The following is a 57083-nucleotide window of genomic DNA, read 5'->3' on the forward strand; positions in this document are numbered from 1 at the left end:
CGACCCCGAGAAGGGCCGCCCGCGGAATTCCGCGGGCGGCCCTTCTCGGGGTCGTGCCGGGTCAGGCGACGCCGAGGCGCTGCTTGAGCGCGTCGAACTCGTCCCGAATGGAGGAGGGCAGGTCGTCACCGATGGTGGCGAACCACTCCTCGATCAGCGGGATCTCGGCCTTCCACTCGTCGACGTCCACGTGCAGCGCGATGTCGACATCCTCGCGGGAGGTGTCCAGCCCGGACAGGTCGATCTGGTCGGCGGAGGGAACCCGGCCGATGGGGGTGTCCTCGGCGGCGGCGGTGCCCTCGATGCGCTCGACGACCCACTTGAGCACGCGGGAGTTCTCACCGAAGCCCGGCCACACGATCTTCTTGCCGGACTCGTCGCGGCGGAACCAGTTCACGTAGAAGATCCGGGGCAGCTTCGACGCGTCCGCCGACTTGCCCATGTTCACCCAGTGCTGGAAGTAGTCGCCGACGTTGTAGCCGATGAACGGCAGCATCGCCATCGGGTCGCGGCGCACCACGCCGACCTGGCCGGTGGCGGCGGCGGTGGTCTCCGAGGACATCGTGGTGCCCATGAAGACGCCGTGCTGCCAGTCGAACGACTCGTTCACCAGCGGCACCGTCGTCTTGCGGCGGCCGCCGAACAGGATCGCCGAGATCGGCACGCCCTGCGGGTCGTCCCACTCGTCGGCGAGGATCGGGCACTGCGACATCGGCGTGCAGTAGCGCGAGTTCGGGTGCGCGGCCTTCTCGTCCGAGTCGGGCGTCCAGTCCCGCTGCTTCCAGTCGGTGAGGTGCGCGGGCGCCTCGCCCATGCCCTCCCACCAGATGTCCTTGTCATCGGTGAGGGCCACGTTGGTGAACAGCGTGTTGCCCTGCTCGATGGTGCGCATCGCGTTCGGGTTGGTGTTCTCGTCGGTGCCCGGGGCGACGCCGAAGAAACCGGCCTCCGGGTTCACCGCGTACAGCCTGCCGTCCTCGCCGAAGCGCATCCAGGCGATGTCGTCGCCGAGCGTCTCCGCCTTCCAGCCGGGGATGGTCGGCTGCAGCATCGCCAGGTTCGTCTTGCCGCACGACGACGGGAACGCGGCGGCCACGTAGTGGACCTTGCCCTCCGGCGAGGTGAGCTTGAGGATCAGCATGTGCTCGGCGAGCCAGCCCTCGTCGCGGCCCATCGCGGAGGCGATCCGCAGCGAGTAGCACTTCTTGCCGAGCAGCGCGTTGCCGCCGTAGCCGGAGCCGAAGCTCCAGATCATCCGCTCCTCGGGGAAGTGGGTGATGTACTTCGTGTCGTTGCAGGGCCAGGGCACGTCCTGCTGGCCGGGCTCCAGCGGGGCACCCACCGAGTGCAGCGCGGGTACGAACGCGCCGTCGCTGCCGAGCTTCTCCAGGACCTTGGCGCCCATCCGGGTCATGATGTGCATGGAGGTCACCACGTAGGCGCTGTCGCTGATCTCGACGCCCAGCTTCGGCTCGTCGGCGTCCAGCGGACCCATGCAGAACGGGATGACGTACATCGTGCGACCGCGCATCGAGCCCCGGTAGAGCTCGGTCATGATCGCTTTCATCTCGTCGGGCTGCATCCAGTTGTTGGTGACGCCCGCGTCCTTGCGCTCCCGGGAGCAGATGTAGGTCCGCTCCTCGACGCGCGCCACGTCGGTCGGGTCCGAGGCGGCCCAGAACGAGTTGGGCTTCTTCTCCAGCCGGGTGTAGGTGCCCGCCTCGACCAGCTCGTCGGTCAGCCGCGTCCATTCCTCCTGGGAGCCGTCGCACCACACCACCCGCTCGGGCGTGGTCAGCTCGGCGACCTCGCGCACCCACGACAGCAGGCGTGCGTGATCGGTGGGTGCCTGGTCGAGACCTGGGATGGTCAAGGCGGTCATCGCTTCGTGTCTCCTGACTGGGCGCCACAGCCCGGAATGCTCGTCCGGCGGCGGCGGTGCCACCGGCGTGTTCAGAGAATGCTTCGCCCCACCCGCAGAACGGGAGGAGCTTGGAAAGGGATGCACCGAGGCTAACGGTGCCGGGCGCCCGCAATGGAGATCAGCTGTGTAGGTTCTCTCACAGGAACGATAAGGGGATCGATTCAGAACCCCGGGGACCTAGAGGTCTAGACGAAAATTCGGTCGCCCGCGCGCACGGATGACCAAGGATTTCCGGCGAAGCGGACAGCCCCGCGAACGAGAGGTGACGGCCGGGCGGACATCCCGTGCCGTTCGCACCCCGGACCGGACCGCGAAAAGCGCTCGGATTCCACCGGATAGGAGGAATTCGAGCGCTCGGCGTGGCGGGGGGACTCAGCTCCAGGCGGCGTCCGAATCGGAGCAGGTCGCGGGCCGTTCCTGGGCGACCTGCTGGGCCCGGTCCTGCGGCGGTTCCGGATCGCCGAACGTCCACGTCGCATCGTCGGTCGCGCCCACCGCCGGGTGCGGGGCGGGCACGTACCGGCCCTGCTCGTCGAGGGTGCCCTGCTCGACCACGGTCCACTCCCCTGCGCCGGTGTGGTGGGTGATGGTGACCTCGCCGGAGTCGCCGATCTCCACCAGCTGGTCGGCGGAGCCGTCGCCGTCCACATCGGTGACCAGCATCGTGCCGCGCTCGGTGGTGACCACCGCGGTGTCGGGGCGGCCGTCGTCGTCGGTGTCCTCGGTGGCCGGTCCGACCTGCTGCTCGCCGCCCGGGGCGTCGATGACCAGGGGCGCTCCGGCCGGGTGCCGCGGGTCGGCCGCGCCGGGGTGCTGCTCCGGCTGCTCGGCGACCCAGTCGCCGGTGGTGGCGTCGAAGCGGGCCTGGCCGACGACGGTGCCGTCCGCGTCCACGGTCTGCATCACCTCGGCGGAACCGTCGGCGTCCTCGTCGAGGTAGGCCACGTGGCCGTCCTCGGTCAGGATCGTGACCGCGTCGTCCACGCCGTCGCCGTCGAGGTCGTAGTTCGCCTCGGCGGTGTACTCCACGCCTTCGACGGTGACCTTGATGTCGCCGTCCCCGGCACCTGTCTCCTCGATGTACATCTCGACCCCCACTTCGGCCTCGGCTCACCGCTACGACGCAGCGTAGAGCCGTCCGGTTCCGCCGCGTCAGCCGCTCGACCGGGAATCCGGTGAGCGGGGGCGGTGTTGTGCCGGTCATGGTCGTTCGCATCGTCGCCACCGCGTTCGGTGGCCCGGAAGTCCTGTCCGCCGTCGACGCCGAGGTGGCTCCGCCCGGCCCCGGCCGCGTCGTGGTCGAAGCCCGCGCGATCGGGGTGAACCCGATCGACCACAAGCTCTACAGCGGTGCCTTCGGCTCCGACCCGGCGAAGCTGCCGCTGCCCGTGGGCAACGAGCTCGCCGGCGTGGTCACCGCCGTCGGCGAGGGCGCCACCGGGGCGGCCGGTCCGATCTCCGTCGGGGACGAGGTGGTGGTGCACCCCGCGCCCGGTGCCTACGCGGGCGAGGTGGACGTGCCCGCGAGCGCCGTCGTCCCGAAACCGGCCGGGTTGTCCTGGGAGAGCGCGTCCGGGCTGCTGCTCGCGGGCGGCACCGCGGTGCACCTGCTGTCGCTGCTCGGCGACGTCGAGGACCGGACGGTGCTGGTGCACGGCGCGTCCGGTGCGGTGGGCGTGCTCGCCGCCCAGCTCGCGGTGGCCGCGGGGGCGCGGGTCGTGGGCACGGCGGGCGAATCCCGGCACGAGCGGCTGCGCGGGCTCGGCGTCGTGCCGGTGTCCTACGGGGACGGTCTGCTGGAGCGGGTGCGCGCGGCCGCGCCGGACGGCGTCGCGGGCGCGATCGACACCGTCGGCACCGACGAGGCGATCGACGTCTCGCTGGCGGTCGTGGCCCCGGACCGGATCACCAGCGCCGCCGCGTTCCACCGCGCAGCGGACGGGATCCGGCTCGTCGGCGGTGGTCCCGGCGCCGATCCGGGCACCGAGCTCCGCGCGGCGGCGTGGCAGCGGCTGCTGCCCGCGGCGGCCGCCGGACGGCTGGAGCTGCCGATCGCGCGGACCTTCCCGCTGGCCGAGGCCGCGGCGGCGCACCGGTTCCTCGCCGAAGGGCACCCGGGCGGGAAGCTGGTGCTGCTGCCCTGACCCGGCAACCGGCACCTGCCAGGCGGCACCTGTCAGTCGGCACCTGTCACTCGGCGCGGTCGCGGAGGCCCCGGATCGCGCCGAGCAGGTGCTCCGCGCGGTCCCGGCCGGTGCGGGTCTCGGCGAGGCGCTGCTCGGCGGTGTGCAACCGGCGGCTGCGCTCGGCGGCGTCCATCTTCAGCGCCTTGTCGACCTCCCGCAGCTCCGCCTCGATCGACTCGATGCGCCTGCCCAGCGCGTCGTCCAGCGCCAGCGACAGCTGCTGCTCCGCCTCGATGAGCTGTTCGGACACCAGCTGGTCCAGGGCGGAGCGCGCGTCCGCGATGGCCTCGGTGAGCCACTGCTTGAGGTGCTGCTTGTCCGCCGCGTGCTTGCGGGTGCGGGCCATCCACCAGCCGGCGCCGAGGCCCAGCACGATCGTCACCGGCAGCACCACCGGGTTCAGCACGCCCACGCCGATCCCGGCCAGCGGCATCGCCGCCGCCCGGCCCACCCCGAGGCCGCCGGAGATCCCCATGAACACCAGCAGCTTGTCCTCGGAGGTCGGCGCCCGCTTGTCCGGCGGCCGCAGCGCGATCGGCGACTGGGCGCCGCGGGCGAACTGGGAGCGGATCACGTCCAGCTCCTCCGCGGAGAACAGCTCCGCCAGCGACACCTCGGCGACCTTCGCCAGCCGCGCCGACAGCAGTCCGGACACCCGCGAGGACACCATCTGCAGCGCGGTGTCCACCTGGTGCGGCAGGGCGGCGAGCGCGCCGTGCTCGGCGAGGTCGATGGCGCGGCGGAACCAGCTCTGCACCTCCCGCATCTGCCGGGTCACCTCGTGGCTGACCTCGACCCGGGTGCGCTGGATCTCGCCGCGCAGCTTCAGCTGCCAGCCGCGGGTGGAGGAGCGGCGGGAGGCGGTGAGCTCGTCGCGGCGGGCGCGCAGCGATTCGGCCTCGTCCTCGCCGACGGTCAGCGCGCGCTGCTCGGCGGCCAGCCGCACCGCCAGCTCACCGAGCACGGTGGACAGCGCGCGCATCGTGTTGGCCTCGCCGAGCATCGCCGCCCGGCCGCCGACCAGCTGCTCCAGCGCGGAGCGCAGCTCGGCCACCCCGGACCGCTCCCGCAGCATGGTCGCGGCCTGCTCGTTCGGCGCCTGCGCGGCGAGTTCCCACAGCCGCGCCGACACCGGGTGGATCGGCACGTCGGCGAACCGCGGGGCGTGCTCGGCCAGCAGCGCGCGGTTCTCCTCCAGCACCCGGCGCCAGCCGCGGTGCTGGTCGGTCTTGGCGAGCGCGAACACCACGGTCTCCACCCGGTCGGCCGCGCCGTGCAGGAAGTCCAGCTCGCCGCGGGTGAACGGGGCGGAGGCGTCGGCGACGAACAGCAGCGCGGTCGCCGCGGACGCCGCTTCGGCGGCGAGCTCCCCGTGCACCGAGTCGAGGCCGCCGACCCCCGGGGTGTCCACGACGGTCAGCGCGGCCAGCACGTCCAGCGGGGCCTCGATCCGCAGGTGCCGCGGCGGCAGCTCGCCCGCGGGCGGGGTGGTGCGCGCCGAGGACCACGCGGGCAGTTCGGCCACCGCGAACTCCACCGGCTCCGCGTCGGCCGGGTAGCAGGCGAGGCCGCGCCACTGCTCGCCGTGCCGGAACTCCAGGTACGTCGACGTCGCCACCGAAGCGTCCACAGGGGACAGTCCGGGGGTGTCCACGAGCGCGTTCACCAGGGAGCTCTTGCCGCGGTTCGTCTCCCCGACCACGACGACGCTCGGCACCACCGGCCGGGACCGCCGCACCCGGTCCGCCCAGTCGGCCGCGTCCGGGTCGACCTCCCGCAGCAGCGCGAACAGCCGGTCCCTGGTCTGCTTGACCTGCTGGGGCAAGGTGGCCGCGGCCACGGGCACCCCGGTCGTCGCCGGACCGGCCGAAGTCATGCGCACGCTCCTGTCGCTGCATCGGGCACCGCGCTCGGCGCCGGGCTGGTCCGCCGGACCGGACCGGCCGCGGCGCGGCCGTGAATGTACCGCCCGCGAGGCCGCTCGCGGTCCGCTTCCCGCGCGGTCCACCCGACCCGACGAGCCCGGCATCACCTGACCCGAGGAGCCCGGGTCCACCCGGAGCGACGAGCCCGGGTCCACCCGACCTGCGGCGTCCGGAGCCATCCATCCGAGGAGCCGGGCACCATCTGACCCGAGGAGCCGGGCATCACCCGACCTGCGGCGCCCGGAGCCGCCCATCCGAGGAACCCGGCGCCACCCGACCCGAGGAACCCGGCGCTGTCCCGAGGAGTCCGGCGCTCCGGCCGTCCGGTCGGCGGGGATCACCTGGTCGGACCCGGCCGGGCCGTCCGGCCCGGCGCCGGGCCGCTGCCCTCGACCGATCGGCCGGGTGCGCCGGACGGTCCTTGGCCGGATGTCTTAGCGCGGCCGAGCCGCACGGCCGATCCGCGACAGGGAGGTGACCAGCGATTCTGGTGTCACCTCGGAATGCGGGGCTCGGTCACCGGCTAGGAGGAACGCCATGCTCACCACTCTCACCACCCTCGGCACCGTCGTCGGACTCGTCCTCGCGCTCGCCGTGCTGCTGCTGATGTCGGTGAGCTCGGTGCTGCCCGACCTCGCCGAGCGCGCGCCGGAACGCCGGGCGGCCCGGTCCCGGTCGGCCTCCCGGTCGGCGGGTTTCCGGTTCAGCTCGCCGCTGGTCCCGGGCGCACCTGGTACACGGTGACGACCGGGGCGCGCAGCACCTGATCGCGGTCGGCGAAGCCCGGTACCTCGGTCTCGGCGACGAGCCCGTCCAGCGCCGGATCGTCGGTCGCCACGGTGCCACCGGCCTCGTGCCGCGCCGGGTCGAACGGCAGCCCTTCGGGGCGCAGCCGGGTCACCCCGACGCCGTCGAGGCCTTCGGCGATCCGTTCGGCGACGCCGCTGCTGCGGGCCCGGTCCAGCGCGTACAGGCACAGCCTGATCAGCTCGGTGCGTTCGGACAGCGCCTGGTCGAGCGGGTCGATGCGCACGGCGGTCATGTCAGCCCCCAACTCGGCGTCCGGTTCCGCGGGTTCCTCCGCAGCCGGTTCCGACGCGGCGGCCGCCCGCTCGGTTCCACGATCGAGTGAAGATCGTCGTCGAAGCCAGTCCCGCACCGCCGCGCCCTCCGCTCGCCCGCCGCTCAGCCCGGTGCCCGGACCTGGCCGGGCTGCAGCTGCTGCCAGATCAGGAAGTACGCCCGGTGCACCACGAACGCGACGCGGCTCTGCGCGGGCGTCGCGCCGAACGACGCGAACGACCGCCACCAGCTCGCCCGCTCCAGCGCGTACTCCACGAGCTCCTGCTGCGGCCGGCCCGCCAACCCCAGCTGGGCGCCGGGATCGGCGCTGCCGCCGATCCGCAGCACCTCGGCCGCCAAGTCCTCCGGGAAGCGCACCGCCCCCGAGGTCACCAGCGTCAACGCTTCCAGCACCCGCAGCTGGTGCGCCTCCCGCCTGCTCAGCAGCACCTCGATCGCGTCGTGCACCCGCTGCCGCTCGCCCGCGTCGCCGGACGCCTGCGCCAGCGCCGTCACCGACGCCAGCGCGGCCGCCGCCTTGATCCCGTCGGCGCGCGCCCGGAACACCTCGTCCAACCGGCCCAGCACCCCGGCCAGGCCCGAGCTGTCCAGCAGCGCCCGCCGCAGCGCCCCCGCCGTGATCTCCGGATCGTCCGCGAGCACCGCGAGCGCCCGCCGCACCCCGTACAGGTCCAGCCGCTCCAGCAGCCGCTCGCGGGCCCGCTCCGGGACCGCGCACTCCCAGCCGGTGAACAGGTCCGCCGACATCAGCATCGTCAGCCGGTCCGCCTCGTCCAGCTCCGCCAGCGCGCGCAGCGCCTCCGCGTCCGCCGCGCCGAACCCGCCGGTCTCCGCGGTCTCGGCGAGCAGGCCGATCACCGGCAGCACCTCCGCCACCCGCGGCCCGAGCAGCGCGGCCTGCTCGGCGGCCAGCGACTCCGCCGCCCGCCACACCTCGCCGCCGGAACCGGGCACCGAGTCCGGTTCGACGGTGTCCGCCTTGTTCAGCACCGCGATCGCGTTCGCCGGACCCGCGTCCCGGCTCGCGGTGGCCGCGGTGAACGCGTCCAGCGCCAGCTGGTCGTCGGCGCGCACCGCCTGCGTCACCACGTACAGCACCGCCTCCGCGCCCGCGACGGCGCTGCGCGACACCGGGTCCAGGTCGTCCGGCTCGCGGGCGCCGAGCAACTGCTCGGTCCGCGCCACCGACGCCGCGTCCAGCGAACCCAGGCCCGGGGTGTCGATGACCGTGAGGTCCCGCAGCACCGCGTTCGTCAGGTACGCCTCCAGGTGCGACACCCGCTCCGGCTCCACGCCCAGTTCGGCCGGGATGCCGCCGTCGGTGTCGAACGGCACCGCCTGCTTCGACCCGTCGTGGAACACCACCTCGACCCGGTCCACCGTGCCGTACTGGAAGCGGGTCACCAGCCGGGTGCACTCGCCGACGTCGGTCGGCGCCACCCGCCTGCCGATCATCGCGTTCACCAGGGTCGACTTGCCCGACTTGATCCGGCCTGCCACCGCCACCTGCAGCGGGGCGGACATCCGGTGCAGCACCTCGTCGAACCCGGCGGCGGTGCGCTCGCAGACCTGGCCGCGCAGCCCCGCGCACATCCGCGCGACCGACGCCGACAGCGGACCCGCCCAGCGCTGCTGCTCGACCGGCGAAGTCACCCCTGCCTCCTTGGACGCGGCCCGTGATCGCGGCCATCCTGCCACGAGCCGGGGCCGAGATCGGTTTGCCCGACGATCTACCCGGGAACCCGGCGAGTGCACGGACATGCGCACCACGCACTCGACAGCGGAATTCGGTGATACCCGTGGAAACCGGCTACACCCTCGCATTCCTGGTCATCGGCACCGCGCTGGTCTTCGTCGACGGGTGGCTGCTGCGCCGCAGCGGCACCACCTACCTGGCCGCGGCCTACCCGGACGGCAAGGTCGCCGACTCGGCGAACCAGCTGATCACCGTCCTGTTCCACTTGACGACGCTCGGCGTGCTGGCGCTGCTGTCCACCGTCCGGATGGGCGGCGGCGACCCGTTGCACGCCCTGCTCACCCGGGTCGGCGTGCTGCTGCTGGTGCTCGCGGTCGCGCACGGCATCACGATCTGGCTGCTCGCCCGGCTGCGCACCAAGCAGCGGGAGAAGTCGCTGCAGGAGGAGATCAGCGCCCGCACCAGCGGCCACCTCGACGCGGAACCCCGCACCGGCACCGGCTGATCCGACCGCGGACCCCGCTCCGGGCGGAGGCTCGACTACGACCCCGGTAGGACGGGAACGCGCCGCGAGTATGACGATCCGGCGATGCTCCGCGCCTACGCTGGGCCGATGCGGAACTGGAGCGCGTGGGCGCGGGCGCATCCGACGGCCGTGGACGGGTGGACCGCGGCACTGCTGTTCGTCGCCTTCCTGATCTCCGAACCCGACGCGTACGGCCTGGGGTGGCGCGAACTGCCGCCGTACCTCGAACTGCTCGCCTGCGCGCCGGTCGCGTTGCGCCGCCGCGCCCCGTTGCTCGCCGCGACCGGAGTCCTCGCCGGGGCGGTCGGGACGCACGTGGTCCTGGCGCTGCGGCCGCTGGTCAACCCGGGGCAGGTAGCGGTGTTCCTGGTGCTGTACGGACTGGTCGTGGCCGGGCGTCGGTGGGCCGGGGCCGTGCTGGCCGTGGCGTTCAACCTGGTCGTGCTGACCGGACTGGTGGCCGTCGGCCCGCTCCCGTCCGGGTGGCCGGAGCTCGCGGTGGTCAGCGCGACGCTGTTCCACCTGCTGCTCACCGCATTGCTCTGGGCGCTCGGCGAATTCATCGCCGCCCGGCGCGCGCACCTGCGGGAGGTCGAGGACCGGCTGCGGCGCGCGGAATTCGAGCGGGACCGGCGGGCTCGCCTCGCCGTCGCCGAGGAGCGCAACCGCATCGCCCGCGAGATCCACGACGTGCTCGCGCACTCGCTCAGCGTGATGATCGCGCAGGCCGACGGGGCGAGCTACGCGCTGCGCACCGATCCCGAACTCGCCGAGCGGGCGGCCCGCACGATCGGCGACACGGGCCGGACGGCGCTGGCCGAGCTGCGCGGTCTGCTGGAGGTGCTGCGCGACCCGGCCGAGGGCGGGGCCTGGCCCCCGCCGCCCGGGTCGGTGAGCCTGCGCGAACTGGTCGACCGGGTGCGGCGCCCGGACCTCCCGGTGCGGCTCGAACTCACCGGGGATGTCGATGGCCTGCCGACGGGGCTCGGCCTCGCCGTGTACCGGATCGCGCAGGAGGCGCTGACGAACGTGCTCAAGCACGGCGGCGGAGCGGCGGTCGTGCGGGTGGACAACGACGGCCGCGCCGTCGGGCTGGAGATCAGCGACGACGGGTCGCCGTCGGCCGCCGTGCTCGCCGGAACCGGCTCGGGCGAGGGGAACGGGCTGGCCGGGATGCGCGAGCGGGCCGCGCTGTACGGCGGGGCGCTGATCGCGGGACCCCGGCCGGAGGGCGGCTGGCGGGTGCACGCGGTGCTGCCGCTGGTGAGCTCCGACGCGGCTGCGCCGAACTGATCGGCGGTCCCGGCGCGAACGCCGCGCCCCTGTCCCACCGGGTCGACCGGTCGACATGTCGCCGGGGATTCGGCCACTTGTCGACAAATCCCCAGGTCGCCGGTCGGGTGCCGTGCGTCGCCGGGATGAGCTGACGTCCTACCCCGGTGGGACGTGCGGCGGTGCCGGGTTCAACGCTCAGGCGGACGCGCGCGCAGCGGTCCGCGCCGGAGTCTGGGCCGGTCCTAGCCCCGAACCGGGAAGTGGTCATGCCGCCCGCACTCGATGAGCGTTCCCGCCTCGTTCCACCGCCCGCACCGGGTACCGCCGCCGCACCATCCGCGTTGCCCGCGCTCGCCACCCGGCCGCTGCTGCTGATCGCCGCCGCCGTGATCGGGGTGCTGCTGCTCACCAGCGGCCGTTACGGGATCTACGCCGACGAGCTGTACTTCCTCGCCGCCGGGCACCACCTGGACTGGGGGTATGTCGACCAGCCTCCGCTGGTGCCGCTGATCGCGCTGCTTGCCGACACCGCGTTCCCCGGTTCGCTGCTCGCGCTGCGGCTGCTGCCCGCGCTCGCGGCGGGAACCGGGGTCGTGCTGACGGCCCTGCTCGCGCGGGAGTTCGGCGGTGATCGCCGGGCGCAGCTGCTGGCGGGCGGGGCCTGGGCGGTCGCCGGGCAGACGTCGGCGGGCGGGCACATGCTCGCGACCGTCTCCTTCGACCCGTTGCTGTGGACCGCGGTGCTGTGGCCGCTGGTCCGCTGGGTGCGGCTGCGCGAGCAGGGCGTGCGGCAGGACCGGCTGCTGCTCGCGGCCTGTGCCTGCACGGCCCTGGCGATGCAGGTCAAGCTGCTGATCCCGGTGCTGTGGCTGGTGCTGGGGCTCGTGCTGCTGTGCGCCGGGCCGCGGTCGTTGCTGCGCCGCCCGCTGCTGTGGGCCGGTGCGGCGGGCGCGCTGCTCACCGCGGCGCCGACGCTGTGGTGGCAGGCCACCCACGGCTGGCCGCAGCTGAGCATGGGCGAGGCCGTCGCCGCGGAGAGCTCCTTCGGCGTGCTCCTGCTGCCCGCCGTGGTGCTGTGCGCGGGAATTCCCGGCGGAGTGCTGGTGTGCTTCGGCTGCTGGCGATTGCTGCGCGCGCCGGAGCTGCGGCCGTACCGCTTCCTCGGCTGGACGGTCCTCGGGGTGGCCGTGCTGGTGGCGCTGACGGAATCGCGGCCGTACTACTCGGCCGGCGCGTACGGGCTGCTGTTCGCGGTCGGTGCCGTCCAGCTCCGGGCGCGGTGGTTCTCCGTGCGGCTGTACGCGGTCTCCGCGCTGGTCGCCGCCGTGGCGACGTTGCCGGTGCTGCCGGTCGCGCTGATCCCGCGGTTCGACCTGGTGGGCACCGGCAGCGTGGGCTGGCCGGAGCTCACCGCGATCGTCGAGCGCAACGCCCAGGAACACGCGGCACCGGTGATCGCCGAGGACTACTGGGTGGCGAGCGCGGTGCACCACTACGGCCGGACCGAGGTGTACAGCGCGAGCCGGGGGTACTGGGCGTTCGGCAGGCCCGCCGAGCACGTCCGGAGCGCGATCTATGTGGGCGGGCGGCGGGACTTCCTCCTCCGCCACTTCGGTTCCGTGCGGCGGGCGGACACGGTGCGCACCGGCCTGCCGTCGCTGTACGAGGGCACTCCCGTGTGGGTGGTGGCGGAGCCCCGGCGGCCGTGGGAGCTGCTCTGGCGCGACCTGTGGCACATCGGGCTCCGGCACGACGGGACGCCGTCCGGCGCGCCGCCCGCGGTCACCGCGGGCGGGTAGGGCCGGCGAGGGTTGTCACGGAGATCATCCGGAACCGGCCCCCCGGACCGCCCGGGCGCTTAGGGTCGGTGGCCATGATCCGGGTGCTGCTCGTCGACGACCAGGAACTGATGCGCATGGGGTTCCGCATGGTGCTCGACGCGCACCCGGACATCGAGGTCGTGGGCGATGCCGGCGACGGTGCGGAGGCCGTGCGGCTCGCCCGGCGGCTCGACCCGGACGTGGTGCTGATGGACGTGCGGATGCCGGTGCTGGACGGCATCGAGGCGACCCGGCTGATCACCGCCGACTGCAACGCGAAGGTCCTGGTGCTCACCACGTTCGACCTGGACGAGTACTCCCTGGCCGCCCTCCGCGGTGGAGCGAGCGGATTCCTGCTCAAGGACATCCAGCCGAGCGGCCTGGTAGCGGCGGTGCGGTCCGTCGCGGTCGGCGACGCGGTCGTCGCGCCCAGCGTCACCCGGCGGCTGCTGGAGCGGTTCCTGGACACCTCCACCGCCGGCGTCCGGGACCGCGCCGCGCTCGACGTGCTGACCGAGCGGGAGCGAGAAGTGCTGGCGCTGGTGGGCAAGGGGCTCAACAACCAGGAACTGGCCGCGACCCTGCACGTCTCCGAAGCCACCGTGAAGACCCACGTCGGCCGGGTGCTGGCGAAGCTCGGCGTCCGGGACCGGGTGCAGGCGGTGATCGTCGCCTACGAGACCGGCCTGGTCCGCCTCGGCGAACGCTGAGGCCCCTCCCCGCGCCCCGGGGGAGAACGTCCGCATCGAGGGACGGCACATCCGTCCCGTCCCGGCGCCCCGGGACGACCCGTCCCTCTCCCGACGGAGATCCGGTGGCCCCGCCGCGCGAGATCGAGGTGCGCGGCCGCCCGCCGGGGCGGCACGTTCGCGCTGGTGGCGGCTAGCCTGGTCGGCGTGCCCGATCCCGCATGGAAGCCCAGGCTCGTCGCGCTCGACGTGGACGGAACGCTGCTCGACCCCGACTCGCAGACCATCTCGCCGGCGGTGCGGGACGCGGTCCGCCGCGTCGCGGCCGCCGGCGCGCACGTCGTGATCGCGACCGGGCGCAGCATGCTCGGCACGCTGCCGGTGCTGCGCGAACTCGGCCTCGACAGCGGGGTGGCGCTGTGCTCGAACGGCGCGGTCACCCTCGACGCCGCCACCGGCGACGCGCTGGCCGTGGAGACCTTCGACCCGGCGCCGGTGCACGCGCGCCTCGCCCCGCTGCTGCCCGGCGCCTCCTACGCGGTGGAGCAGGTCGGCACCGGCAGCCTCGTCACCAGCCCGTTCCGCGAGTACCAGCTGCACGGGCCGCAGCGGCTCGCGTCCCTCGACGAACTGGTCTCGGCCCCCGTGCCGCGGCTCATCGCGAACTGGGAGGACCACCCGCCGCAGGAGGTGTTCGACGCGCTCGCCGACACCGAGCTCCCCGGCTGCACCACCACCATCGACCACTACGAACCGTGGGTGACGGTGGTGCCCGCCGGGGTCACCAAGGGCGCCGCGCTGGAGAAGCTGCGCACCGAGCTCGGAGTGTCCGCAGAGGACACCTTCGCGGCCGGGGACGGCACCAACGACGTGCAGATGCTGCGCTGGGCCGCGCACGGCGTCGCCATGGGCCAGGCTCCCGAGCAGGTCCGCGCCGCCGCCACCGAGACCACCGGGCCCGTCACCGAGGACGGCGTGGTCGCCGCTCTCGCCCGCTGGTTCCCCTGATCTCGTCGCCCCGCTCCCGTCGTGGGGCCGTGGCGGAAACCTCGGCGGTGCCCGCGCCGCCGCTTCCTCGGCGCGGCCGCGACGTCCGTCCGCACCCCGGCGACCTCGCCGTCCTCGCGCGGGAACCGCTGCGCATCCGCGGCGGCGCGGTCGGCTGCTCAGCCGCTCCGCCGCCGCTGCGGAACGGACGGGCGCGAGCCGGCCGAACGGTCCGCGGGTAGTACGCAAGAACTACGCGGGGACCCGTCCGAACAGGCCGAACGGCTCACCCGTCGTGGCCGGACGACCGAGGTGCCCGACCCACCGCGCCGGGCAGAGTTCACCTCGGCGCCCGGACCACCGCCGAGGCGCGCCCCGCACTCGGAGGTCACCATGATCGAGGCTGAAGGCCTCACCAAGCGATACGGGTCGAAGGTCGCCGTCAACGACCTGTCGTTCACCGCGAAGCCCGGCACCGTCACCGGATTCCTCGGGCCGAACGGCGCGGGCAAGTCCACCACGATGCGCATGATCCTCGGCCTGGACCGCCCGACCGCGGGCAGCGTGCGGGTCGACGGCAAGCTGTACGGCGAGCTGCGCGAACCGCTGCGCACCGTCGGCGCGCTCATCGACGCCAAGTGGGTGCACCCGAACCGCTCGGCGCACGACCACCTGCGCTGGCTCGCGAAGTCCAACCGCATCCCGGTGTCCCGCGTCGACGAGGTCCTCGACATGGTCGGCCTCGGCGAGGTCGCCGGGAAGCGCGCCGGCGGGTTCTCCCTCGGGATGTCGCAGCGGCTCGGCATCGCCGCCGCCCTGCTCGGCGACCCGAAGATCCTGCTGTTCGACGAACCCGTCAACGGGCTCGACCCCGAAGGCATCCACTGGATCCGCCGCTTCATGCGCAAGCTCGCCGACGAGGGCCGCACGGTGTTCGTCTCCAGCCACCTGCTCACCGAGATGTCGCTGACCGCCGAACAGCTCGTCGTCGTCGGCAAGGGCGAGCTGATCGCCCAGTGCAGCACCGACGAGTTCGTGGCGGGCGCGGGTCTCACCTCGCTGACCGTCCGCTCCCCGCAGGCGGCCCGGCTGCGCGAACTGCTCGCCGCGGCGGGCATCGTCGTCAAGCCCGCCGACCCCACCGCGCCCGACACGATCGTCGTGACCGGCGCCGAGAGCGACCGGATCGGCGAGATCGCCGCCGCGCACGGCGTCGTGCTGCACGAGCTGTCCCCGCAGCGCGGTTCGCTGGAAGAAGCGTTCATGCAGCTCACCGGGGACGCCGTGGAATACCAGACCGATTTCGGCGGCGCGCTCGCCACCGCCGGGAAGGATGTCCGATGACCCTGCTCGCCGTGGAACGCATCAAGCTGTTCTCCACCCGGTCGCCGTGGTGGTGCGCGGCGCTCGCCGTCGGACTGCCCATCTCCTTCGCCGGTGCCATGGCCGCCTCCGCCGACGAGGGCCTCTCCGTCGGCGGGGCCATGTCCGGCCACCAGTTCGGGCTGATGGTCGTGCTCGTGATGGCCGTGCTGGCGATCACCACCGAATACCGCTTCGGCACCATCCGCGCCACGTTCCAGGCCGCGCCCAACCGGGCCTCGGTGCTGCTGTCGAAGGCCGCGGTCGTCGGCATCACCGGGTTCGTGCTGGGCGAGCTGGCCGGCTTCGGTTCCTGGGGGCTCGCCCAACTGCTCGCTCCCGGGCCCGAACTGGCGCTGGACAGCGCCGACCGGATCCGCGAGGTCGCGGGCGCCGGACCGGTGTTCGCCGTGACCGCCGTGCTCGCGCTCGGCATCGGGACGCTGCTGCGGCAGACCGCGGGCGCGGTGACGCTGCTGATCGTGTGGGTGCTGCTCGGGGAGTCGCTCATCGCGCTCGTCCCCAACATCGGCCCCGACCTGGTGCAGTGGATGCCGTTCAACGTCGGCGGCCGCTTCCTGACGACCTACCCGGACCCGAGCGCGGTGCCGCTCGGACCGTGGGCCTCGCTGGCGTACTTCGCGGCGTTCGCGGTCGTCTCGCTCGCTGCGGCGATCGTCGTGACCCGGCGCAGGGACGCCTGAGCGGCCGGTGCGGCCTGCGCCACGGCGTTACCCGGCCCGCCCGAGAGGCTGATCACCCCGGAAGATAAGATCTCGGCAAGATCGAGCCGTGATCGCAGTTCCGATCGGAATCCGCTTCGGCCGCACCATCGGCCGTACGCCGGAACAGCGGAATTCGCACCACGGTGGATCAGGGACCAAGGTGCCGGGCCCGGCTCGACACCTCCGGGGCGGTCGAGCGCTCGCGAGGCGCGAAGACCGTGCGGCACAACAGAATCGACCGACTGCAGCAGCGCTCGGGGGCGCCGGCGGTCGGGACGGGGGAGGGCCCGGGCTGTCATTCGGGGGATGGCCCGGGCCCTGTGCTTTTCCCAGTGGATCTTGGTTCTTCTTCCGGCTCGGCGGATCCGCCTCACACGGCCGGACGCACCACGAGGACCGGGCAGGCCGCGTGGCGGACGCATTGTTCGGCGACCGAGCCCAGCAGCAGGCCCGCGAATCCGCCGCGACCGCGATGGCCCACCACCAGCAGGTCCGCGCCGCGGGACGCCGACAGCAGCGCCTGCGGTGACGGGGAGTGCACGATGTGCCGCTGCACCGGGATCCGGGGCGCCGGACCCAGCCGGTCGCGCACGATCCGCTCCGCCGATTCGTCCACCGACCGCTGGTAGGCGTCCATGCTCGGCACCGCTCCCGGCGGGCAGTCCGCGGGCCGCGGCGCCGTGCGCATGCTCCACGCCCGCACCACGTGCAGCACCCCCGACCGCAGCTCCGCCTCGTGCGCGGCCACGTCCAGCGCGCGCAACGAGGACGGCGACCCGTCGAGCCCGACGGCGACCCCGCCGTCGACCTCCACCCGCTGCACGGTGCGTTCCACGGCTCCACTCCACCGCCTCCCGGCCCCGCTGTCGACTCGACCACTCGAACGAGTCCGATATGCGATGGTTCACAACCGGTGTCGGAAACTTCACATGATCGTCGGCCTGTGGTAATGCATAAGGCAGGACGCGTGCCTCCACATCAACGTCGCTGAGGTGCATGCGCCACGCCGACCGCCACAGCGGTCCAGCGTGCTTCTTCCAACAGCAGATTGGTGGGCATGGTGCATTCGACCGAGTGCTCGCCGGAGCGGCGCGATCCGCCGCGTCCCCGGCGAAACCAGACCGACGTGCTCCTCGAACCGGTTCCCCGGCTGGAGTGGTCACTGGCCACCGAGGCGCACCCCACGGCCGCCGAAGCCGCCGCACCCGCCTCGCTGCGCGGGAGCTGGATCCACACCGCCGCCGAGCAGAAGGTGCTCGACCTCTACCGCAAGCTGCACGGCCCGGTGAGCAGGCTGCCCTCCCCGTGGTGGCTGCGGGCGCTGGACCGCGGCGAGCTGTCCTCGCGGAACGAGGGCTTCGCGTTCGAGGACGACGTGCACCGCCTGCTCGTCAGCCGCGGCGGCTGGGTGTTCGTGCCCTGGGCGGGCAACGGCGAGACCGGGTACTGGGAGTACGCGCCCTCCGAACGCGGCACCAGGCAGGCGCCGACGACCGTCGCGCTCACCGACGACCACCCCGGCTGGGTCCAGGTCGTCGCCGCCTACACCGACGGGCCACCGCCGCCGCTGCCGCTCAGCGGCACCGCCGGGTTGCTCGCCGCGCTGCCGGTCGTCGAATCCTGGTAGCGGCCCTGCCCGGGGGGTTTGCGATACTCACCTCTCGATGAGCACTTCCGACCAGCAGGTCCAGCACCGGCGCACGATCGTCAGCTACGTCCAGCGCGGCGAGCGGATGACCGTCGGCCAGCAGCGCGCGTGGGACCGGCACTGGCCTTCGATGGGCGACTCGGTGGACGCGCTGCCGCCCGGACCGCTGGACGCGGCGGCCTGGTTCGGCCGCGAGGCCCCGCTGGTGCTGGAGATCGGTTCCGGCATGGGCGAGAGCACCGCGCAGCTGGCCGCCGCCGCGCCCGAGGTCGACCACCTCGCGGTGGAGGTCTACAAGCCGGGTCTGGCACAGCTGCTGCTGCGCGCCGAACACCTGGAGCTGTCGAACCTGCGGCTGCTGCGCGGCGACGCGGTGGTGCTGCTGCGCGAGCACGTGCGGCCGGGCTCGCTGGCCGGGGTGCGGATCTTCTTCCCGGACCCGTGGCCGAAGAAGCGGCACCACAAGCGGCGGCTGGTGCAGCCGGAGACGATCGCGCTGATCGCCTCCCGGCTGGCCCCCGGCGGGTACGTGCACCTGGCGACCGACTGGGAGAACTACGCCGAGCAGATGCTCGAGGTGTGCTCGGCGGAACCGGAGCTGCGCAACCGGTGCGCCGACGAGCCCGGCGGGTGGGCGCCGCGGCCCGAGTGGCGGCCGGTCACCAAGTTCGAGAGCCGCGCCCACGACGAGGGCCGCGAGATCCGCGACCTCCTCTTCGACCGGGTCTGACCGGTCGGCGGGGCGGTCGTCAAGCCGGGTCGTTCGCCTTCGGGGTGAGCAGGGCGCGGCCGCGGTGTTCGACGACGTCGGGCAGCAGCGAGCTCACGGCCATCAGCAGCAGCACCGCCCCCGCGGCGATGGTGCCGAGCGCGGTGGCGGTGACGGTCAGCATGGCGGTACCTCCGAGTCGGCGAGTGCCCCCAGCATCACCGCCCGCGGGGAGGGCCGGGATCGGCCGAAGGGTCGGCCCGCCTCCTACTTCCGGTCGGCACGCCGCGCCCGGTCAGGCCGCGACCGCGAGCTCCGGCGTGCGCGCGCCGAGCCGCAGCACCTGCTCGGCCCTGGCGAGCAGCGCGGGCTCCGCGGTCGCCAGCACCACCGCGATGCCGTGCGCGCGGGCCGCATCCAGCAGTTCCGCCGTGGTGGACGCGGTCAGCTCCGGGGAATCCGCGAAGATCACGTTCGGCCGGTGGGCCATCGCCCGCGCCACGGTCAGCCGCTCGATCTGAGCCGCGGAGAGCTGCCCGGGGAAGCGGTCCCGCACCCGCTCCAGGCCGAACTCGCGCAGCACCCCGTCCGCGCGGTGCACCGCGATCTCCCGCTCGGCCCCGGCCAGCATCTGCGGCAGCGCGCAGTTCTCCGCGGTGGTCAGCTCCGGGACCAGCATCCCGTCCGCGAACACGAACCCGAAGCGGCGCTGCCGCACCTCCCGCAGCTCGTGGTCGGCGAGCGCGTCGAGGCGCACCCCGTCGAACAGCACCGTCCCCGAGTCCGGGCGGCGCAATCCCGCGAGCACCTGCAGCAGCCACGTCTTCGGCTCCCGAGAAGGGCCGTCGAGCGCGGCGACCGTGCCGCCCGCCAGTGCGAAGTCCACGCCGAACAGCTGCGGGAACGTGGTCAGGCCCCGCGCCTCCAGCAACGCCGTCGAGGTGTGTTCCGGTGCAGCCGCCACCGCGATCTCCTTCCGCCCGCCGGTGCGCGACCGGCCGCCACTGCGCTTCCGGGGAACACGTTCTCGTGCGGCGGTGGTGCGGCGCGTCGGTCGGCCGGACACCGTTCGATGTCCGATCGGGCGATGTTTCGGACCATTCGGCCGGGCCGTCGCGCGCGGACCGGGGATTAGGGTCGCGTCGTGAGTTCCAGCCCGACGCCCGAGATGTCGGCGCAGCGACTCGGTCGTCTCGTGCGGGCGCCGTGGTTCCTCGCCGCGCTGATGACCTTGCTGTGCTGCGCGGATGTCGTGCTGCTCGTGAAACGCGGGGGGACCGGCCCGGTCGCCGCTCCCGGTGCCGCGCTGCTCGCGCTGCTGGCGGTGCGGGGGCGCCGCCACCCGGTGGTGTGCTCGGCCGCCGCGGCGGCCGTGCTGCTGCTGTCCAGCGCGATGATCCGGATCGCCGGGGCCGAGCCGCACTCGGCGGGGCTGGGCACGATCCTGCCCACCGAGAACGTGGCGGGGATGCTGCTGGTGCTGTTCGCGCACCGGCGGTTGTCACCGTTGAAGGCGTTGCCGGTCACGGCGGGGCTGGTGCTCGCCTGCTTCGGGGCGATGTACCTGCGCGGCGTGCAGGATTCGCCGGGGCAGATCGTCGCGCTCGGGGTGCTCCAGCTGCTGCTGGCGGTGGGCACCGGGACGTACCTGCGCGGCTGGCAGCTCAGCGCCGCCTCGACGCCGCTGCGGGAGCTGTTCCGCCGCCAGTGGCCGATGATCGCCGGGCTGTCGGTGCTGCTGTTCGTGGACGCCGGGTCCACGTTCGACGGGTCGGTGTCGGGCCTGGTGGTGCTGTTGGGCTCGCTGGTGCTCGCCGCGCTCGCGGTGATCGCACCGTTGCGGCCGGTGGAGGTCGCGCTGCTGGCCGCGACCGCGACGCTGTGCGCGGGGGTGGCGGCTCGGCTCATCGGACAGGAGTCGCCGTACAACGGGCTGCTGGAAGTGGTGCCGGTCTCGTCGGTCGCGGCCGGGATGCTGGTGCTGGCCTACCTGGTGCGGTATGCGAGCAGTCGGCGGGCACTGCTCGCCGGTGCGGCGTTGACCGGTGCGGCGCTGGTCGCGGCGATCCTCATCCCCGGTGGCCCGTTCGCCGGCAGCGGGGGCGGGGCGCTGCAGGCGCTGATGCTGGGCGGTCTGCTGCTGGCGCTCGCCGTCGGCTCCGGGCTGTACTTCCGGGCCAGGGACGGGGAGCGGAGCCGCACGGTGAACACCGCGGTGGAGCAGGCGCAGCAGGCCGAACGGCTCGCGCTGGCCCGGGAGCTGCACGACGTCGTCGCCCACCACGTCACCGGCATCGTGGTGCAGGCGCAGGCCGCGCAGCTGGTGGCCGCGCAGAAACCGGAGGCGGCGGTGGAGGCGATGGAGCGCATCGCGGGCAGCGGCACCGAAGCGCTGGTGGCGATGCGCAGGCTGGTGGCGAGCATGCGCGGCGCGGAACCCGCCGGTACCAGCGGCGCCACCGAGCAGGCCACCACCGACCTCGCCGCCGACCTCACCGCGCTCGCCGAGGGCGCGGGCCCGAAGGTGTCGCTGCGGCTCGAACTGGACCGGGAGGTCCCGCAGGAGGTCGCCCGCTCCGCGCTGCGCCTGGTGCAGGAATCGGTGACGAACGCGGGCAAGCACGCGCCGGACGCCACCGCGATCCGCGTGGTGGTGCGCTCCCCGCAGGAGCACCTGCACATCCGCGTCACCGACGACGGTTCCGGCCAGCGCGCCGCACCGGCCGGCGGCTCCGGAGGATACGGTCTCGTCGGCATGCGCGAGCGGATCGAGCTGCTCGGCGGCCGCTTCAGCGCAGGACCGGTGCCGGACGCCGGTTGGCGGGTCGAGGCATGGCTCCCGCTGGCCGAGCGCGAGGCCGGGTGAGCGCGCGGTGCACGACGAGGAGGGGAAACCGATGATCCGGGTGCTGATCGCGGACGACCAGGAGATGGTGCGGGCCGGCTTTCGGATGATCCTGGAGTCGCAGGACGGCATCGAGGTCGTCGCCGACGTCGCCAACGGGCTGGACGCGGTGAACAAGGCCCGGGAGCTGCGGCCGGACGTCTGCCTGATGGACATCCGGATGCCCGGGCTGGACGGCCTGGAGGCCACCAAGCAGCTCGCGGGCCCGGACGTCACCGACCCGATCAAGGTGGTCGTGGTGACCACCTTCGACCTGGACGAGTACGTGGCTTCGGCGCTGGCGAACGGCGCGAGCGGCTTCCTGCTCAAGGACGCGGGCCCGGCGCTGCTGATCGAGGCGATCAACGCCGCCTCGCGCGGGGACGCCCTGGTGTCGCCGCAGATCACGGTGCGGCTGCTGAAGCACTTCGCGAAACCGCCGGAGCGGCCGCGGCGCGGCGTGCAACCGCTGCGCGAGGAGCTGACCGAGCGGGAGCTGGACGTGGTGCGGGCGACCGCGCGCGGCCTGACGAACGTGGAGATCGGCGGCGAGCTGTTCATGTCGCTGTCCACGGTGAAGACGCACCTGGCGGCGGCGCAGACGAAGATCGGCGCCCGGAACCGGGTGGAGACGGCGTCCTGGGCGTGGCGAACCGGCCTGATGGACGACTGACCTCCCACCGCACCGTCCATCCACAGTGGACGGTGCGGTGGGATGCCACCGCCGTTCCGGACGGCGCACCGCTGCGGCAGAATGCGCCCATGCCGACCGCCCTGCGCCTGCACGCCCCGATCGCCGTTCCCTGCGATGCCGACTGCTCGGTGATCCGCGACGCCGTCGTGGACGTCGACGAGCACGGCCGCATCGGCTACTGCGGCCCGCGCGAGGGGGCGCCGCCGCGCGCGCAGGACACCGTGGTGCGCGAGTGCGGCGGAATCCTGCTGCCCGGCCTCATCAACGCGCACGCGCACAGCCCGATGACGTTGCTGCGCGGCATGGGCGGCGACCTGCCGCTGCTGCGCTGGCTGCGCGAGGTGATCTGGCCCGCGGAGGCGCGGCTGCGGCCCGCGGACATCCGCGCGGGCATGGAGCTCGGCTCGGTGGAGATGCTCCGCGCCGGGGTGACCACCAGCGCCGAGATGTACTTCTCCGGTGAAGCCGTGGCCGAGGCGGTGCTGGCCGTCGGTTCCCGGGTGGTGCTCGGCCCGGCCGTGATCTCCGCGCCCGGGCTGGAGGGCATGGGTTCCTGGCGGGGCATGATCGACGACATCGACCGCTGGATCGACGCGGACGGCCTGCGGTTCGGGCCCGCCGACCGGATCGAGCTCGGCTACGGCGCGCACTCCGCCTACACGCTGCCGCCGGAAGCGCTGCGCGCCATCGGTGAATCCGCGCAGCAGCGCGGTGCGCTGGTGCAGACGCACGTCGCCGAAGCCGCTGACGAGGACCGGGAGCAGCGGGAGCGCTACGGCTCGGTGCCCGCGCTGCTGGATTCGCTGGGGGTGCTGGACGGCCGGGTGCTGGCCGCGCACTGCGTGCACCTGTCCGATGCGGACATCAAGCTGTTCGCCGACCGCGGGACCGGCATCGCGCACTGCCCCGGCTCGAACGCGAAGCTCGCCTCCGGCACCGCGCGACTGGTCGACCTGCTCGCCGCGGGCATCCCGGTCGGCCTGGGCACCGACGGCCCGTCCAGCAACGACGACCTGGACCTGTGGCAGGAGGTGCAGCTCTCGGTGATGCTGGCCCGGCTGTCCACGGGGGACGCGATGGCGCTGACCGCACCGGGCGCGCTGCTCGCCGCGACCAGGGGCGGGGCGGCGGCGCTGCACCGCGACGACCTCGGCGCGCTGGAACCGGGGCGCTGGGCGGACGTCGTGCACCTGGACGTGGACGACCCGGCGTTCGCGACCGGCATCGACACCCCCGACGAGCAGCTGCTGTCGAACCTGGTGTGGGCGGCCGGTTCCCGCTGCGTGCGCGACGTCTGGGTGGCGGGCGAAGAGGTGCTGCGCGACCGGGAGCCGACGCGCGTGGACCGGCGGGCCGTGCAGGCCACCGCCCGCACCGCCGCGCAACGCGTGCGCGGCTGAACAGCACCGCGCGCGACGAACAGCACCGCTGTTGCGGCGGGTGCGGGCTGCGAAGGGCCGCCTCGCAGCGCGGCGCCGCTGCACAGCACCCCGCGCGACGGCCGTGCAGCGGATGCCGCTGACGCGCACCGCTGCGCGGCGGGTGCGCCGCTGGAAATCGCACCGCCGTGCGGCGGGTGTCCGGCTGAACAGCACCGTTCGCGGCGGCCGCGCGGCTACCGCACCGTGCGCGTGGCTGAATCGCAACGCCCGCGCGGCGGAGGCACCGCTGGACAGCGCCGAACAGCCCCGCCGTGCGGCCGAACCGCGGTGCGGTGCCGCGTCCGGCGGGTTCCCGGGAACCTTCCGCGCCGCCGGACCGACTCCTCCAACAGCAGTCCCGCGCCGGTGGTCCCGCCGCCGCGCGTCCTGAGCACGAGGTGAGGAGCCCGGCATGACCAAGCACATCGGCATCCTGCTGTTCCCGGACGTGGAAGAGCTCGACGCGCTCGGGCCGTGGGAAGTGCTGTCGTTCTGGACGCGGACGTTCCCCGGGGACGGCTACGCCGTCAGCACGTTCTCCCGCGACGGCGGCGAGATCGCCTGCGCGAAGGGTCTGACCGTCCGATCAGGACACTCGTTCGCGGACGTGCCGGAGCTGGACGTGCTGCTGCACCCCGGCGGCCAGGGCACCCGCCCGATGCTGCGCGACGAGGCGCACCTCGCGTGGGTGCGCGAGCAGCGCGCCGCGGTGCCGCTGCTGACCAGCGTGTGCACCGGTTCGCTGGTGTTCGCCGCGGCGGGCCTGCTGGCGGGGCGCCCGGCGACGACGCACTGGCGCTCGCTGGACCTGCTGGCCGAGCTGGAGCCGACCGCCGAGGTGCGCCCGGACGACCGCTTCGTCGACGACGGCGACCTGATCACCTCGGCGGGGATCTCGGCGGGCATCGACATGGCGCTGCACCTGGTGTCCCGGCTCGCCGGGGTGGAGCGGGCCCGCGAGGTGCGCCGCGGCATCCAGTACGACCCGCAGCCGCCGATCTGATCGGAGCTGCGCGCGGGGCGGCCGGCGTCGGCGATGATGGCGGCATGATCGACACGACGCGCACCTTGGCCCTGATCGGCTCGGCCGCGGGCGGGGTGGAGCACATCCGCGCCGAGCTGGTCGAACCCGCGCTGTCCCGCGGCTGGCGGGTCGCGGTGACGCTCACCCCGACCGCGGGCGCGTGGCTCGCGGCTTCCGGGGAACTGGACCGGATCGCGGAGCTCACCGGCCTGCCGTGCCGGGTGGCGTCCCGGCTGCCGTCCGAACCGAGCCCGCACCCGCCGATCGACTGCTTCCTGGTGTGCCCGGCGACGGCGAACACGGTCAGCAAGCTCGCGCTCGGCCTCGGCGACAGCCAGGCGCTGACCACCGCGGTCGAGGCGGTCGGCGCGGGCACGGCGCCGGTCGTCGTGTTCCCCACGGTGAACGCCGCGCACCACCGCCATCCCGCGTGGAAGTGGCACACCTCGGCGCTGCAGGACGCGGGCGTGCACCTGCTCACCGGCGAGCGGTGGTGGGCGGCGCACGAACCGCGCAGCGGACTCGGGCAGCAGGTCCCGTGGCAGCGCGTCCTCGACGAACTCGACCGCCTCGTCCCGCCCCGGTCCTGACGCGGTGGCGGCCGTTCCCGATCCGCTGATCGGGGGAGCGCGCGACGAAGGCCCAGCTCCGATGTGGACATCGGATGAACCGGGCCTTCGTGGCGGAGATCGGATGCCGGGCATCGAAGCCGCGCAGCCGGGTGCCGAGCAGGGGACCCGGGCACGGCGCGCGCCGCCGCCGTTCGTCCCGCCCGGGGCGCTGCCGGACTAGGTCTGCGCGGGGTCCGGCAGCTCTGCCCAGAACTTCGTCAGAGCCTCGGCGACCGGCGCCGGCGTCTCCTCGGGCCACCAGTGGCCCACGCCCTCTAGGTGCGCCGGCCGCGCACCTGCTCGCTGCGCCGCCCACTCGTGCTGCACCAGCGTTCCGCTGGCCCGCTCGAAGTCGTCGACGGCGAGGAGAGCGAGGCCCGGGCGTGCTGCGGCGCTCGGCAGCAGCCGTCCTGCTTCGGACATCGCGGGCTGTCGTGCCGACCGCAACAGCTTGAGGACGGAGCGGCCCATCTCGGGATCCATGCCCGCCGCGACCCGCTCCGCCATGCGGCCGGTCATGCCGAGGGCCGACGCCACCGCGAGGCGCTGCTCCAGGTCACCTCCCCACAACTCCTGCACCGAGGCCTCCCCCGGCCCCTCCTGCTGCCACACCTGCGCCCGCGGGTGCCAGTCGTAGTCGGGCGCGAACACGCCGAGCGCGTCGGAGGCCCAGCTGCGGATCAGATCCGGACGGCTCATCGCCAGCGCGGCGACGTGGATGCCGCCCCAGTCGTGACCCACCAGGTCGACCGGGGCGCGGAACAGCTCCAGCTGGGACGCCAGCCAGTCCCGGTAGGCCGTCATCGACGAGTCGAAGCCGGGGGGTGCGGGGACGCCGAACCCGGGCGGGGACACGACCACCGCGTCGGGCCGTTCGAGCTCCCCGATGAGCGGTCCCCAGATGGTCGCCGTCTCGGGGTTGCCGTGGACGAGGACGAGTGGTGTGCGCGGCACGAAGCCACCTCTCACATACTTGTTGGTCGACACGGATGAACGTATCACAAGCTTGTTGAGCGACACGCAAGTTCGCACTAGACTCCGAGGTATGGCCACGACCCGCCGCACCCAGCAGGAACGCCGAGACCAGGCCGAGAGCGCACTGCTGACGGCCGCCGCCGAACTGGTCGTCGAGCAGGGAGTTCGTTCACTCACCCTGGCGCGAGTCGGGGAACGCGCCGGCTACAGCCGCGGCATCGTCACCCACCACTTCGGTGGCAAGCAGGCGCTGGTGGAGCGCCTCGCACGGGCCACGCAGGCCGCGTTCGTGTCCGGCCGCGACGACCTGCCGCCCGGACCGGACCGCGTGCTGCGGCTGATCGACGATTACCTCGGTGGACTCGCCCGCCTCGACGTGTCCAACCAGGCCTTCATGCTGCTGTGGGTCGAGGCCGCCACCCAGCCCGACCTGGCCCCGGTCTTCCGCGAGCGCGACGCCGCCTTCCGCGCCGACCTGCGCGACGACATCGAGGCCGGCATCGCGGACGGTGTCGTCGACCCCGGCCTCGAACCCGACGACGTCGCGATCGCCGTCGTCGGCCAGCTGCGCGGGATCGCCCTGCAACTGCTGCTGGACCCGCGCGGTGTCGACGTCGACCGGGTGCGCCGCAGCGTCACCGGTTACTGGCGCCAGGTCCTCGCCGCGAAACCCGCCGACCGCATCGATCAGCGCTGATCAGGAGAGGTGCCGGGCTCCGCCGTGGGCCCGCGGGCGGGGTTGGGTGCTGAGCGCGTGGAGGTCTGCGGCGACATCGCCGGTCCCGTGGACCCGGTCGGCCGCCGGCCGCACGACTCGACGCGCCTCCGCGGGCGTGACCGGTCCGTGTTCGAACCGGCCGGCGCGATGCGGCATCGGCGTGCCGATCGCCGGGAACGCGGTCGCAAGCCCGTAGTGGGGAGCGGCCCGGTCGGCGAGCACCGTCGCGAACCTGCTCGACCGCACGGTCGACGGGCAAGATCCGCCGGTCGCCGGATGAGGCACCCGAACCGCGCGGGGACAGCGCCGAACCCGTCCCCCGGACATGACGAAGGCCCAGGCTCGCGGCGGTGAATCCTGCCGCTGACCTGGGCCTTCGTGTTCTGAGCGGATGACGGGAATCGAACCCGCGTATTCAGCTTGGGAAGCTGATGTTCTACCATTGAACTACATCCGCATCGCCGTTTCCGGCGCGGCCAACTCTAGCACGACGGGCGGCCGAAGATCGCCGGGGGCCCGCCGGATACGCTTTGCCCTGTGCTGCTGAGTGACCGGGACCTGCGTAAAGAGCTGGACGAAGGACGACTCGAACTCGATCCGTTCGACGTCGCCATGATCCAGCCGTCCAGCATCGACGTGCGGTTGGACCGCTTCTTCCGGGTCTTCGACAACTCGAAGTACACCCACATCGATCCCTCGCAGCAGCAGGACGAGCTGACCTCGCCGGTCGAGGTCACCGGCGAAGATCCGTTCGTGCTGCACCCGGGCGAGTTCGTGCTCGGCTCCACCTTCGAAGGGGTGCGGCTGCCGGACGACCTGGCCGGCCGGCTGGAGGGCAAGTCCTCGCTGGGACGGCTCGGGCTGCTCACGCACTCCACCGCCGGGTTCATCGACCCCGGGTTCACCGGGCACATCACCCTCGAGCTGTCGAACGTGGCGAACCTGCCGATCACGCTGTGGCCGGGCATGAAGATCGGGCAGCTGTGCCTGTTCCGGCTCTCCAGTCCCGCCGAGCACCCGTACGGCACGACGCGCGCGGGCTCCCGGTACCAGGGGCAGCGGGGGCCGACGCCATCGCGCGCGCACCTGAACTTCCAGCGGGTCGACACCCGCCGCTGAGCCTCCGGCCGAGCCGCCCGCCCGCCTCGAAAATCCGGGTGGAATGTCCTGTTGTTCCAGGTGGGGGCACCTGTCCGGCAACGTTGCGTGCGCACGTAATTACCACGGGACCGATTCAGTCGCCACGGTGAGCATCCTCACCCTGAATCGAGGAAGAAAAAGGGTGGTTCAGACCCTAAAGTCCCCAGAGCCCGGCGCTCTCCCCAGGTGTGCAGCGAGGCAGACCGGCGAGCGGGCACAGGAGAACTCGATGTCGGTTACGCAGTCGCGCGACCCCGGTGCCTCGACCGGGCACCTGGGGCACGTCGTGATGATCGCGAGCGCGGCGGCGCTCGGCGGATTCCTCTTCGGCTACGACACTTCCGTGATCAACGGTGGGGTCGACGCCATCCAGGGCTACTTCCAGGTCGGTTCCGCGATGACGGGGCTGGTCGTCTCCTCGGCGCTGCTGGGGTCGGCGGTCGGCGCGGGCATCGCCGGTGGGCTGGCCGACCGGATCGGTCGCATCCGGGTCATGCAGATCGCGGCGGTGCTGTTCGTGATCAGCGCGATCGCCTCGGCCGTGCCCTTCGCCATCTGGGACCTGGCGATCTGGCGGATCGTCGGCGGCATCGCCATCGGCATCGCGTCGGTGATCGCGCCCGCCTACATCGCGGAGGTCGCGCCCGCCGCGTACCGCGGGCGGTTGACCTCGTTGCAGCAGTTGGCGATCGTGCTCGGCATCGCGCTGTCCCAGCTGGTCAACTACGGGCTGGCGGAGGCCGCCGGTGGCAGCGCCTCCAACGAGCTGGGGCCGCTGCAGGCCTGGCAGTGGATGCTCGGCGTCGCGGCGGTGCCCGCGCTGGTGTACCTGGTGCTGGCCTCGATGATCCCGGAGTCGCCGCGCTACCTGGTGGCCGAAGGCCGCGACGACAAGGCCCGCGAGGTCCTCGCGAAGATCGAGCCCGGTGACGTGGACGGGAAGATCTCCGAGATCCGCCGGGTGCTCGGCGAGCGCAAGCCGCGGTTCTCGGACCTGCGCGGCGGGTTCGGCGTGCTGCCGATCGTGTGGGTCGGCATGGCGATCGCCGCGCTGCAGCAGTTCGTCGGCATCAACGTGATCTTCTACTACTCCTCGTCGCTGTGGCAGTCCGTCGGCATCGAGGAGAGCAGCTCGCTGCTGCTGAGCCTGTTCACCTCGATCGTCAACATCATCGGCACGTTCATCGCCATCGCGCTGGTCGACAAGATCGGCCGGAAGCCGCTGCTGGTCATCGGTTCCATCGGCATGGCGATCTCGCTGGCGGTCACCGGCTGGGCGTTCAGCTTCGCGCAGGTCGTCGGCGAGGACGCGGTGCTGCCGCCGAGCTGGGGCGTGGTCGCGCTGATCTCGGCGAGCGCGTTCGTGCTGTTCTTCGCCGCCTCGTGGGGCGTGGTGCTGTGGGTGCTGCTCGGCGAGATGTTCCCGCCGCGCATCCGCGCCGCCGCGCTGGCCGTCGGCACCATGGCGAACTGGGTGGCGAACTGGCTGGTCACGGTGAGCTTCCCGAGCCTGCGGGACTGGAACCTGCCCGCGACGTACTTCATGTACGCGGCGTTCGCGCTGATCTCGCTGGTGTTCGTGCTCCGCTACCTCAAGGAGACGAACGGCCGTTCCCTGGAGGAGATGGGCAGCTGACCGCTCCCCTCCACCGTCGAAGGCGCCCCGGGTGTTCCCGGGGCGCCTTTCGCATTCCCATCCCGGGATCTTCACCGGTCTACGCCCGCAGATGTTCGCGTACTGTGTACCGTACAGAATACGCAAATGGGGAGGCGCTGGTGGAGACGTTCCGCATCCAGGTTCCGCAGGAGGAGCTCGACGACCTCGACCGTCGGCTGGCGCACGTCCGCTGGCCGGACGAGGTCGCGGGCACCGGCTGGCGCCACGGGCCGCCCGTCGCCTACCTGCGCGAGCTCGTCGAGCACTGGCGGCACCGCTACGACTGGCGCGCCCAGGAGGCGCTGCTCAACGCGCACCCGCAAGCCACCACCGAGATCGACGGGCAGCGCGTGCACTTCCTGCACGTCCGCTCCCCCGAGCCGGACGCGCTGCCGCTGCTGCTCACGCACGGCTGGCCCAGCTCGATCGCCGAATACCTCGACGTGATCGGTCCGCTGACCGATCCGCGGGCGCACGGCGGCGACCCGGCGCAGGCCTTCCACCTGGTCATCCCATCCCCGCCCGGCTACGGGTTCTCCGGGCCCACCACCGAGTTCGGCTGGGGAGCGGAGCGCATCGCGCGGGCGTGGATCGAGCTGATGCACCGCCTCGGCTACCGGCGCTACGGGGTGCAGGGCGGCGACTGGGGTACCTGGATCTCCCGCGAGGTCGCGCTGCGCGCCCCGGACCGGGTCGTCGGCGTGCACACCAACGGGATGATCACCTTCCCCACCGGCGCGCCCGGTGAGATGGACGAGCTCACGGAGGTGGACCACGCGCGGATGGCGTCGTGGGAGCGCTACATGAACGAGCTCTACGGCTACAAGCTCATCCAGTCCACCAAGCCGCGGTCGCTGGCGTTCTCGCTGGCGGACTCCCCGGTGGGGCAGCTGGCGTGGATCGTCGGAGCCCTGCGGGAATGGACGGATTGCGTCGAGTCCCCGGACGAGGCGCTCGGCGTCGACCGGATCCTGACCACGGTGATGCTGTACTGGCTGACCGGCACGGCGCACTCCTCGGCGCGGTCTTTCGTGGAGACTCCCGACACCGCCGAGCACGCCGAAGCCGAAGGTGCGCTGGCCGGGCTCGAAGTCGGCGAGGTCCCGCACGGCGTAGCGGTGTTCCCGAAGGACGTGCTCGCCCCCGTGCGCCCCTTCGCGGAACGCCTCAACAACATCGTCCGCTGGACCGAGCACGACCGCGGCGGAACCTTCCCCGCCACCGAAGTCCCGGACCTGTTCACGGCCGACGTCCGCGAGTTCTTCACCTCCCTGCCCCGCTGACCGCCCCGCCCGCCCGACACGAGCCTTCGGCCGCCGAGTGAACGGACCGTTCGTCCAGTGGGATTGGGCAAACGGTCCGTTCACTCCAACCGCTCTCGCCGCTCTGAGGGCGAAGCGACGCCGATAAGCGAGTGAACGGACCGTTCGTCCAGTGGGATTGAGCGAACGGTCCGTTCACTCGGGAGCGGTGCGGGTGGGGTGGGTTCAGAGGTAGACGAGGGCGAGGTCGTAGAGCGGGCCGAAGCGTTGGGCGGCGCGGCGCGCCGAGCCGAAGGTGGCGACCCGGCTCTTGCCGCCCGCGCGCAAGTAGAGGACGGCGTGGCCGTCCGGCAGTTCCATGCCCCAGAAGTGGACCTGCTCGGGGTCGGGTTCCTCGGTGTCGGGGTCGATCTCGGCCAGGCCGAACAACTTCGCGCGTGCCATGGGGTGCTCCTCCCGATCAGCGGACAACTCGGGAACCACTGTCCACACGGGACTCGCGTGTCTCCGGTGCGCAGGTGTGGATCACCGGATTCGGGAATCCCGCTGCCGGAATCCCGCTGCGATCATGGTGGCGGCATCGAAGCCCGCCCGGGAGGTCCGGTGGCCCGCACCAGTCCCACGTTCCGCCGGCGACGGCTCGCGCGCACCATCAAGCGGCTGCGCGAGCAGGCCGGGATGACCCAGGACCGGGCCGCGATCGAGCTGGACATGTCCAAGAGCGCGTTGAGCCGCAAGGAGACCGGCGAAACCGCGGCCACCGTGCACGAGGTGCGCTCGATGATGGACCTCTACGACGGCTACGACCCCGATGTCCTCGAACTCGCCCGTGCCGCCAAGCAGAAGGGCTGGTGGCGGGCGTACGGAGTGGAAGATCGTGGCTATGTCGACTTGGAGACCGAGGCGTCGCACGTCCGCGAGCTCTCCCTCATGTACATCCCCGGCCTCCTCCAAACCGAGGACTACATGCGGGCGATCTTCGCCGGCGACCGGCTGAACCGGACTAAGCAGGAACTCGATGACCAAGTAGCGGTCCGGATCATTCGGCAGGAACAGCTCATCGATCCCGAACGTCCCTTGAAGCTGACCGCCGTCGTTGACGAGGCCGCGTTCCGTCGGCCCATGGTCGAGCGGCGGGTCCTGCGGGAGCAGCTGATGTGCGTACTCGAAGCGACGCGCTCAGAAAACATCGATCTGCGCGTGCTCGCCGCATCAGCCGGACCGCATATCGGGCTCGACGGTGCGTTCACCCTGCTGGAGTTCCCGGACCTGGCCGATCGCGACATGTTGTACATCGCGCACCCTGCGGGGTCGATTCATGTTGAGAAGGACGGCGAAGTGCGCCGCGCTAGGCTGGTCTTCGAGCAGCTGTGGGCACATGCGTTGTCGGCTGACGCCACGGTCGATTTGATCGACCGGGTGGTCCGTGAGCTGTGAGTGCTGCGAGCCGAGCGAGGCGCGATGTATTCGGTCGATCTATCGTCCGCGGACTGGAAGAAGACGAGTCGCAGCGGCGGCGGAAACAATGGCAATTGCGTCGAAGTCGCGTCCGCGCTGGCAATATGGCGAAAGAGCAGCCGCTCTGGTGGTGGTACTGGGAACAACTGCGTCGAGGTCGCCTTCGCCGGGCCTGCGGTGGCGGTGCGGGACTCGAAGGAGCCCGCCGGCCCCGCCCTCGCCTTCTCCGCGAAGGCGTGGAGTGCGTTCCTCCGGCGCTTGCCGCACTGAGCCCGCCGCCTCGCGGGATCAGTCCTCCACCAACCAGCCGGGTCGAAGGACAACGGGAACGGGACCTCGGCCTCGAACGGCGGCGCCTTGGCGTGCACCTGGCATCCAGCGTCGCCCGAGCGCGGCGCCACGACCTCGGCTTGAGCCCGCGAGCGTTGTCGAGCCGAGCACTCGAACCTGGGAACGAATGCTGGTCACCGCGCGTGCTCGGCGGTTCGGAAGTATCCCCGTTCTCGCGATTAGGACCACCGGGTCGGGTGGCAGATCGAGGTGGAGCGCGCTGAGTCGACCTTCACCCCGTAGGACTGAAATCGGCGATCGACACAGCTCGGCGCCACACCCACAGGACGACGGAGAGGTAGTCATGCAGCTCTCGAAGTTCGCGAAGACCGCAGCCACCGCCGGAATCATGCTCGGCCTGAGCGCCCTCGCCGCCCCCGCGGCGCTCGCCGACGGGTACGTCACCAACAACCAGGACGGCACCAACGTGGGAGTGCACCACAGCGGGGTGAACGGCAACGGTGCGGGCAATGACAGCAGCAAGGCCGGCTGGCACAAGGGCATGCCGGTGAGCGACTTCGTCGCCGGGAAGATCGCCGGCTGACCTCGCGCACCGCGAGATCCGGTCGCGGACCCCGCCACCTCACCGGGGTCGGACCGAACGGAGAAGGGGCAGGCCTGCGACGGGCCTGCCCCTTCTGCTCGTCCGGGTATTGCGTGTGTTGCGATTGTTTCGGATACTGCGTTTGTTCGGAAGTGTTCGGCTCAGGCCGCAGTGCAGGAGGGATTCGGCATGAACTCGCTCGCGCTCGACCCGATCCAACCGGACGGGGCCGATGCGGCCGTCGCTGACGAAGCGCTGCAACGGATCAAGGGCTACCTCGGCAGGCATCGAGACCAGCGCAGCGTCCCGCTCGTCGTGGAGGACGACGGGTGCGAAACGTTGATCGTCCCCCGTGGCGCTGTCGAACTGCTGGCCCGCGTGCTCGCCCACATGGCGGCGGGTACCGGCGTGTCCGTCGTGCCGTCCCACGCCGAGCTGACCACGCAGCAGGCGGCGGAGATGCTCAACGTCTCGCGTCCGTTCCTGGTCGGGCTGCTGGAAGCCGGGGAGATCGACTACCGGAAGGTCGGCACGCATCGCCGAGTCCGGGCTGAGTCGGTCCTCGCCTACTTGCGCGAGGACGACAAGCGTCGCCGCGAGGCCGCCGACGAGCTGACCCGGCTCACCCAGGAGATGGGACTCGACTGACCGTGGCGTTCACCGTCGTCTACGACGCCAACGTCCTGTACCCGAGCACACTGCGGGACTTGCTGATCAGGCTCGCGCAGGCGGGGCTCGTGCAGGCCGAGTGGACGGATCAGATCCTGGACGAGACGTTCCGGAACCTGCGTCGGAACCGCCCGGACCTCGATCCGCGGAACCTCGATCGCACGCGCGAGCTGATGCTGCGGGCGGTGCGGGACTGCCTGGTCAAGGGCTACGAGCCGCTGATCGACGTGCTCGATCTACCGGATCCGGACGACCGGCACGTGCTCGCGGCGGCGATCAAGGCGCGTGCGCAGTTGATCGTCACGTGGAACCTGAAGGACTTCCCCGCGGAAGCCCTGGTGAGCTGGCAGGTCGAAGCGAAGCATCCGGACGCTTTCGTGCTGGACCAGATCCACTTGGACCACGCGGCGGTGTACGCGGCTCTGCAGCGGATGGCGGACTCGTGCTCCGCTCCGCCCCTGACGGTGGGCGACGTCCTCAGCAGGTTGGGGCGCGACGGGCTGGTGGAATCGACAGCCGCGTTGCAGGCGATGTGAGCTTCGAGCGGTGCTGAAACGAGAAGGGGCAGGCCCGCCACGGGCCTGCCCCTTCTGCTCGGTGCGGGTCAGTTCTCGGACTTGTCCTGGTCCGGGAGGGGGGTGCCGGTCGGTTCGGCGTCGGTGGGGACGTCGGCCTTGCCGTTGGCTTCGGCTTCGCCGCCGGTCTCCGCGGGGTCGTCGGCGACCGGGGCGGAGGCGCCGTCGCCGCCGCGCTTGACCGAGGAGAGCAGCAGCTGCGCGACGTCGATGATCTCGACGCTCTCCGAAGCCGCCCCTTCGTTCTGGCGGGCGGTGAGACCGTCGTTGAGCATCACGCGGCAGAACGGGCAGCCGGTGGCGATCTTCTGGGGCGCGGTGCCCAGCGCCTCGTCGACGCGCTCCACGTTGATGCGCTTGCCGGTCTTCTCCTCCATCCACATGCGGGCGCCGCCCGCGCCGCAGCACATCGAGCGGTCGCCGTGCCGCGGCATCTCGCGGAAGTTCGCGCCGGAGGCCCCGACCAGGTCGCGCGGCGGCGTGTAGACCTTGTTGTGGCGGCCCAGGTAGCAGGGGTCGTGGTAGGTGACGTCCTCGGCGACCGGGGCGACCGGGACGAGGCGCTTCTCCCGCACCAGCTTGTTCAGCAGCTGGGTGTGGTGCACGACCTCGAAGTTCCCGCCGAGCTGCGAGTACTCGTTGGCGAGGCTGTTGAAGCAGTGCGCGCAGGTCGCGACGATCTTGCGCTTGCCGGGCTCGCGGCCCTCGAACACCGAGTTCAGCACCTCGACGTTCTGCTGGGCGAGCATCTGGAACAGGAACTCGTTGCCCGCGCGCCGCGCCGGGTCGCCGGTGCAGGTCTCCTCGCCGCCGAGCACGGTGTACTTCACCCCGGCCATGTGCAGCAGTTCGGCGACGGCGCGGGTGGTCTTCTTGGCGCGGTCCTCGAAGGCGCCGGCGCAGCCGACCCAGAACACGTACTCGGTGTCGTCGGCGAGCTCACCGTCGAAGACCGGCACCTCGAAGTCCAGGTCCTCGGTCCAGTTCAGCCGGTCCTTGGAGTTCTGGCCCCACGGGTTGCCCTTGTTCTCCAGGTTCTTGAACATCCCGCCGAGCTCGGTGGGGAAGTTCGACTCGATCAGCACCTGGTAGCGGCGCATGTCGACGATGTGGTCGACGTGCTCGATGTCCACCGGGCACTGCTCGACGCAGGCGCCGCAGGAGGTGCAGGCCCACAGCACCTCGGGGTCGATGACGCCCATCTCCTCGGGGCCGCCGACCAGCGGGCGCTCCGCCTCGGCCAGCGCGAGCGCGTTGATGCCCGCGAGCTTCTCCTCGGCGCCGTCACCGGTGATGCCGACCTCGTCCCCGGCCATGTCCTTGCTGCCACCGGCGAGCAGGTACGGGGCCTTGGCGTAGGCGTGGTCGCGCAGCGAGGTGATCAGCAGCTTCGGCGACAGCGGCTTCGCGGTGTTCCAGGCGGGGCACTGGGACTGGCAGCGACCGCACTCGGTGCAGGTCGTGAAGTCCAGCCAGCCCTTCCACTTGAAGTCCTCGACCTTGCCGACGCCGAACACGTCCTCGTCGGGGTCGGCCTCTTCGAAGTCGAGCTCCTTGCCGCCGGACATCATCGGCTGCAGCGCGCCCAGCGCCCGGCCGTCGCCGACCTCGCGCTTGAAGTAGATGTTGAAGAACGCGGTGAAGCGGTGCCAGGCCACGCCCATCGTGATGTTCGAGGCGATCACGATCACCCAGATCATCGCGGACAGGATCTTGAAGCCGGCGAAGATCGAGATCGCGGCGGTGCTGGACGGGAGGATGCCGCCGAGCGCGTAGGTCAGCGGCGAGGACCAGAACGGCGCCTCGAACAGCCCGGAGGCCTGCTTGAACGCCCGCAGGCCCATGATCCCGAAGCCTTCGAGGACCACGACGGCCTCGACGAAGTAGGCCTGCCCGAAGTTGGAGCCCTCGAACCGGGACACCCGGTCCGCGCGCCGCGGGTGGTTCAGCTGGCGCACCCCGATCAGCCAGAACCCGCCGAGCACCGTGGTGATGCCCAGCAGTTCGACGATCAGGTTCCACGGGCCGAACCAGCTCAGCAGCGGGGTCTCGAAGGTCGGCACGAAGACCTCGAAGTAGGCCTCCAGCACGCTCAGGCTCAGGCCGCCGAAGCCGACCATCACGAACCAGTGCGCGACGCCGACGTGGCCGAACTTGAGCATCTTGGTGTGGCCCAAGATCTCCTTGACCATGTTGCCGAACCTCGCCCCGAACGGGCCGCGCCTGGTCGGGTCCGGTTGTCCGAGGCGAATGGACGAGATCATCCGCCGCACGGTCTTGACGACCATGACCACCGCGACGGCCGTCACGGCCAGGCAGATCAGGCCCAGGACCAGCTGCAGAGCACCCATGCTCGCGGCCTCCATGTTCGGGGGTTGTCCGTTTGAGGAGCGTACGCCTTATTACCGATCGGTAACCAGCGGGGCTCCGGCGTGGTGGGAACGGGGTGATTCTGCGCAACCCCCTGCCGAAAAACTAGTTGGGCGATCGTGCAGCTTTGCGCTCGGGGGGATGTTCGCCGTGGTGGCGGCCACGGCGTAACGGCACCGAGTGCCGCGTTCTCGCTGCTGAGTGCACCATCCCGGGTCGCATCGGCGCCACCGCCGCGCCGCGGACCCCGCCGCACGACGCCCGATGCGGACGAGTGCGACGTTCACCACTTACTCCCGAACCGGCCGGCGTTCGATCGACACGAGCTCCCGGACGTCCGCCGCCGCGTAGCCTGAGAGCTCTCGGACGAGCGGCGATCGGACGTCGCGACGTCATCGAGCCGTGGGGGAACACGATGGACGACGCCGAGCACCCCGCCCTGCGCGTGTCCGACGCCGACCGCGACCAGGTCGCCGAGCGGCTGCGGGCGGCCTTCGACGAGGGCCGGCTGGGCCTCGCCGAGTACGACGAGCGGGTACGCGACGCCTACGCGGCCGTCACCAGGGCCGATCTGGTGCCGCTCACCGCGGACCTGCCCGCCGCCGAGCCCGCCGCCGCGCCACCGGCCAAGCGGTTCCGCGTGCCGCCGATCTCCAAGGAGTGGCGGGACTGGGGGCGGACCGCGGTCCTGCTGGTCGGGATCTGGCTCGTGATCTCGCTGGCCGGCGGCGGGCCGATCTTCTTCTTCCCGATCTTCCCGCTGGGCATCTGGGCCATCGCGCTCGTCTCGCAGGCGTTGTTCGGGAAGGACGACGAGGACTCCGACGAGGACGGCGGCTCCGGCGACGAGGACGGCGACGAGCCGGACGCGCGCCGGTCGGAGCGCTGAACCGGCCTGCCGCGGGCGGCCCGAACAGGCGTAACCTGCCGGAGAAAGAACTAGGGCATCTGTTCAGCTTTCTCCGAGGGGGACCGGGTGGCGTACCTGCTGCTGGCGTTGGCGATCTGCTCCGAAGTGATCGGCACCGTCTCGCTGAAGTTCTCCGAGGGGTTCAGCAAGCCGCTGCCCTCGGTGCTGGTCGTGCTCGGCTACGGCGCCGCGTTCGCCGCGCTCGGGTTGGTGCTCAAGGCGGGGCTGCCGGTCGGCGTGGTGTACGCGATCTGGTCCGGCGCGGGCGTCGCGCTGATCGCGCTCATCGGCGTCGCCTTCCTCGGCGAGAGCATCACCGCGGTGCAGCTCGGCGGGCTCGCGCTGATCATCGGCGGGGTGCTGGCGCTGGAGCTGGGCGGCGCGCATTGACCGCCGAGACCGACGGCCGCCGCGCCAAGGGCGAACGCCGCAGGCGCGCCATCCTCGACGCCACCCTCCGGGTCGTCGAACGCGACGGCATCGCGGGGACCAGCCACCGCGCCATCGCCCGCGAGGCGGGCGTCCCGGCGGCCTCCATCTCCTACTACTTCGCCGGGATCGACGAACTGCTGGTCGCGACGCTGCTGGAGAGCGTCGACCTGCTCGTCGCCGACATCGGCCGGATGCGCGCCCGCACCCCGCCGGACGCGGGCGCGTGGGCGCGGACCATCGCGGAGAACCTCGCGCTGCTGGTCGACGGCAGGCGGGCGCGGACCATCGCCGAGTACGAGCTGTACCTGCTCGCCGCCCGCAGGCCCGCGCTGCGCCCGGCCGCCCGCCGGTGGATCGAGGTCGCCGCCGGGCAGGCCGACCGGCGGCTCGACGTGCCTCCGGAGCTGGTCACGGCGTTCTTCGCGGCGGTGGACGGGCTGCTGATGCAGGCGCTGATCGCCGACGAGCCGCCCGGCGCCGCGGACTTCGAGCCGGTGCTGCGCTTCCTGCTCCGGCCACTGGGCGCCGAGGTGCGCTGAACCCGGTCGCTCCGACGCCGGTCGCCGGTTCCGGTCGCTGCTGGTCCCGATCCCTCGCCCCGATCGCCGTCGGTCCTGACCGCCGTCGGCTCCGACAGCTGCCGAGCCCGGTCGCACTCGGTCCGGATCCCCTGGTCCTGATCGCCGCCGCCCTCGACCGCCCCTGGTCCCGGCCACCGCTGACGTCGGTCGCGTCCGCTGACCGGGCGACACCTCGGCGATCGCCCGTCCGGGGACGGCCCGCGGTCGTTACCGTGCGGGCGGAGCGGGAGGTGCATGGTGCGAACGGGTCTCGCGGCCGCCGGAGCGGCCTGCCTGCTGGTGGCCGGGCTGGTCATCGGCTGCGACCGGGTCGAGCGGACCGGCGGCTGGAGCGGGCACGGCGGCGAGGTGAACTGGGGCGGCGTGCACGTCCACCAAGGCGACGGCGACCGGGGCGACGGGGGCGACCGGGGCGACGGCGACCGCGGCGAGCGGTCCGAGGTCATCGCCGAGCTGCCCGGCATCACCGCCGTGCACCTCGACCGCACCGACGGCGACGTGGTGGTCCGGCACGTGGCCGGCGGGCGCGGCGAGGTGCGCGAACGGTCCCGCGACCGGCCCGCGGGCGCCGAGCCGCTGCACCGCGTCGAGGACGGCGTGCTCGTGCTGCCGGGCTGCCCGGACGACTGCTCGGTCGACTACGAGGTGGACCTCCCCGCGGCCGTCCCGGTCGACGGCACCGGCGCGGCGGGCGCGGTGGAGGTCGACGGCATGGCCGCCGCGCAGGTCGAGGCGGGCGCGGGCGAAGTGCGGATCTCCGGCGTGCCCGGCCCGGTGCGGGTGCGCAGCGGCGCGGGCGGCATCGAGCTGCACGAGCTCGGCGGCGACGTCGAGGTGTCCACCGGGACCGGTCGGATCGACGGCGAGGGGCTCGCCGGCGGGACCGTGGTGGCCGACGCGCGGACCGGCTCCATCGACCTCGAGCTGACCGCGCCGCGCGCGGTGCGGGCCGAGACCGGGACCGGCACCGTCGAACTGGAGGTGCCGGACGGCGCGTACCGGGTCGACGCGCGCGCGGGGCTCGGTTCGGCGGATGTCGAGGTGCCCACCGATCCGGGCTCGCCGCGGCGGCTCGAACTGCGCTCCGGGACCGGTTCGGTCCGCGTCTCCGCCGGTTGACGGCGGGCCTCCGCCGCGCCGACTCCGGTCCCGGCCGCCGAACGAAGGAGTCCCGGCCGCCGGACGGAATGGTCCCGGCTCATCACCGGAGTGGTCTCGGCTCATCACCGGAGGGGCTCGGCCGCGGGCGAGGGGGCGTGACCCGGATCTCGGCGGCCCGCCGGGAACTTCCGCCGCAGCTCAGGCGTTGTCCAGGCAGAAACATTGAGCGGACTGCGCTCAACCCGGTTTGACGACCGGAGCGGGCCGGGGGTAAAACTTGAGTCGGCAAGGCTCAACGGACTACCCGGTCCGGGGCGCAAGATCAGGGAAGCAGGAGGAACCATCCATGGCGCGAGCGGTCGGCATCGACCTGGGGACGACCAACTCCGTCGTTTCCGTCCTCGAAGGCGGTGAATCGACGGTCATCGCCAACTCCGAGGGCTCGCGGACGACGCCGTCCATCGTCGCCTTCGCGAAGAACGGCGAGATCCTCACGGGTCAGCCAGCGAAGAACCAGGCGGTCACGAACGTGGACCGCACCATCCGGTCGGTCAAGCGCCACATGGGCACCGACTGGAAGACGGAGATCGACGACAAGGCGTACACGCCGCAGGAGATCAGCGCGCGAGTGCTGATGAAGCTCAAGCGCGACGCCGAGGCCTACCTGGGCGACGACGTCACCGACGCGGTGATCACCGTCCCCGCCTACTTCGAGGACGCCCAGCGGCAGGCCACCAAGGAGGCCGGCCAGATCGCGGGCCTCAACGTGCTGCGCATCGTCAACGAGCCGACGGCCGCTGCGCTGGCCTACGGCCTCGACAAGGGCGAGAAGGAGCAGACGATCCTCGTCTTCGACCTCGGTGGCGGCACGTTCGACGTGTCCCTGCTGGAGATCGGCGAGGGCGTCGTCGAGGTCCGCGCGACCAGCGGTGACAACCACCTCGGTGGCGACGACTGGGACGAGCGCATCGTCGACTGGCTGGTCGAGAAGTTCAAGACCTCCAACGGCATCGATCTGACCAAGGACAAGATGGCCTTGCAGCGGATCAAGGAAGCCGCGGAGAAGGCCAAGATCGAGCTGTCCAGCTCTTCCACGGCCAACATCAACCTGCCGTACATCACGGTGGACTCCGAGAAGAACCCGATGTTCCTCGACGAGACCCTGAGCCGTGCGGAGTTCCAGCGCATCACCTCCGACCTGCTGGAGCGCACCCGCAAGCCGTTCGAGGCCGTGGTGCGCGACGCGGGCGTGAAGGTCGCCGACGTCGACCACGTGGTCCTCGTCGGTGGTTCCACCCGGATGCCCGCGGTCACCGAGCTCGTCAAGGAGCTCACCGGTGGTCGCGAACCGAACAAGGGCGTGAACCCGGACGAGGTCGTCGCCGTCGGCGCCGCCCTGCAGGCCGGTGTGCTGCGCGGCGAGGTCAAGGACGTCCTGCTGCTGGACGTCACCCCGCTGTCCCTGGGCATCGAGACCAAGGGCGGCATCATGACCAAGCTGATCGAGCGCAACACCACGATCCCGACCAAGCGCTCGGAGACGTTCACGACGGCGGACGACAACCAGCCGTCGGTGCAGATCCAGGTCTTCCAGGGCGAGCGCGAGATCGCGGCGCACAACAAGAAGCTCGGCATGTTCGAGCTCACCGGGCTGCCGCCGTCGCCGCGGGGCGTGCCGCAGATCGAGGTCTCCTTCGACATCGACGCCAACGGCATCGTGCACGTCAACGCGAAGGACCTCGGCACCGGCAAGGAGCAGTCGATGACCATCACCGGCGGCTCCGCGCTGCCGAAGGAGGACATCGACCGGATGGTCTCCGACGCCGAGGCGCACGCCGAGGAGGACAAGAACCGCCGCGAGGAGGCGGAGGCCCGCAACCAGGCGGAGACCCTCGTCTACCAGACGGACAAGGTCCTCACCGACAACGACGAGAAGCTGCCCGAGGAGACCAAGACCAAGGTCAAGGCGGCCGTCGACGAGGTCAAGGAAGCCCTGAAGGGCGAGGACGTCGCCGCCATCAAGACCGGGGTCGAGAAGCTCGCCACCGAGTCCCAGGCGCTGGGCCAGGCCCTCTACGCCGACGCCGGTGCCGACGCTGCCGCCGCCGGTGCGGCCGGGGCGGCCGGTGACGCGGCGGGTGCGACCGCCGGTGCCGGTGCGACCAGCGGTGGTGCCGAGGACGTGGTGGACGCCGAGATCGTGGACGACGAGGACGAAAAGAAGAAGAAGTGACCTCCGAGAGCTCGAGCGACTCCGACCGGCAGCAGCCGGCGCAGGACGAACAGGAGCCGGTGGTGGTCCGGGACCGCAGGCGGATCGATCCGCAGACCGGTGAACCCCGGGCCGCCACCGAGCAGGGGCAGGTGACGGAGAGCATGTCCGGCACGCTGGACGAGGAACTGGCCAAGGTGAACGAGGGCGCCGCCGAGGCGACGTCCGAGGAGCCCGAGGCCGGCGGTGCGGACGCCGAGCTGCGCAAGCAGGTCGACGAGCTCACCGAGGACCTCAAGCGGGTCACCGCCGAGTACGCCAACTACCGCAGGCGCACCGAGCGCGACCGCGAATCGGTGGTCAACGCGGCCAAGGCGTCGGTGGCCGGTGACCTGCTCACCGTGCTCGACGACCTGGAGCGGGCCGACTCGCACGGCGACCTCACCGGCGCGTTCAAGTCGGTGGCCGACAAGCTCGTCGGTTCGCTGACCAACGCGGGCCTGGTGGCCTTCGGCGCCGAGGGCGACGAGTTCGACCCGTCGGTGCACGAGGCCGTGCAGCACACCACTTCCTCGGAGGTGTCCGGACCGACCGTCACGACCGTCATGCGGCGTGGCTACCGGTTCGGCGACCGGGTGCTGCGGCCCGCGATGGTCGCCGTCACCGACCACGAGCCGGAAGCGGCGGCACCACCGGAGAGCGGTGCCGAGACCGGCGAGGACACGGCACAGTGAGACCACGACCCCGCTCGGCGGAACGCGGCACGACCGATACGGGAGGCCGCGTCCCGCGTGGCCTCGCCTGGCCCGCGCGGCCGGGCGGGGTCGGGTTCGCGCCGATGGCGACGACCACGCCGGCCCAGACCGGCCCGATGCGACAGCGAAGTGGAAGGAGGGGCGCCCGGTGAGTGCCAGGGAATGGCTCGACAAGGATTTCTACGGCGAGCTGGGCGTCTCGTCCGACGCGAGTGCTGACGAGATCAAGAAGGCCTACCGGAAGTTGGCGCGGGAGAACCACCCCGACGCCAACCCCGGCAACAGCGCGGCCGAATCCAAGTTCAAAGCGGTCTCCGAGGCGTACGGCGTCCTGTCCGACCCGGAGAAGCGCAAGCAGTACGACGAGGCGCGCCGCCTGTTCGGCAGCGGTTTCGGCGGCGGCCAAGGCGGCTTCGGCGGTTTCGGCGGCGGTGCGGGAGCCGGTGGCGCGGGCGGATTCGACCTGGGCGACCTGTTCGGCGGCGGCGCCGGACCGCGACCCGGTGGCGGTGGCGGTGGCGCCGGCGGGCTCGGCGACCTGTTCGGCGGGCTGTTCGGCGGCGGCGGCGCCGGTCGCCGCGGTGGTGCCGCGAGCGCCAGCAGACCGCAGCGCGGCTCCGACGTGGAGACCGAGGTCCGCATCGACTTCGCCGAGGCGGTGCGCGGTGCGACCGTGCCGCTGCGGCTGTCCAGCCCGGCGACCTGCCTGACCTGCCACGGGGCCGGTGCGAAGCCGGGAACTCGGGCGCGCACCTGCAGCACCTGCTCCGGTGCGGGCCTGGTGACCCGGAACCAGGGCGCCTTCGCGTTCAGCGAGCCCTGCCCGGACTGCCGCGGCCGCGGGCAGATCATCGACGACCCGTGCCCGGACTGCCGGGGCGAGGGGGTCGCGACCCGCACCCGCACCCTGACCGTGCGCATCCCGTCCGGGGTGAACGACGGCCAGCGGATCCGGCTCGCCGGTCAGGGCGAACCGGGGCGCAACGGCGCGGCGGCGGGCGACCTGTTCGTCGTCGTGCACGTCAACGCGCACCGGGTGTTCGGACGATCCGGTGATGATCTCACCGTGACGTGCCCGGTGACCTTCCCCGAGCTGGCGCTGGGAACTACGTTGACCGTGCCGACGCTCGACGGGAAGGTCTCGCTGAAGGTCCAGCCGGGCACGGCCAGCGGCCGGACCCTGCGGGTGCGCGGCAAGGGAGTCGGCCGGAAGGCGGGCGGCAGCGGTGACCTGCTGGTCACGCTGCAGGTCGCGGTGCCGTCCAGCTTGGACGACGCGGCGGCCGACGCTCTGCGGTCCTACGCGGAGGCCACGGCGGAGCACGATCCGCGTGCGGAGTGGGACGAGCTGCTCGGGAGGTAGTCATGGGTGACGGTCCACGGGGCGCGCGGCTGAACGTGACGATCGGATTCCCGCCAGGGGCCAACGAGGACACGCCGATGTTCGTGATCTCGGTGGCCGCGGAGCTCTCCGGGCTGCACGCCCAGACGCTGCGCAGCTACGACCGGCTCGGCCTGGTCTCGCCGGGTCGAACCCCGGCGGGCGGGCGGCGCTACTCGACGCGGGACATCGCCCTGCTGCGCGAGGTGCAGCGGCTGTCCCAGGAAGAGGGCGTCAACCTCGCGGGCGTGAAGCGGATCATCGAGCTGGAGAACGAGGTGGACGCCCTGCGGGACAAGGTGCAGGGCCTGCTGGAGGAACTCACCGCCGCGCACGCCGCGGCCGAGCAGACCGCCGCGCAGGTGCACGCCTCCTACCGCCGGGATCTCGTGCCCGTGCACCAGGAGACCGCCCTGGTCGTCTGGAAACCGGATTCGCGCCGGTAAGCCGCGCCAGTCCTTCGAACGCCCCGAACCGCTCCCGGTCCGGGGCGTTCGCGCGTGCGGGGCGGTCGCGCGTGCGGGGCGGTCAGTCCAGCGAGAACGGGTCGTAGTGGATCTGGTCCAGCGGAACACCGGTGACCAGCAGCTTCGACACCGTGGCGCGGACCATCGACGGGGAACCGCTGAGCAGCACCTCGTGCTGCGACCAGTCGTAGCGGGCGACCGCGTCGGACAGCGTCCCCTGTTCGGCGCCGATCGCGCCCGGGTCGTGCTCCAGCACCGGGACGACGGTGAACCACGGGTTGGTCATCGCCACCCGCTGCAGGTTCGCCAGGTCGTAGAGGTCGTCCCGGGTGCGGCCGCCGTAGTACAGCCGGACCTGCGGGTTCTCGCCGTACTGGGCGAGGTCCTCGACGATCGCGCGCATCGGGGCGAGCCCGGTGCCGCCCGCGATCATCAGCACGTCCCGCTCGCTCTCCCGGTCCACGTGCAGCTGGCCCATCGGCGAACCGATCCGCCACCGGTCGCCGCGCTGGGCGTGCCCGACGAGCGCGCGGCTGACCCAGCCGCCGTCGACGGCGCGCACGTGGAATTCGAGGACGCCGTCGTCGCCGGGCATGTTCGCCGGGCTCAGGTAGCGCCACAGCCGCGGCCGCTGCGGCACTTCGACGCTCACGTACTGGCCGGGGTGGTAGGGCACGGGGTGGTCGGTCTCGACCCGGATGACGGCGAGTTCGCGGTTGATCCGGGTGTGGCCGATGACCTCGCCGTCGTACCAGGCCGGCCCGTCGTCCTCGTTGGCCGCGCTGATCATCGCGGTGGCCATCACGGTGTAGGCCTCGGCCCAGGCGCGTTCGACCTCCTGGGTCCAGGCGGGGCCGGAGTGCTTCTTGATCGCGGCGAGCAGCGCGGTGCCGACCGCTTCGTAGTGCTGGGAGACGACGCCGAACTTGCGGTGGTCCCGGCCGAGCTGGTGCAGGAACGGCAGCAGGTCGTCGGGCCGGTCGATCATCTGGATGATGTGCACCAGCGCCCGCATCAGCCGGTCGCGAACGGTCTCCATGTTGGCGGAGAACAGTTCGCGGGTGTTCGGCGCGATGCTGAACAGCATGGCGTAGAAGAACCTGGCGACCTCGTCGGAGCGGGCGTCGATGCCTGCCCAGCTCTCCCGGATCAGGTGGACCATCTGGCTCGCGCGTTCCGGCGTCGGCCGGTTGGGACGGGGGCCCGGGCTCAGTACGGCGTTCGCTGGCATGGTTCGGTCGCGGTCTCCACGAGGTCGGTGAGCATCCGGTCAGGTGCACACTGCTGCGTTGCGTGATGTCCCCCGACGTCGAGGACCATAACGCCTCGTCGTGTCCTCACACTATTGATGCCACGTTTGAGGGCGTTTCGACTACGCAACGTCGACAACGGCGGATATGTAGCGGGGAAACCTGCGTCTGCTGGTGTGTGCCGGCCGGTGTGCATGACACTCTGTGCGCGTGCGTCCCGAAACTCAGACCGCCGAGCCCGCCGGCCGCGCCGAGCACGTGAACCGGCAGCGGACGGCCCCGGGCCCCGACCACGTGCGGCGCGGGCGGCGGGCCACCGAGGTCGACGAACGCCCCGCGGCGGAACTGCCCGGCTCCACCGGTGAGCACGTGCTGCAGGAGGCCCACGGCACCGAGAAGCGGGCCCGGCGGTTCTACGACGACCAGGTCCTCGACCACCTCAACACCCGGATGCGCGAGTTCATCGCCCGGATGGAGATGGCCTTCGTCGCCACCGCGGACGGCGGCGGGGAGTGCGACTCCAGCCTCCGCGCGGGCCCGCCCGGGTTCATCGAGGTCCTCGACGACCACCACCTCGCCTACCCCGAGTACCGCGGCAACGGCGTGATGGCCAGCCTCGGCAACATCAGCGAGAACCCGCACCTGGGCATGCTCATGGTCGACTTCACCGAGGACCTCATCGGCCTGCACGTCAACGGCACCGCCGAGATCGTGGAGGACGCCGACCTGCGCGAGCGGCACCCGGAGCTGCCGGTCGAGTTCGACCGCGGCCGCACGCCGGAGCGCTGGGTGGTCGTCGAGGTCGAGGAGGCCTACATCCACTGCCGCAAGCACATCCCCCGGATGGTCCCGGTGCTGCGCAAGCGCAGCTGGGGGACCGACGACGCGAAGCGCAAGGGCGGCAACTACTTCACCGAATGATCGCTCGCCCGCGCCGGGGAACGCGGCCCCGGTGCACCCCTGGGGCGGGGGGACACTGGACGGCAGGAACACTGGTGCTGCGCGGAGCGACGCGCCAGTGCAGGACGGCGGGCGGAGAACACAGCCGTGATCGAGCGGATCGAAACGCCGGCGGGCAGCCCGGCCACCGGTGCGGGCACGTCGGACCGGGAGCGCAGGGGCGCGGCCGAAGCGGTCGAACGCGAACTCGTGATGATGTTCCGGCGCGCCCGCAACTTCTCGATGACCGTGGCCTCGCAGGTCCACCCGGACCTGGATCCGGCGTCGTACAGCCTGCTGCTGATGGTCGACGACGCGGGTTCGCTGCGCGGGATGGACGTGGCGGACCGGACGGGCCTGGACAAGTCGACGGTCAGCAGGCAGATCGCGACGCTGGTCGAGCTGGACCTGCTGGAGCGGGTTCCCGATCCGGACGACGGCCGGGCGCGCCGCATCCAGTTGTCGGCGTCCGGGCGGTCCCGGTTGGCGCAGGTCCGCAAGCAGCGGCGCAAGCACATGCACGGCGAGTTCGCGCACTGGAGCACCGAGGACCTGCAGGACCTGTCCCGCCTCCTGGCAAAACTGAACCGCATGTTCTGACTGGGTCGCTGTGAGCTCGCCTTGCGAGGGGGCGGGGTGGCGGAACCTCAGCCGCTTTCTCGCTGCGGGATCGTTTTCACCGGTGGCTCCGCCACAGGCGAAAACGCTGTCCTCGCGAGAAAGCGGCTGAGAACCCGCGGGTGGTCGGTCTGCGTGCGTGGTCGCCGCTCGAGCGGCTTCGCCGCTGAAGGGAACGAGCGGCGATCCCGCCGGGGCGGGCTCGAAGGCAGGCGAGGTTCCGCGGCTCGTCGTTCCGCTCCGGTATTCCCGGTGGCGGGGGTGGGGCGTCCCACTTCTGGATAAGTTGCCTTCTGCAACTAACCTCTTTATAGTTGCGTGCAGCAACTAAAGGAGTGGCTCGTGGGACCGACACCGGAAACGTGCAGCGAACTGCTGCGGCCCCTCCGCGCGCTGATGGGGCTCAAGCAGACCGCGGTGCAGATCCTCAACCAACAAGCCCGGACCGACCTGCCGTACGCGGCCAGTGGACTCCTCGGCGAACTCGTGCACTGCGGGGAATCGCGAGCCTCCGAGCTCGCCGCGCACCGCTTCGTCGACGCGTCCGTCGTCAGCAGGCAGGTCTCCCAGCTGGAGACCGCCGGGTTGATCACCCGGCGCGCCGACCCGCAGGACCGCCGCGTATCCCTGCTGCGCGCCACCGAGGAAGGCGAGCAGGCGCTGGCCCGCATCGAGCGGCACCGTGCCGAATGGCTCAGCAGCGCGCTCAGCGACTGGGACGACTCCCGCGTGCGCGACTTGGCCGAGCTGCTCGACCACGCCGCCTCCGACCTCCGCCGCGCCGTGCTGCCCGAGCACGCCGCGGCCCACGAAGAAACCTCGCACCCGGCCCGGCCGCAGGTGCCCACCGACGACCGACGCTCCACCGCGTCGTCCCAGGAAGGAACTCGATGACCCGCTCGACCATCGGCGAAGCCACGTCGACGAGCTCGCCGCCGACCGGCAGGCCCGCCGACGACGGGTCCGCCGCGCACCGGGACGGAGGCCGCCACCAGGTCACCACCGGCTCGTCCATGACGCACCGCCAGATCCTGGAGGCGATGTCCGGGCTGATGCTGGCGCTGCTGGTCGCGATCCTCAGCTCGACGATCGTGTCCAACGCCCTGCCGCGCATCCTGTCCGACCTCGGCGGCAGCCAGAGCCAGTACACCTGGGTGGTCACGGCGATGCTGCTGACCTCCACCGCCTCCACCCCGATCTGGGGCAAGCTCTCCGACCTGTTCAGCAAGAAGCTGCTGTACCAGATCGCGATCACCGTGTTCACCCTCGGCTCGGTGCTCGGCGGCTTCGCCCAGACGATGCCGCAGCTCATCGCGTTCCGCGCCGTGCAGGGCATCGGCATGGGCGGGTTGCAGGCCCTGATCCAGGTCGTGATCGCCGCGATGGTGTCGCCGCGGGAGCGCGGCCGCTACAGCGGCTACATCGGCGCCACCTTCGCGGTCGCCACGGTCAGCGGGCCGCTGGTCGGCGGGCTCATCGTGGACACCTCGTGGCTCGGCTGGCGCTGGTGCTTCTGGGTGACCGTGCCGATCGCGGTGATCGCGTTCATCGTCCTCGGCCGCACGCTGAAGCTGCCGGTGATCAAGCGGCCGGTGCGCATCGACTGGTTCGGCGCGCTGTTCCTCGTCGGCGGCGTGAGCCTGCTGCTGGTGTGGGTCTCGATGGCGGGCAAGCAGTTCGACTGGGCCTCGACGGAGACCGCCCTGTACGTCGGTGGCGGGGTGCTCTCGCTGATCATCGCGGTGATCATCGAATCGCGGTTCCCGGAACCGATCGTGCCGCTGAGCATGTTCCGCAACCCCACGGTCACGCTGGCCACCATCGGCACCGTCGCGGTCGGCACCGCGATGTTCGGCGGCTCGGTGTTCCTCGGGCAGTACTTCCAGATCGCCCGCAGCTTCAGCCCCACGCACGCCGGGCTGATGACGCTGCCGATGGTGCTCGGGCTGTTCCTGTCCTCCACCATCTCCGGGCAGATCATCTCGCGGGGCAGCGGCAAGGTGAAGCCGTTCCTGATCTTCGGTTCGATCGTGCTCGTGGTGGGCATGGGCCTGCTGTCGACGATGGACCACACCACGAACCTCGTGCTGGTCGGGTTCTACCTGGCGCTGATGGGCATCGGCGTCGGCTCGCTGATGCAGAACCTGGTGCTGACCGTGCAGAACGTCACCACCGGCAAGAACGTCGGTTCGGTGACCTCGGTCGTCACGTTCTTCCGGACGCTCGGCGGCTCCGCCGGGGTGTCGGTGCTGGGCGCGGTGCTGGCCGCGCGGGTCACCGACTACGTCAACGACGGCCTGGCCGCGAGGGGCATTCCGACCGGCGCGGGCGGCGGCGGTTCGCTGAACATCGGCGCGCTGCCCGGCCCGCTGCAGGAGGTCGTGCGCTCCGCCTACGGCGACGCGATCGGGGACATCTTCCTGGTCTCCGCCTGCATCTCGGTGATCACGCTGCTGGCGGTGGTGTTCATCAAGGAGGTCCCGCTGCGGCGGACCATCGAATCCCAAGACGAAGTTCGGGCGGAAACTGTGGACAACCAACCGCTTCCTGTGGACAACTCGATCGGCGCGGAGACGACGCCGGTCACCCGCCAGAGTGGTTCCGCGCAGCTTGCAGGGGGGTCGCACGCCGCGGCACCGCACTTCGGCGAGCCTGTGGACAACTCTGTGGGCAACCACTCCCGTGCCTGGTCAACGACGCAAGCCGGGGTGAACGGGAACGGCGGCGGGCGGCACCTGGCCGGCGATCTCGCCGGTGCCGGGACGAGCGGCGGCGGGCTGTACGTGCAGGGGGCCGCGCAGGACTCCACCGGCAACCCGGTCGCCGGGGTGGTGCTGACCCTCACCGACTCGCTCGGCAGGCAGGTGGAGCGGGCCCGCACCGACGCCGACGGCGGCTACCGGCTCGACGTCCCCCGCGGCGGCACCTACGTGCTGATCGCGGCGGCCGGGACCTACCAGCCGACCGCCTCGATGGTCGTGGTCAGCGACAAGCCGGTCCGCCACGACGTGCGGATGTTCGGGTCCGGCCGGGTCGGCGGCGTCGTGCACTGCGGCGACCGCGAGATCTCCGGGGCGACCGTGGTGCTGACCGACCTGCGCGGCGAGGTCGTCGGGTCCAGCGCCAGCGGCCCGGACGGGAGCTACGCGTTCACCGACCTCGTCGGCGGCTCCTACGCGCTGACCGCCACCGCCGAGGGCTTCCGCCCGGTCGCCACCCCGGTGGCCGTCGCGGACGGCGAACGGGTCGCGCTGGACGTGGAGCTCGAAGCGGGGGCCGCGCTGACCGGTGTGGTGCGCTCGGCGAACCTGGGCCTGCCGGTCCCGGACGCCCGGGTGACCCTGCTCGACGCCGCCGGTGAGGTCGTCAGCGCCGTCACCACCGACGCCGAGGGCGGCTACGCGTTCACCGACCTGCCGGACGGGGACTACACGGTCATCGCCACCGGCTACCCGCCGGTCGCGGCCCCGCTGCGGCTCGCCGGGGCCCGCACCACGCACGACGTCGAATTGGGGCACTGAGCATGACCGCGGTGCAGAGCGGAAGGAGCGGTGCGCAGGTGAGCGGAGCCGGAACGGTGACGGCGCAGGTGCGCACCGGAGACGGGTGGCCGGTGCCGGGGGCGGCGCTGACCCTCATCGACGGGGCGGGCGCGCAGGCCGCGCGGGTGCAGACCGCGGAGGACGGCGGTGCCGTCGCCGACGGGCTCGCGCCCGGCACGTACACGGCGATCGTCACCAACCTCGGCTACGAGCCGCTGGCCCGGACCACGCTGGTCCGGTCCGGGCAGGAGGCGGCGCTGGGCGTGCTGGAGCTGAGCCGGGCGGGCGGCAACGAGCTGCCCGCGCCGGGGACCTGGGCGATCGACCCGGCGCACTCCTCGATCCGGGTCAGCGCCCGCCACCTCGGCATCACGAGCATCCACGGGCGCTTCACCGAGTTCAGCGGTGAGGTGCGGGTCGGCGACCCGATCGAGGCCACCGGGGTCTCGGTGCGGATCGTCGCGGCCAGCGTGGACACGGCGAACGAGCAGCGGGACGCGCACCTGCGCACCGCGGACTTCCTCGACGTCGAGCAGCACCCGGAGATCACGTTCACCGCCACCGGCCTGCGGCCCGCGGGCGGCGAGCGCTGGGAGCTCGCCGGGGAGCTGACGCTGTGCGGCGTCACGCGGCCGGTCGTGCTGGACACGCACTACGCGGGCGTCGGGCCGGACCCGTGGGGCGGCTCGCGGGCGTCCGCGTCGGCCACCGCGGAGCTGCGGCGCGAGGACTTCGCGATCACCTTCAACCAGGCGCTGCGCACCGGCATCGCCGCGATCGGCACCACCCTGCGGGTGGACATCGACGTGCAGGCGGTGCGGCAGGACTGAGCCGGAGACCTCGCGGCGCTCCGGGTCCCGGACGGGGCCGGGCCGGAGCGGCCGCGCGGAGAGGTTCCGCCCGCACGGGGGCGGGTGGAACACGTGAGCAGGGGCGTTCGCCGGGGGCGAGCGCCCCTCTCGCACGTCCGGGGGCGGTCAGCCCACCTTCTCCGGCGGCTCGACCGGAGCCACCTCCCCGGTGCGCAGCTTCTCGCGGAAGCTCCGGAGCTCGCGCTTGACCACCGGCAGCAGCAGGTACAGCCCGATGATGTTGAACAGGGCGAGCGCGAACAGCACCGCGTCCGCGAAGTCGAGCACGCTGGTCAGCGTCAGCACCGATCCGATCACGGTGCACGCGCAGAACAGCACGTTGTAGGCCGTCTCCTTCGCCTTGGACTTGCCGAACAGGAACAGCCACGCCCGCTGCCCGTAGTAGCCCCAGGTGATGATCGTGGAGATGGCGAACAGGGCCACCGCGAGCGTCAGCACGTAGGGGAACCACGGCAGCACGGTCGCGAACGCCTCGGAGGTGACGGTGACCCCGTCCGGGGTCTCCCCGCCGCCGAGCACCTGCTGCTGCGCGTCGAGCCAGAACTCGGTGCGGGCGATGACGATGGTCAGCGCCGTCATGGTGCAGATGATCACGGTGTCCACGAAGGGTTCGAGCAGCGCGACGAAGCCCTCGGTGACCGGGTGCCGGGTCTTGACCGCGGAGTGCGCGATCGGCGCCGAGCCGAGGCCTGCCTCGTTGGAGAACGCGGCCCGCTGGAATCCGATGATCAGCACGCCGATCGCCCCGCCGAACCCGGCGGCCGGGGTGAACGCGCCGCGCACGATCTCGCCGACGGCGGCGGGCACCGCGGTGATGTTCACGCCGATCACGATCAGGCAGGCCACCACGTAGATGATCGCCATCGTCGGCACCAGCTTGCTGGTGACGGCACCGATGGACTTGATGCCGCCGATGATGACGGCGCCGACCAGCCCGGCCAGCACCAGCCCGAAGACGAGCGCGGCGCCGTCCCCGCCCAGCCAGCCCTGCTCGCCGCCGGTGACGTTGCGCAGCTGGGCGAAGGTCTGGTTCGCCTGGAACATGTTGCCCCCGGCGATGCCGAAGAACAGGATCATGATCGCGGCGAGTACGGCCAGCACCTTGCCGAGCCGGACGCCGAAGCCGCCGGGGAACCGTTCGGCGATGCCCTTGCGCAGGTACTGCATGGGGCCGCCGGAGACGGTGCCGTCCTCGTGGATGTCGCGGTACTTCACGCCGAGGGTGCATTCGACGAACTTGGTGCACATGCCCAGCAGACCGCACACGATCATCCAGAAGGTCGCGCCGGGGCCGCCGACGGTGACGGCGACCCCGACCCCGGCGATGTTGCCGAGCCCGACCGTCGCGGAGACCGCGGAGGACAGCGCTTGGAAGTGGGTGATCTCGCCGGGGTCGTCCGGGCGGGAGTACTTCCCGCGGACCAGGGCCAGCGACAGGCCGAGCGAGCGGAACTGGATGAAGCCGAACGCGGCGGTGAACACGGCGGCGGCGATGACCAGCCAGGCCACGATCCAGGGGAACGTGACGCCGAACAGCGTGAGTTCGCCGAACACGAGGTTCGAGAACCCGGTGGAGATCGGTTCGAAGACGGTGTTGATGGTGTTCTCGACATCGGAGAGCGCGCCGTCTCCGGCGGCGAGCACCTCGATGTGCGGGGGTGGGCTCGCCGGGAGCGGGCCGGATGTGTCGGGCATGGCGGGAAGTGGACCAAGGCGACATTGGTGACTCAATACTTTTGGGTGATCAGTCCGTAAAATCGCACCCGTTTTGTGACTCGTTGTGACCGGAAACCCGTCAAATGGGTGAGTGAAATTGCGCGTACAGCCGTAGAGGTGCCCCGCGAGCCGCAGCGGGTGTAGGCTTGAGCGCAACGGACTCAACTTTCATGCGGAGGTGCCGTTGCTGCCGTTCCGGACCTCCGCCGGTGTTGCACGGCGGGCGTCCGGCGCGAGCATGGGAGCTCGTGCGCGACGCCCCGGCGAGGTGGAGGAATGGACGCTTTCAACCCGACGACCAAAACCCAACAGGCGATCTCCTCGGCGGCCCAGGCCGCCACGGTGGCGGGCAACCCCGACGTCGGCCCCGCCCGGCTGCTCGGCGCGCTGCTCGCGCAGGGGGACGGCATCGCGGCGCCGCTGCTGACCGCGGTCGACGCCGACGTGGCGGACGTGCGCCGTGACGTCGAAGCGCTGCTCAACGCGCTGCCCGCGGCCTCCGGCTCGACCGTGTCCGCGCCGCAGCTGTCCCGCGACGCGCTCAAGGCCGTCACCCACGCCCAGCACCTGGCGACCGAGATGGGCGACGACTACGTCTCCACCGAGCACCTGCTGGTCGGTCTCGCGGCCGAAGGCGGCCAGGTCGCCGACCTGCTCCGCAGGCACGGCGCCACCCCCGAGGCGCTGCGCGACGCCTTCGCGAAGGTCCGCGGCTCGGCGCGCGTCTCCAGCCCCGACCCGGAGAGCACCTTCCAGGCCCTGGAGAAGTACGGCCAGGACCTCACCACGCGCGCCCGGAACGGCGAGCTCGACCCGGTCATCGGCCGCGACTCGGAGATCCGGCGCGTCGTGCAGGTGCTGTCCCGGCGCACCAAGAACAACCCCGTGCTCATCGGCGAACCCGGCGTCGGCAAGACCGCCATCGTCGAAGGCCTCGCCCAGCGCATCGTCGCCGGTGACGTGCCCGAATCGCTGCGCGGCAAGCGCGTCGTCGCCCTCGACCTCGGCTCCATGATCGCCGGGGCCAAGTACCGCGGCGAGTTCGAGGAGCGGCTCAAGGCCGTGCTCAAGGAGATCACCGACTCGGCGGGCGAAGTCGTCACGTTCATCGACGAGCTGCACACCATCGTCGGCGCCGGTGCCACCGGCGAAGGCGCGATGGACGCCGGCAACATGATCAAGCCGATGCTGGCCCGCGGCGAACTCCGCATGGTCGGCGCCACCACTCTCGACGAGTACCGCGAGCACATCGAGACCGACGCCGCGCTGGAACGCCGCTTCCAGCAGGTCATGGTCGGCGAACCGAGCCCGCAGGACGCCGTCGCGATCCTGCGCGGCCTCAAGGAGCGCTACGAGGTGCACCACGGCGTGCGGATCACCGACGGCGCGCTCGTCGCCGCCGCCACGCTCTCCGACCGCTACATCACCGCGCGGTTCCTGCCGGACAAGGCCATCGACCTCGTCGACGAGGCCGCGTCCCGGCTCCGCATGGAGATCGACTCGCGGCCGGTGGAGATCGACGAGGTGGAACGCGCCGTGCGCCGCCTGGAGATCGAGGAGATGGCGCTCGCCAAGGAATCCGACGCCGCCTCCGTCGACCGGCTCGCCACCCTGCGCGGCGAGCTCGCCGACCGGCGCGAACGGCTCTCCGAGCTCACCGCGCGCTGGCAGGGCGAGAAGGAGTCCATCGACAAGGTCCGCGACCTCAAGACGCAGCTCGAGCAGCTCCGCGGCGAATCCGACCGCGCCGAACGCGACGGCGACCTCGGCAAGGCCGCCGAACTGCGCTACGGCCGCATCCCCGCCCTGGAGAAGGAGCTCGGCACCGCCACCGAAGCGCAGAGCGAGCGCAAGGCCATGCTGCAGGAGGAGGTCACGCCCGACGACGTCGCCGACGTGGTCAGCTCCTGGACCGGCATCCCGGCCGGGCGGCTGCTCGAAGGCGAGACCGCGAAGCTGCTGCGCATGGAGGACGAGCTGGAGACCCGCGTGGTCGGCCAGAGCGAAGCCGTGCGCGCCGTGTCCGACGCGGTGCGCCGCGCCCGCGCCGGCGTCGCCGACCCCGACCGGCCCACCGGCTCGTTCCTGTTCCTCGGGCCCACCGGCGTCGGCAAGACCGAACTGGCGAAGGCGCTCGCCGGGTTCCTGTTCGACGACGAGCGGGCGATGATCCGCATCGACATGAGCGAGTACTCCGAGAAGCACTCGGTGGCCCGCCTCGTCGGCGCACCACCCGGCTACGTCGGCTACGACCAGGGCGGCCAGCTCACCGAATCGGTGCGGCGCAGGCCGTACTCGGTGGTGCTGCTCGACGAGGTCGAGAAGGCGCACCCGGACGTGTTCGACGTGCTGCTGCAGGCGCTCGACGACGGTCGGCTCACCGACGGCCAAGGGCGCACGGTGGACTTCCGGAACACCATCCTGGTGCTCACCTCGAACCTCGGTTCGCAGGCCATCGCCGATCCGAACCTCACCGAGCAGCAGCGCGACGAAGCGGTGCTCGCCGTGGTGCGCCAGCAGTTCAAGCCGGAATTCCTCAACCGGCTCGACGACATGGTGGTGTTCCACTCGCTGTCCACCGAGGAGCTGACGTCCATCGTGGACATCCAGGTCCAGCGGCTCGCGGAGCGGCTCTCCCAGCGGCGGCTGACCCTGGACGTGCTGCCCGCCGCGCGGGACTGGCTGGCGCTCAACGGGTTCGACCCGATCTTCGGGGCGCGGCCGCTGCGACGGCTCGTGCAGTCCGCGATCGGCGACCAGCTCGCGAAGCAGCTGCTGGCGGGCGAGGTGCGGGACGGGGACAAGGTCCGCGTGGACGTGGCCGACGACAACTCGGCCCTCACGGTCCGGGTCGAGTGATCGCCTGCTCGGCTCGGCCCGGGGGTGCTCGGCGGAACCGCACTGCCTGCCTCTGATCCGGTGCTGCGGGTCTTGTCGGTTTCCGGTCAGCGGCGACGCCGCTGAACCGCCGACCACCTGCGCGGCCCGACCACTCGCAGGTTCTCAGCGGTTCCCCCGCGAGGACGGCGTTGTCGCCTGTGGCCGAGCCACCGGTGAGAACGATCCCGCAGCGGGGGAACCGCTGGGGTTCCGCCATCCGAGCACTCCGCCACCCGAGTGGAAAGACTCCGTCAAGAGTTCGCCGGTCAGTGGCGGGCGTAGGTGCTGAGCCAGGCCAGGGCGGCGAAGAGGGCGGCCACGGCGGCGAAGACCACGGTCGTCGTGGCCAGGCCCGCATAAGTGGTGAGGATGCCCAGCAGCATGCTCGGCACCGTCGCCGACAGGTACGCCACGATGTAGATCATCGACGAGGTCGCCGCCCGGTTCTCCGGATCGGCCAGCCCGGTGAGCAGCCGGAACCCGCCCATGAACATCATCCCCCAGCCGGCGCCGACCACCGCCGACCCGGCGAAGAACCCG

At 72.0% G+C, this 57083-nt stretch carries 53 protein-coding genes and 1 tRNA gene (1 of these 54 running past the window's edge); 39 read left to right on the top strand and 15 right to left on the bottom strand.

The window, feature by feature from the left end:
* Positions 1–61 precede the first annotated feature (61 nt).
* Positions 62–1882: a phosphoenolpyruvate carboxykinase (GTP) gene (locus ABZ805_RS10425; RefSeq protein WP_358437322.1), complete on the bottom strand. Its 1821-nt coding sequence runs from the start codon at positions 1880–1882 to the stop codon at positions 62–64.
* Between the two features lie 414 nt (positions 1883–2296).
* Complete coding sequence (locus tag ABZ805_RS10430) at positions 2297–3010, bottom strand: DUF6802 family protein (protein WP_358437325.1); 714 nt, start codon at positions 3008–3010, stop codon at positions 2297–2299.
* Between the two features lie 116 nt (positions 3011–3126).
* Here ABZ805_RS10430 and ABZ805_RS10435 point away from each other — a divergent pair, with 116 nt between their 5' ends.
* Positions 3127–4068 carry an NADP-dependent oxidoreductase gene (locus ABZ805_RS10435; protein ID WP_358437328.1) on the top strand — a complete coding sequence of 314 codons (942 nt, stop codon included), beginning with the start codon at positions 3127–3129 and terminating at the stop codon, positions 4066–4068.
* A gap of 46 nt (positions 4069–4114) precedes the next feature.
* Here ABZ805_RS10435 and ABZ805_RS10440 read toward each other — a convergent pair whose 3' ends face one another.
* The gene (locus tag ABZ805_RS10440) at positions 4115–5986 is read right to left on the bottom strand and encodes a dynamin family protein (RefSeq protein ID WP_358437331.1); all 1872 of its coding nucleotides are present in this window, start codon (positions 5984–5986) and stop codon (positions 4115–4117) included.
* Positions 5987–6572: 586 nt separating this feature from the next.
* Between ABZ805_RS10440 and ABZ805_RS10445 the strand changes: the two genes are divergently transcribed.
* On the top strand, positions 6573–6779 hold the full coding sequence (locus tag ABZ805_RS10445) for a hypothetical protein (protein WP_358437334.1): 207 nt from the start codon (positions 6573–6575) through the stop codon (positions 6777–6779).
* Here ABZ805_RS10445 and grpE (ABZ805_RS10450) read toward each other — a convergent pair.
* Together grpE (ABZ805_RS10450) and ABZ805_RS10455 are read right to left on the bottom strand one after the other, a co-directional pair.
* Positions 6739–7224, bottom strand: a complete 486-nt coding sequence (grpE, locus tag ABZ805_RS10450; protein ID WP_358437533.1) for a nucleotide exchange factor GrpE — start codon at positions 7222–7224, stop codon at positions 6739–6741. The genes ABZ805_RS10445 and grpE (ABZ805_RS10450) overlap by 41 nt on opposite strands.
* On the bottom strand, positions 7221–8771 hold the full coding sequence (locus ABZ805_RS10455) for a dynamin family protein (RefSeq protein ID WP_358437337.1): 1551 nt from the start codon (positions 8769–8771) through the stop codon (positions 7221–7223). Before ABZ805_RS10455 ends, grpE (ABZ805_RS10450) begins: the two co-directional genes overlap by 4 nt.
* A gap of 137 nt (positions 8772–8908) precedes the next feature.
* Here ABZ805_RS10455 and ABZ805_RS10460 point away from each other — a divergent pair, with 137 nt between their 5' ends.
* The 7 genes from ABZ805_RS10460 (at position 8909) to ABZ805_RS10490 (ending at position 16177) form a co-directional block, all read left to right on the top strand.
* Positions 8909–9319 carry a hypothetical protein gene (locus ABZ805_RS10460; protein ID WP_358437340.1) on the top strand — a complete coding sequence of 137 codons (411 nt, stop codon included), beginning with the start codon at positions 8909–8911 and terminating at the stop codon, positions 9317–9319.
* Positions 9320–9427: 108 nt separating this feature from the next.
* Positions 9428–10633: a histidine kinase gene (locus ABZ805_RS10465; protein ID WP_358437343.1), complete on the top strand. Its 1206-nt coding sequence runs from the start codon at positions 9428–9430 to the stop codon at positions 10631–10633.
* A gap of 323 nt (positions 10634–10956) precedes the next feature.
* Positions 10957–12414, top strand: coding sequence for a glycosyltransferase family 39 protein (locus ABZ805_RS10470; RefSeq protein ID WP_358437345.1), 1458 nt, complete (start codon positions 10957–10959; stop codon positions 12412–12414).
* A 74-nt stretch (positions 12415–12488) separates the two neighbouring features.
* Positions 12489–13145 (top strand): response regulator transcription factor, encoded by a 657-nt coding sequence (locus tag ABZ805_RS10475; RefSeq protein ID WP_358437347.1) that lies wholly within the window; start codon positions 12489–12491, stop codon positions 13143–13145.
* A 186-nt stretch (positions 13146–13331) separates the two neighbouring features.
* Positions 13332–14132 (top strand): HAD family hydrolase, encoded by an 801-nt coding sequence (locus tag ABZ805_RS10480; RefSeq protein ID WP_358437350.1) that lies wholly within the window; start codon positions 13332–13334, stop codon positions 14130–14132.
* A gap of 372 nt (positions 14133–14504) precedes the next feature.
* Positions 14505–15455: an ABC transporter ATP-binding protein gene (locus ABZ805_RS10485; RefSeq protein WP_358437352.1), complete on the top strand. Its 951-nt coding sequence runs from the start codon at positions 14505–14507 to the stop codon at positions 15453–15455.
* Complete coding sequence (locus ABZ805_RS10490; RefSeq protein WP_358437355.1) at positions 15452–16177, top strand: hypothetical protein; 726 nt, start codon at positions 15452–15454, stop codon at positions 16175–16177. Before ABZ805_RS10485 ends, ABZ805_RS10490 begins: the two co-directional genes overlap by 4 nt.
* Positions 16178–16568: 391 nt before the next feature.
* Here ABZ805_RS10490 and ABZ805_RS10495 read toward each other — a convergent pair whose 3' ends face one another.
* Entirely contained in the window at positions 16569–17033 is a 465-nt protein-coding gene (locus ABZ805_RS10495) for a universal stress protein (RefSeq protein ID WP_358437358.1), read from the bottom strand.
* Positions 17034–17255: 222 nt separating this feature from the next.
* Here ABZ805_RS10495 and ABZ805_RS10500 point away from each other — a divergent pair, with 222 nt between their 5' ends.
* Together ABZ805_RS10500 and trmB are read left to right on the top strand one after the other, a co-directional pair.
* On the top strand, positions 17256–17825 hold the full coding sequence (locus tag ABZ805_RS10500) for a hypothetical protein (RefSeq protein WP_358437360.1): 570 nt from the start codon (positions 17256–17258) through the stop codon (positions 17823–17825).
* 37 nt (positions 17826–17862) lie between these two features.
* Complete coding sequence (trmB, locus tag ABZ805_RS10505; protein ID WP_358437363.1) at positions 17863–18576, top strand: tRNA (guanosine(46)-N7)-methyltransferase TrmB; 714 nt, start codon at positions 17863–17865, stop codon at positions 18574–18576.
* 19 nt (positions 18577–18595) lie between these two features.
* Here the strand turns inward: trmB and ABZ805_RS10510 are convergent, their stop codons facing one another.
* Entirely contained in the window at positions 18596–18739 is a 144-nt protein-coding gene (locus ABZ805_RS10510; RefSeq protein ID WP_358437365.1) for a hypothetical protein, read from the bottom strand.
* 111 nt (positions 18740–18850) lie between these two features.
* Positions 18851–19519, bottom strand: a complete 669-nt coding sequence (locus ABZ805_RS10515) for an ATP-binding cassette domain-containing protein (protein ID WP_358437368.1) — start codon at positions 19517–19519, stop codon at positions 18851–18853.
* 180 nt (positions 19520–19699) lie between these two features.
* On the opposite strand from ABZ805_RS10515, the gene ABZ805_RS10520 reads away from it, so the two are divergent.
* From ABZ805_RS10520 to ABZ805_RS10540, 5 genes are all read left to right on the top strand, one after another.
* The gene (locus ABZ805_RS10520; protein ID WP_358437371.1) at positions 19700–21421 is read left to right on the top strand and encodes a histidine kinase; all 1722 of its coding nucleotides are present in this window, start codon (positions 19700–19702) and stop codon (positions 21419–21421) included.
* Positions 21422–21452: 31 nt separating this feature from the next.
* The gene (locus ABZ805_RS10525) at positions 21453–22112 is read left to right on the top strand and encodes a response regulator transcription factor (protein ID WP_358437374.1); all 660 of its coding nucleotides are present in this window, start codon (positions 21453–21455) and stop codon (positions 22110–22112) included.
* A gap of 89 nt (positions 22113–22201) precedes the next feature.
* Positions 22202–23533 (top strand): amidohydrolase, encoded by a 1332-nt coding sequence (locus tag ABZ805_RS10530; protein ID WP_358437376.1) that lies wholly within the window; start codon positions 22202–22204, stop codon positions 23531–23533.
* Positions 23534–23966: 433 nt separating this feature from the next.
* On the top strand, positions 23967–24557 hold the full coding sequence (locus ABZ805_RS10535) for a DJ-1/PfpI family protein (protein ID WP_358437379.1): 591 nt from the start codon (positions 23967–23969) through the stop codon (positions 24555–24557).
* A gap of 44 nt (positions 24558–24601) precedes the next feature.
* Positions 24602–25168, top strand: coding sequence for a flavoprotein (locus ABZ805_RS10540; protein WP_358437381.1), 567 nt, complete (start codon positions 24602–24604; stop codon positions 25166–25168).
* A gap of 198 nt (positions 25169–25366) precedes the next feature.
* Here ABZ805_RS10540 and ABZ805_RS10545 read toward each other — a convergent pair whose 3' ends face one another.
* Positions 25367–26143 (bottom strand): alpha/beta hydrolase, encoded by a 777-nt coding sequence (locus ABZ805_RS10545; RefSeq protein ID WP_358437384.1) that lies wholly within the window; start codon positions 26141–26143, stop codon positions 25367–25369.
* A gap of 91 nt (positions 26144–26234) precedes the next feature.
* Here ABZ805_RS10545 and ABZ805_RS10550 point away from each other — a divergent pair, with 91 nt between their 5' ends.
* Complete coding sequence (locus tag ABZ805_RS10550; protein WP_358437386.1) at positions 26235–26861, top strand: TetR/AcrR family transcriptional regulator; 627 nt, start codon at positions 26235–26237, stop codon at positions 26859–26861.
* A gap of 407 nt (positions 26862–27268) precedes the next feature.
* Here the strand turns inward: ABZ805_RS10550 and ABZ805_RS10555 are convergent.
* Positions 27269–27339: transfer RNA gene (locus tag ABZ805_RS10555), tRNA-Gly, on the bottom strand.
* A gap of 80 nt (positions 27340–27419) precedes the next feature.
* Here ABZ805_RS10555 and dcd point away from each other — a divergent pair.
* From dcd to ABZ805_RS10570, 3 genes are all read left to right on the top strand, one after another.
* Complete coding sequence (gene dcd / locus ABZ805_RS10560; RefSeq protein ID WP_358437389.1) at positions 27420–28001, top strand: dCTP deaminase; 582 nt, start codon at positions 27420–27422, stop codon at positions 27999–28001.
* Positions 28002–28251: 250 nt separating this feature from the next.
* Positions 28252–29658, top strand: a complete 1407-nt coding sequence (locus ABZ805_RS10565; RefSeq protein ID WP_358437391.1) for a sugar porter family MFS transporter — start codon at positions 28252–28254, stop codon at positions 29656–29658.
* 140 nt (positions 29659–29798) lie between these two features.
* On the top strand, positions 29799–30962 hold the full coding sequence (locus ABZ805_RS10570) for an epoxide hydrolase family protein (RefSeq protein WP_358437394.1): 1164 nt from the start codon (positions 29799–29801) through the stop codon (positions 30960–30962).
* Between the two features lie 204 nt (positions 30963–31166).
* Here the strand turns inward: ABZ805_RS10570 and ABZ805_RS10575 are convergent, their stop codons facing one another.
* Positions 31167–31385 carry a hypothetical protein gene (locus ABZ805_RS10575; RefSeq protein ID WP_358437397.1) on the bottom strand — a complete coding sequence of 73 codons (219 nt, stop codon included), beginning with the start codon at positions 31383–31385 and terminating at the stop codon, positions 31167–31169.
* 159 nt (positions 31386–31544) lie between these two features.
* Between ABZ805_RS10575 and ABZ805_RS10580 the strand changes: the two genes are divergently transcribed.
* From ABZ805_RS10580 to ABZ805_RS10600, 5 genes are all read left to right on the top strand, one after another.
* Positions 31545–32378, top strand: a complete 834-nt coding sequence (locus ABZ805_RS10580; protein ID WP_358437399.1) for a helix-turn-helix transcriptional regulator — start codon at positions 31545–31547, stop codon at positions 32376–32378.
* Between the two features lie 24 nt (positions 32379–32402).
* Positions 32403–32669 (top strand): DUF397 domain-containing protein, encoded by a 267-nt coding sequence (locus ABZ805_RS10585; protein WP_358437402.1) that lies wholly within the window; start codon positions 32403–32405, stop codon positions 32667–32669.
* 364 nt (positions 32670–33033) lie between these two features.
* Positions 33034–33273 carry a hypothetical protein gene (locus ABZ805_RS10590; RefSeq protein WP_358437405.1) on the top strand — a complete coding sequence of 80 codons (240 nt, stop codon included), beginning with the start codon at positions 33034–33036 and terminating at the stop codon, positions 33271–33273.
* 189 nt (positions 33274–33462) lie between these two features.
* Complete coding sequence (locus tag ABZ805_RS10595; RefSeq protein WP_358437408.1) at positions 33463–33921, top strand: helix-turn-helix domain-containing protein; 459 nt, start codon at positions 33463–33465, stop codon at positions 33919–33921.
* Positions 33922–33923: 2 nt separating this feature from the next.
* On the top strand, positions 33924–34478 hold the full coding sequence (locus ABZ805_RS10600) for a PIN domain-containing protein (RefSeq protein WP_358437410.1): 555 nt from the start codon (positions 33924–33926) through the stop codon (positions 34476–34478).
* 68 nt (positions 34479–34546) lie between these two features.
* Here the strand turns inward: ABZ805_RS10600 and ABZ805_RS10605 are convergent, their stop codons facing one another.
* Positions 34547–36868 carry a (Fe-S)-binding protein gene (locus ABZ805_RS10605; RefSeq protein ID WP_358437412.1) on the bottom strand — a complete coding sequence of 774 codons (2322 nt, stop codon included), beginning with the start codon at positions 36866–36868 and terminating at the stop codon, positions 34547–34549.
* Positions 36869–37302: 434 nt separating this feature from the next.
* Here ABZ805_RS10605 and ABZ805_RS10610 point away from each other — a divergent pair, with 434 nt between their 5' ends.
* The 8 genes from ABZ805_RS10610 (at position 37303) to ABZ805_RS10645 (ending at position 44705) form a co-directional block, all read left to right on the top strand.
* The gene (locus tag ABZ805_RS10610; RefSeq protein WP_358437415.1) at positions 37303–37776 is read left to right on the top strand and encodes a DUF1707 domain-containing protein; all 474 of its coding nucleotides are present in this window, start codon (positions 37303–37305) and stop codon (positions 37774–37776) included.
* 87 nt (positions 37777–37863) lie between these two features.
* Positions 37864–38187, top strand: a complete 324-nt coding sequence (locus ABZ805_RS10615) for a multidrug efflux SMR transporter (RefSeq protein WP_358437417.1) — start codon at positions 37864–37866, stop codon at positions 38185–38187.
* Positions 38184–38768: a TetR family transcriptional regulator gene (locus tag ABZ805_RS10620; protein WP_358437420.1), complete on the top strand. Its 585-nt coding sequence runs from the start codon at positions 38184–38186 to the stop codon at positions 38766–38768. Before ABZ805_RS10615 ends, ABZ805_RS10620 begins: the two co-directional genes overlap by 4 nt.
* Before the next feature lie 276 nt (positions 38769–39044).
* A complete protein-coding gene (locus ABZ805_RS10625) occupies positions 39045–39929 on the top strand; it encodes a hypothetical protein (RefSeq protein WP_358437423.1) in 885 nt (294 codons plus the stop codon).
* A 328-nt stretch (positions 39930–40257) separates the two neighbouring features.
* Positions 40258–42144 (top strand): molecular chaperone DnaK, encoded by a 1887-nt coding sequence (dnaK, locus tag ABZ805_RS10630; RefSeq protein ID WP_358437425.1) that lies wholly within the window; start codon positions 40258–40260, stop codon positions 42142–42144.
* Positions 42141–42857: a nucleotide exchange factor GrpE gene (grpE, locus tag ABZ805_RS10635; RefSeq protein WP_358437428.1), complete on the top strand. Its 717-nt coding sequence runs from the start codon at positions 42141–42143 to the stop codon at positions 42855–42857. Before dnaK ends, grpE (ABZ805_RS10635) begins: the two co-directional genes overlap by 4 nt.
* Positions 42858–43026: 169 nt before the next feature.
* Positions 43027–44241: a molecular chaperone DnaJ gene (gene dnaJ, locus ABZ805_RS10640; RefSeq protein ID WP_358437430.1), complete on the top strand. Its 1215-nt coding sequence runs from the start codon at positions 43027–43029 to the stop codon at positions 44239–44241.
* Between the two features lie 2 nt (positions 44242–44243).
* Positions 44244–44705, top strand: coding sequence for a helix-turn-helix transcriptional regulator (locus tag ABZ805_RS10645; protein ID WP_358437433.1), 462 nt, complete (start codon positions 44244–44246; stop codon positions 44703–44705).
* Between the two features lie 82 nt (positions 44706–44787).
* On the opposite strand, the gene ABZ805_RS10650 is transcribed toward ABZ805_RS10645, so the two are convergent.
* Positions 44788–45888 (bottom strand): globin domain-containing protein, encoded by a 1101-nt coding sequence (locus tag ABZ805_RS10650; RefSeq protein WP_358437436.1) that lies wholly within the window; start codon positions 45886–45888, stop codon positions 44788–44790.
* A 382-nt stretch (positions 45889–46270) separates the two neighbouring features.
* On the opposite strand from ABZ805_RS10650, the gene ABZ805_RS10655 reads away from it, so the two are divergent.
* From ABZ805_RS10655 to ABZ805_RS10675, 5 genes are all read left to right on the top strand, one after another.
* The gene (locus tag ABZ805_RS10655; protein WP_358437536.1) at positions 46271–46897 is read left to right on the top strand and encodes a pyridoxamine 5'-phosphate oxidase family protein; all 627 of its coding nucleotides are present in this window, start codon (positions 46271–46273) and stop codon (positions 46895–46897) included.
* Positions 46898–47023: 126 nt separating this feature from the next.
* The gene (locus ABZ805_RS10660) at positions 47024–47515 is read left to right on the top strand and encodes a MarR family transcriptional regulator (RefSeq protein ID WP_358437439.1); all 492 of its coding nucleotides are present in this window, start codon (positions 47024–47026) and stop codon (positions 47513–47515) included.
* A gap of 360 nt (positions 47516–47875) precedes the next feature.
* Complete coding sequence (locus ABZ805_RS10665) at positions 47876–48427, top strand: MarR family winged helix-turn-helix transcriptional regulator (RefSeq protein WP_358437442.1); 552 nt, start codon at positions 47876–47878, stop codon at positions 48425–48427.
* A 119-nt stretch (positions 48428–48546) separates the two neighbouring features.
* Positions 48547–51054: an MFS transporter gene (locus tag ABZ805_RS10670; RefSeq protein ID WP_358437538.1), complete on the top strand. Its 2508-nt coding sequence runs from the start codon at positions 48547–48549 to the stop codon at positions 51052–51054.
* A gap of 38 nt (positions 51055–51092) precedes the next feature.
* Positions 51093–51905: a YceI family protein gene (locus ABZ805_RS10675; RefSeq protein ID WP_358437445.1), complete on the top strand. Its 813-nt coding sequence runs from the start codon at positions 51093–51095 to the stop codon at positions 51903–51905.
* A gap of 147 nt (positions 51906–52052) precedes the next feature.
* Here the strand turns inward: ABZ805_RS10675 and ABZ805_RS10680 are convergent, their stop codons facing one another.
* The gene (locus tag ABZ805_RS10680) at positions 52053–53642 is read right to left on the bottom strand and encodes an alanine/glycine:cation symporter family protein (protein WP_358437448.1); all 1590 of its coding nucleotides are present in this window, start codon (positions 53640–53642) and stop codon (positions 52053–52055) included.
* Positions 53643–53939: 297 nt separating this feature from the next.
* Here ABZ805_RS10680 and clpB point away from each other — a divergent pair, with 297 nt between their 5' ends.
* The gene (clpB, locus tag ABZ805_RS10685; RefSeq protein ID WP_358437451.1) at positions 53940–56522 is read left to right on the top strand and encodes an ATP-dependent chaperone ClpB; all 2583 of its coding nucleotides are present in this window, start codon (positions 53940–53942) and stop codon (positions 56520–56522) included.
* 287 nt (positions 56523–56809) lie between these two features.
* Here clpB and ABZ805_RS10690 read toward each other — a convergent pair whose 3' ends face one another.
* A protein-coding gene (locus ABZ805_RS10690; RefSeq protein ID WP_358437454.1) for an MFS transporter crosses the window boundary here: on the bottom strand, positions 56810–57083 show its 3' end. Its footprint extends 953 nt past the window's final position; 274 of the gene's 1227 nt are visible here — the last part of the coding sequence; its start codon lies beyond the right edge, outside the window; its stop codon occupies positions 56810–56812.

It is taken from the genome of Saccharopolyspora sp. NPDC047091 (assembly GCF_040643635.1).
Classification (GTDB): Bacteria; Actinomycetota; Actinomycetes; order Mycobacteriales; family Pseudonocardiaceae; genus Saccharopolyspora_C.

What these genes read in the sequence shown, in the direction of transcription:
- ABZ805_RS10525 (WP_358437374.1), top strand. Translation starts at nt 21,453, where the DNA reads ATGATCCGGGTGCTGATCGCGGACGACCAGGAGATGGTGCGGGCCGGC.
- ABZ805_RS10425 (WP_358437322.1), bottom strand. Translation starts at nt 1,882, where the DNA reads ATGACCGCCTTGACCATCCCAGGTCTCGACCAGGCACCCACCGATCAC.
- ABZ805_RS10475 (WP_358437347.1), top strand. Translation starts at nt 12,489, where the DNA reads ATGATCCGGGTGCTGCTCGTCGACGACCAGGAACTGATGCGCATGGGG.
- ABZ805_RS10670 (WP_358437538.1), top strand. Translation starts at nt 48,547, where the DNA reads ATGACGCACCGCCAGATCCTGGAGGCGATGTCCGGGCTGATGCTGGCG.
- ABZ805_RS10535 (WP_358437379.1), top strand. Translation starts at nt 23,967, where the DNA reads ATGACCAAGCACATCGGCATCCTGCTGTTCCCGGACGTGGAAGAGCTC.
- ABZ805_RS10595 (WP_358437408.1), top strand. Translation starts at nt 33,463, where the DNA reads ATGAACTCGCTCGCGCTCGACCCGATCCAACCGGACGGGGCCGATGCG.
- ABZ805_RS10430 (WP_358437325.1), bottom strand. Translation starts at nt 3,010, where the DNA reads ATGTACATCGAGGAGACAGGTGCCGGGGACGGCGACATCAAGGTCACC.
- ABZ805_RS10510 (WP_358437365.1), bottom strand. Translation starts at nt 18,739, where the DNA reads ATGCTGACCGTCACCGCCACCGCGCTCGGCACCATCGCCGCGGGGGCG.
- ABZ805_RS10565 (WP_358437391.1), top strand. Translation starts at nt 28,252, where the DNA reads ATGTCGGTTACGCAGTCGCGCGACCCCGGTGCCTCGACCGGGCACCTG.
- ABZ805_RS10485 (WP_358437352.1), top strand. Translation starts at nt 14,505, where the DNA reads ATGATCGAGGCTGAAGGCCTCACCAAGCGATACGGGTCGAAGGTCGCC.
- ABZ805_RS10490 (WP_358437355.1), top strand. Translation starts at nt 15,452, where the DNA reads ATGACCCTGCTCGCCGTGGAACGCATCAAGCTGTTCTCCACCCGGTCG.
- ABZ805_RS10500 (WP_358437360.1), top strand. Translation starts at nt 17,256, where the DNA reads ATGGTGCATTCGACCGAGTGCTCGCCGGAGCGGCGCGATCCGCCGCGT.
- ABZ805_RS10575 (WP_358437397.1), bottom strand. Translation starts at nt 31,385, where the DNA reads ATGGCACGCGCGAAGTTGTTCGGCCTGGCCGAGATCGACCCCGACACC.
- clpB (WP_358437451.1), top strand. Translation starts at nt 53,940, where the DNA reads ATGGACGCTTTCAACCCGACGACCAAAACCCAACAGGCGATCTCCTCG.
- ABZ805_RS10680 (WP_358437448.1), bottom strand. Translation starts at nt 53,642, where the DNA reads ATGCCCGACACATCCGGCCCGCTCCCGGCGAGCCCACCCCCGCACATC.
- ABZ805_RS10590 (WP_358437405.1), top strand. Translation starts at nt 33,034, where the DNA reads ATGCAGCTCTCGAAGTTCGCGAAGACCGCAGCCACCGCCGGAATCATG.
- ABZ805_RS10610 (WP_358437415.1), top strand. Translation starts at nt 37,303, where the DNA reads ATGGACGACGCCGAGCACCCCGCCCTGCGCGTGTCCGACGCCGACCGC.
- ABZ805_RS10440 (WP_358437331.1), bottom strand. Translation starts at nt 5,986, where the DNA reads ATGACTTCGGCCGGTCCGGCGACGACCGGGGTGCCCGTGGCCGCGGCC.
- trmB (WP_358437363.1), top strand. Translation starts at nt 17,863, where the DNA reads ATGAGCACTTCCGACCAGCAGGTCCAGCACCGGCGCACGATCGTCAGC.
- ABZ805_RS10540 (WP_358437381.1), top strand. Translation starts at nt 24,602, where the DNA reads ATGATCGACACGACGCGCACCTTGGCCCTGATCGGCTCGGCCGCGGGC.
- ABZ805_RS10550 (WP_358437386.1), top strand. Translation starts at nt 26,235, where the DNA reads ATGGCCACGACCCGCCGCACCCAGCAGGAACGCCGAGACCAGGCCGAG.
- ABZ805_RS10445 (WP_358437334.1), top strand. Translation starts at nt 6,573, where the DNA reads ATGCTCACCACTCTCACCACCCTCGGCACCGTCGTCGGACTCGTCCTC.
- ABZ805_RS10530 (WP_358437376.1), top strand. Translation starts at nt 22,202, where the DNA reads ATGCCGACCGCCCTGCGCCTGCACGCCCCGATCGCCGTTCCCTGCGAT.
- dnaK (WP_358437425.1), top strand. Translation starts at nt 40,258, where the DNA reads ATGGCGCGAGCGGTCGGCATCGACCTGGGGACGACCAACTCCGTCGTT.
- ABZ805_RS10645 (WP_358437433.1), top strand. Translation starts at nt 44,244, where the DNA reads ATGGGTGACGGTCCACGGGGCGCGCGGCTGAACGTGACGATCGGATTC.
- ABZ805_RS10465 (WP_358437343.1), top strand. Translation starts at nt 9,428, where the DNA reads ATGCGGAACTGGAGCGCGTGGGCGCGGGCGCATCCGACGGCCGTGGAC.
- ABZ805_RS10435 (WP_358437328.1), top strand. Translation starts at nt 3,127, where the DNA reads ATGGTCGTTCGCATCGTCGCCACCGCGTTCGGTGGCCCGGAAGTCCTG.
- ABZ805_RS10625 (WP_358437423.1), top strand. Translation starts at nt 39,045, where the DNA reads ATGGTGCGAACGGGTCTCGCGGCCGCCGGAGCGGCCTGCCTGCTGGTG.
- ABZ805_RS10650 (WP_358437436.1), bottom strand. Translation starts at nt 45,888, where the DNA reads ATGGTCCACCTGATCCGGGAGAGCTGGGCAGGCATCGACGCCCGCTCC.
- ABZ805_RS10585 (WP_358437402.1), top strand. Translation starts at nt 32,403, where the DNA reads ATGTATTCGGTCGATCTATCGTCCGCGGACTGGAAGAAGACGAGTCGC.
- ABZ805_RS10605 (WP_358437412.1), bottom strand. Translation starts at nt 36,868, where the DNA reads ATGGGTGCTCTGCAGCTGGTCCTGGGCCTGATCTGCCTGGCCGTGACG.